A 57,671-nucleotide genomic window follows, 5' to 3' on the forward strand; every position below is an offset into this window, starting at 1 on the left:
AGATCGTTGGATTCCCGTGCAACGCTTGTTGGGAATCAACCACTTATTAGCGGCTATTTTTATGTTCGCAACCGGATACTACGGCTATGTGTCAGGAAGCAATGTAGATTTTGCAACCATCTTTACGTTATACAGCATTAGTGTGGCTTTCTTTATGCCGACCATTGCCCTGTCTAACTCCACCGCCTATACGGTGCTTAAACAAAATCAGCTGGATGTCATAAAAGCCTTTCCTCCCATTCGTACCTTTGGGACCATCGGTTTTATCATCGCCATGCTCTTTGTAAACTTCTTTGGTTATACCGGTGATAGCCTTGGTTTTAACTTTAGTAGCAGCTCTGACTTTGTCAGTTTTCAACAAGATTATCACCAGTTTTACGTCTCTGGATTTTTAGGAGTAGTCCTGTTTTTATACAGCTTCTCTTTACCTCATTGTCCAGTAAATAAATCAGGAGAAAAACGAACCCTTGCCGATGCTTTTGGATTGAAGGCTTTTGCATTATTCAAACAAAAGAAAATGGCTGTTTTCTTCATTTTCTCTATGTTATTAGGGGTATCTCTTCAAATTACCAACGGCTATGCCAACCCGTTTATCACGACCTTTAAAAATATTCCTGAATATGCAGATACCTGGGGAGCGAGTAATGCCAATGCGCTAATCTCTCTTTCGCAAATCTCAGAAACCCTGTGTATTTTGTTAATTCCGTTCTTCTTAAAACGCTTTGGAATTAAAGTGGTTATGCTAATGTCGATGGTCGCTTGGGTGTTGCGTTTCGGTTTATTCGGATTAGGTGATCCAGGAAGTGGTGTTTGGATGTTTATCTTGTCGATGATTGTGTACGGAATTGCTTTCGATTTTTTCAACGTATCAGGGTCTTTATATGTCGACAATGAAACGAGTGAAGACATTCGCTCTTCTGCTCAAGGGGTATTCATGATGATGACCAATGGTTTTGGTGCAACCATCGGAATGTTCTTAGCTCAAGCCGTAGTGAATCACTATGTGTATAGTCAAGATGATTTGCTATTGCAAGTGGAAGGATGGAGACATTCGTGGATTATTTTTGCGTTGTTCTCTTTAGTTGTGACTATCTTATTCGCGATTATTTTCAAATACAAACACAAACCCGAAGATGTAGAGCATCTTTCTCATTAATAAAAAATAAAATATAAACAAAAGCAGTAGCGAACTATTCGTTACTGCTTTTTTGATTTTATTAGCTAAGTTAACTTACTGCACAGGCTCTTTCAATCGTTGCAACAAGGTGACTACTTGTAGGATGCGGTGTACATCCGATGTGTCCAAAAAGAGATCTTCTCCTTTGTCTGTGCAGTGTTGCACATAGTAGTAAAACAGTTCATTGATACTTTGTGCATAAGAGGTAAAGTTGGTGTGGAGGTCAACGAGTTCTTCTAATAGAACTAGATTGTACTGATCAGTTGATCGTACTTGGGTGTGGGGTTTTGTACTCATATTGTTATTGTTTAGGAGTATAGAAACCCGTCTAGATTAGGTGTCCTACGCCAATAACAGCGTTACAGTTGTTTCCAATACTGTCACCTTACCAAACGGGTGAACTATTTTTTAGAGTCATGATGTTATTGTTTAGGAATACAAATGTTACTACACATTTTATTCCAAAACTAACTAGCTTGGCTTGTAATGGCTTGTTTTAGTTGTAATGTGAATGACTTTAGAGATAAGTTTTTCTTTTTTATACGAAATTGTCAGCGGACAATAAGGATAGCTGCCCTGCTTTTTTTGTGTAACTTAGTCAAACCAAAGCAATATTGATCGCGGGTGGCGGTTTATCTAGCGTTATTTCTTCTACCATAGCAGGCGGTTATTTTTGGCAAGGCATGCGACAAGGATTGGTTACCAGTGGATTGAATCACTTGATGCATATGGGGTCGGATGGTTTGGAACAAGATAAACCCAAAGGCCGAAATAGTGAAGGAAAATTGTATGGGGGTGATGGTAGTGGTGATGCATTAGATTTAACTTATAGGGTTGTTGATAATATAAATGATTGGTTGCCTACTAAGTCAGCCTTAGATCTTGTTTATGGATTATTTACTGGAGCTGATTTAAGTGGTAATCCAATGAGTGGTGTAGATTTTTCATGGGCAGTGATAGGAGTAATTCCTGTAAACAAGTTTTCTACACCTGTAAAAGGAGCAACAGGTTGGGTTAAGAGATCAGTGTATAAGTCCTATGATAAAACAGTTCAGAAAGACATATCAATAGCTATTGCTAAAGGTGTAGTCCCTCCTAAAGGACATTCAGGAATTATATGATTAACAGCATCAGAGGCACAGCAAACAGGTTACGCTTACAAGTTGAAGATGATGGGTGAAAAATCTAAAGACCTTCGTATTTATGGTAACGCGAATGCGAATGGATATATATTTTTTGAAATACCTATGACAAATAAAAAAAATAAATAGATGAATATAGAAGAGATGAGAATTTTGTATGCAAAGGCTCAGAATTTTATTGACAATTGGATAAAACTGCCAGTTAATTTTGAGAAAATAATACAAGAAATAGATTCTAAATACTTGGCTAATATCGATGAAATACATTTTAAAAATTCGCGAATAACTTTAATTTGGTCTGAACTAGATTATAAAGTTTATAAAGTTTGTGTGACTATTTATTTTTTAGGAAAAAATGACATTTTGTTAGCGGAGTTTAAATACTTTGAAGATATGGAAGGAAATTATATAAATAATGAATTTTATTTTTTTGAAATTTACGATTAATACAAAAATAGACTTTTAGTAATAGAAAGGATGAATAATAGAAATTTTTTTAAGATGTCTAGTGCAGAAGAAATGCTAAAACTTTATGAAGAAGCACGTGATGGGTTCCTATATTTAATAAATATTCCTGATAATAAATATGTAGAAGAGGAACTCATAAACGATCTTGGAATTTGTTTTACCGATATCAAAATGGTAAATAAAGCAATTGAGCTTTTTTGGTTTCATGAAAATACAATTGAATATACGATTGAAGTGTTTCTTTCACTTCAAGATAAAAAAGGAGAAGAAATTGGTGAATATGTATATGTTCTTGATCATGAAGGGAACGGTGTTGACGATCGTTTTTTCTATTCAAAGTAATTAATTTAATTTTAAGATAACAAAAGCAGTAGCGAAGCATTCGTTACTGCTTTTTTTCATTCTATCAGTTAGATCACTTTACTGCATAGGCTCTTTTAATTGTTGCAAGAGGTTGACTACTTGCAGGATGCGGTGTACATCCGATGCATCCAAAAAGAGATCTTCTCCTTTTTCTGTACAGTGTTGTACATAGTAGTAAAACAGTTCATTAATACTTTGTGCATAAGAGGTAAAGTTGGTGTGGAGGTCAACGAGCTCTTGTAAAAGCGTTGCATTGTACTGATCAGTTGATCGTACTTGGGTGTGGGGTTTTGTACTCATATTGTTGTAATTTAGGAAGGATAAAGCTCATACAACTTAGATGTCCTAACGCTTACAACAGCATTTACAGTTGTTTCCAATACTGCCATCGTATTATATGAGCAAAGTCTTTTTAGCAATAGATTGTTGTAATATAGGAATACAACTACTACAACACATATTATTCCAAAACTAACTAGCTTGGTTTGTAATCACTTGTTTTAGTTGTAATGTGAATGACTTTGGGGAAAAGTTTTTCTTTTTTATACGAAATTGTTAGGGGACAGCAAGCATAGCTGCCCTGCTTTTTTTGTGTAACTTAGTCAAACCAAAGCAATATTGATAGCCAGTGGTGGTTTATCATGCGGTATTTCTTCCACTATATCATGCGGTGATTTTTGGCAAGGCATGCGCCAAGGGTTGATTACCAGTGGTTTGAATTATGTGTTGCATATGGCACTGGATAATGGTTATGATCAAGAGGGTAATAAAATCAATGGTAATGATGGAGATGTCATGGATATCCGATATGATGAAGATGGAAATATACTAGAGATTAAAGATGTGGAATTAAGATTCTGGGAAAAAGTTGGAGCAGCATCTGATTTACCACTGAGAGAGTTTGGAATTCGTAGACTTAGAATGGCTACTGGGCAAGCTACACCTATAGGAGGTGCATTTGATATTTTTGGATTAAAAGAGTTTTTCTTTGGTGAATTAGCTGAACTCACAGGTAGTCCTGTAGCAGGTATAGCATTGAGTGTATTGGCGAAAAAAGGTATTGTGAATTCAGCAAATGCAATTAAATCAATAGATAATTTACCTAAAGGTTTTTAATTAGTAAAAGATTTTGGCAAATCACATGGACAAGATGTTTATAAAAAGGGAAAATATTATTATTCAAGAGATGTTGATTCTCATAATGGAGGAGTTTGGAAGGTTTTTAAAGTTAGTGGAAAACGATTGCAAAGAATTGGAACAGCTGATTCAAATTTAAAAATTTTAAAGAATGATCCTAGTAGAGTATGACAAGAAAATGATTGAAGTTTTTGGAGTAAAATCTTATTTAACACTCCATAATTTACCTAATGTAAAACGAATAAATTTTAAAAGTAATAATATAGAGGGTATTTTAAATGAAGCTTGGGCGTTAATAGAAAATCTTTTTGGAGAAAATGAAATCTTGGCACGAATTTCCTTTTGGGATAAGAATGATAAACAATTATCGACTTTAGATTGTATCTTAATTGAAGAAAAGGAAGATTGTATGATTGCCCTCTGTAGATTTCAGATTTCAGACTTAAAGAACTGATAAGACATCATTTGAATTACGAAATAGGGTTAGATCCATATCTAAATGTCACAGTGTATTTTTTCAATTTCAATTTAAAGATTATTTTAAATATTTATGATGATAGAGGAGCGGATTATTTAATAAAATAATCTTGATTTTAAAAATATTTCATTAAAGGAGATTTTGATATATCAGAATGTATATTAGTGGATTAATGTTTATGAGTGATATTTCTTAAGGCAAAGGATTTTTAGAAATTGAAACAGAAAAAGTATTATGTACAACAAAAGCAGTAGCGAAGGATTCGTTACTGCTTTTTTGATTTTATTAGGTAAGTTTCTTTACTGCACAGGTTCTTTCAATTGTTGCAACAGGTTGACTACTTTCAGGATGCGCTGTACATCCGATGCGTCCAAAAAGAGATCTTCTCCTTTGTCTGTACAATGTTGCACATAGTAGTAAAACAGTTCATTGATACTTTGTGCATAAGAGGTAAAGTTGGTGTGGAGATCAACGAGCTCTTGTAAAAGCGTTGCATTGTACTGATCAGTTGATCGTACTTGGGTGTGGGGTTTTGTACTCTTATTGTTAATAATTAGGAATAAGCCCGCTTAGGTTAGGTGTCCTACGCTATTAACAGCGTTATGGTTGTTTCCAATACCACCACCTTGCCAAACGGGCAAAATATTTTTAGATGCTTGTGCGTTAATATTTAGGAATACAAGTACTACAACACATTTTATTCCAAAATCCAAAAGCTTAGCTTGTAATCACTTGTTTTAGTTGTAATTTGAATGACTTTGGGGAAAAGTTTTTCTTTTTTATACGAAATAGGTTTTAGAAGTTGACGATAAAAAAAGCAGTGGTAGATTCTTCTACCACTGCTTGTATTTGAAAATGCGGGGATCGCTCGTTGTGAGGTTCGCCTGGTTTGATGGAATATTTATTCAGATAATTTCCTTCTCATTGTCTCATCACTAATAATGCGCGGTTTGCTCGTTGTGAGGTTCGTCCGGTTTGATAGTGTCCACTCACTACTCACCAATCATCTTTTTCGGATCTACCCAAAGGTCAAAGTCTTCAGGAGTAACATAGCCCAATCGAACGGCTTCTTCTTTTAGTGTAGTTCCATTTTCATGTGCGGTTTGAGCGATTTCAGCGGCTTTATAGTAGCCAATTTTTGTATTGAGTGCCGTAACTAACATCAAGGAGTTGTCTACGAGTTCTTGAATGCGTTTGTGGTTGGGTTCAATTCCCTGTGCACAGTGTTCATCAAAAGAAACACAAGCATCACCGATTAGTTTTGCCGATTGAATAAAATTAGCTGCCATTACAGGTTTGAATACGTTCAATTCATATTGTCCTTGTGTACCACTAAAGGAGATGGTTACATCATTTCCTAATACTTGAGCGGCTACCATGGTTAAGGCTTCACATTGCGTTGGATTCACTTTTCCTGGCATAATAGACGAACCAGGTTCATTGGCAGGAATGATAATCTCACCAATTCCCGAACGCGGACCTGAAGCTAACATGCGAATGTCATTGGCGATTTTGTATAGAGATACCGCTAGTTGTTTTAAGGCACCATGCGTTTCTACGATAGCATCATGAGCAGCAAGTGCTTCAAATTTATTTGGAGCCGTAACAAAAGGCAGTTTTGTAAAATCAGCTATGTGTTTAGCAACGACTACGTCGTAGTTGGTTGGGGTGTTTAATCCCGTTCCTACAGCCGTACCCCCCAAAGCCAATTCAGCAAGGTGAGCTAAGGTATTGTTTAACGCTTTTAATCCGTGTTCTAATTGAGCAACATAGCCCGAAATCTCTTGTCCTAACGTTAGAGGTGTGGCGTCCATTAAGTGCGTACGTCCAATTTTAACGACATCTTTATACGCTTTTGCCTTAGCAGCCAAGGTGTTTTTTAGTTGGGTAACCCCAGGAATGGTAGATTCAACAACCGCTTTATAGGCCGCAATATGCATTGCGGTTGGATACGTATCGTTAGACGATTGGGATTTGTTGACATCGTCATTGGCTTTGAGTACGGGTTCTCCTTCTCCAATAGCAAACCCAGCTAAAACCTGTGCGCGATTGGCAATGACTTCATTGACATTCATATTGGATTGAGTTCCCGATCCCGTTTGCCAAATAACCAACGGAAACTGATCGTCTAGTTTACCTGCAATAATTTCATCACATACTTGAGCAATTGCATCCCTTTTTTCTTGGTTTAATACACCTAAATCGAAGTTAGCATATGCCGCAGCCTTTTTCAAATAAGCAAAAGCCTCAATAATTTCATGAGGCATGGATCCTTCAGGGCCAATTTTGAAATTGTTTCTTGAACGCTCCGTTTGTGCTCCCCAATAGTTGTCTTTGGGTACTTGTACTTCACCTAAGGTGTCTTTTTCTATTCTATAGTCCATGATGTGATTTGTATTTAAAATTACCTTAAAGATACTGAATTATTTAGTTTGATTCTAAAGAAGGGGTAAAATAAAATGAGGGCTATTGTCAAATCAAGAAAAGGATGTATATTTGGGACGTATACAAAAAAAATCCGGAATAAAATGTTTGAATTTCAACAGTATTTAGGTTTCATCGTTGCCATGACCGTTATTACAATGGCGTTTTGGCTTTTAATATTCTTGATTGGATTCGCTTGCTACTGGGCAACTGGAGGAACAATTGAGTTTTTAAAAGAGAAGAAAGCTAAAAAACAGCAGTTAGAAGAAAGTCAAATGTAAAATTTGATTTTACGAAATAAAAAGAGGTTATGCCAAGCGTAACCTCTTTTTTTGTTTACTGTCTCTTCGTTTGTAAGATAATTGTGCTTTACAACGAACAACGAGCGACGAAATCTGTATGGTTTATCTCACCGAGCTTATATTTTGTTTTGGTGTTCGATGAATCTACGATTAGCGCGGTTTATCTCACCTAGTTTATATTTTGTTTTGGTGTTCGATGAATCTACGATTAGCGCGGTTTGTAATTTGCACGATTTGCACGATTTGTTTAGTTTCTTCATTTGTAAGATAATTGTGCTTTACAACGAACAACGAGCAACGAGCAACGAGCAAAGAAATCTGTGCGGTTTATCTCACCTGGTTTATATTTTGTTTTGGTGTTCGATGAATCTACGCTACGCTACGATTTGTTTTTTGCGCGGTTTGTTTTTTGCGCGGTTTGCGCGGTTTGTAATTTGCACGAATTGTTTAGTTTCTTCATTTGTAAGATAATTGTGCTTTACAACGAGCGACGAACAACGAACAACGAGCAAAGAGCAACGAACGACGAGCAAAGAGCAACGAACAAAGAGCAAAGAGCAACGAGCAAAGAGCAACGAGCAACGAGCAACGAGCAACGAGCAAAGAGCAACCCATTCTTAACATAAGAAGCAAAACCAAAACACAATCATAACAATATAGAAACGCCCTTTCATAGGGGGTGGATTAAGTTTGTTCAAAACTATTCAAGATTATGATTATGAAAGTAAAGTACTTCTTATTCTTTTTCACTCTTTGTTTGGCCTGGACCTTACACGCGCAGCAAGGGGATAAAAAACACGGTATTGTGTCCGGACGCGTAATTGATGCTACAGATATGAGCTCACTTCCCGGCGCAGCTGTATTGTTGAATGATGGAAAACAATACACGATTAGCAATACCAATGGTTACTTTGAATTTTTAAATATACCAGGGGGTGCGTATACCTTATCGGTTAGTTATATGGGGTATGCACCAATTGAACAAGAGGTTGAGGTAGTTGCAGGACAAAATACCGTAGTCAATTTGAGTTTGTCTACTGATATTCAAACCTTAGAAGGGATTGTTATCATTGGAGACCGTTTGAAAGGACAGGCTAAGGCGTTAAACCAACAGAAGAACAACGCCAATGTAACTAATGTTATTTCAGCCGATCAAGTGGGGCGTTTTCCCGATTCCAATATTGGAGATGCGTTAAAACGCGTACCGGGAATCACCATGCAGAATGACCAAGGAGAAGCCCGTAACATCGTGATTCGCGGATTAGCAGCTAGTTTAAATTCCGTAACCCTAAATGGAGATCGCATTCCATCAGCAGAAGGAGATAATCGAAACGTACAGATGGATTTAATTCCGTCAGATATGATTTCTTCTGTAGAAGTAAATAAAACCCTAACTCCCGATATGGATGCAGATGCTATTGGAGGATCTGTTGATTTAATTACCCGTGCATCCCCTTATGGAGAGCGCATTTCTGCTACCGTTGCAGGAGGATATAATCCTATCCGTGAGAAAGGCAACTACATTGGTAGTTTTGTTTATGGCAATCGTTTCTTAGATTCTAAATTGGGAATGATAGTAAGCGGATCGTACAACAGCAATAACTTTGGATCGGACAACGTAGAAGCCGTTTGGAGTCAAGATGAACACGGCAATGTGTACATCAGTGAGTACGACATCAGAAAATACGATGTTCAACGCGTGCGTCGCAGTTTTTCCGGAGCTTTTGACTACAAAATTAACGACAACCACACGATTTATGCCAGTGCGATGTACAACTGGAGAGATGATAGAGAAAACAGATACCGTGTGCGTTATAGAAGTATTACACCCGAATACGATGCGGAAAACAATATTGTGGGATACAAAGGAGATATCCGCAGAGAAACAAAAGGGGGAATTGACAACAGCCGCAATAAGAATACGCGATTAGAAGACCAACGCGTACAGCACTATGCGTTGAGTGGAGAGCATTTGTGGTCGAGTAACTTAGATATGGATTGGTCCGTGAACTATTCCCGTGCATCCGAAGATCGTCCAGGAGAGCGCTACTTGGACTTCCAAAACAAAAAAGTAGCTATGGTAGAGGACTTGTCTAACGGAGATTATCCTTTAATCACAGCTGCTAAAGATACACCAGAAAACTTCAGCTTTAGAAAGCTAACAGAAAACCACAATTTTACAAAAGACAGTGAGTTTGGAGCAAAATTGAATTTTAGAATTCCGTTTTCTGTAATTGAAGATCAAAAAGGACGCTTGCGCTTTGGTGGTCGCTTGCGCTTAAAAGACAAAGAACGCGATAATATGTTCTACGAGTATACGCCAATGGAACCTAATTCGATTGGAAACCTATCGGAAGTACCTCACAATTACTACGATGGAGCTAAGTTTCAACCAGGTAGTAAGTATGTGCCAGGGTATTTTGCAACCAAGGAATACCTAGGAGGATTAGATTTGAACAATGCGACTTTATTTGAAAAAGAAGCTAAACCAGAAGAATATCTAGCCTTGAATTACAAAGCCAAAGAAAAAATCTACGCAGGTTATATCCGTTGGGATCAAGATTTCAACGAAAAACTGTCGATGATTGTTGGTGCACGTGTAGAGCATACAAGTATTGATTATACCGGAAATCACATCGTAGATGAAAGCGATTTAGTAGGGGAGGTAAACAACACCAACAGCTATACCAACGTCATGCCAAGTTTGACCTTTAAATACACCACGGATCAGGATTGGATTTATAGAGCAGCTTTTACGACCGCCTTAGCAAGACCTGATTATTATGCATTAGCCCCTTATATTAGCGTGATCTCTCAAGATAATATGGTGGCTGCTGGAAATCCAGATCTAAAAGCAACCTATGCCTATAACTTCGATCTAATGGCAGAAAAGTATTTCGAATCGGTAGGGATGTTCTCTGCAGGCGTATTTTACAAAAACTTAAATGACTTTATTTACACCTATCACTCAGATTCGTTTACCAGAGAAAACTTTGAGACGACTTTCCCTGACCAAGTAAATCCAATCAAAGCAGGAGATAAGTGGAAGTTTACCCAACAGCGCAATGGAGATCAAGTGAATCTCTTTGGTGTTGAGGTGGCTTTTCAAAGACAACTTGATTTCATCCCTGGAAAATTCTTTAAAGGGTTGGGCGTTTATGTAAACTATACCTATACACATTCAGAAGCAAAGGGAATTACCAATGCCGATGGGGAAGTGCGAAAAAACATGGAATTGCCAGGATCAGCTCCTCATATGTTTAACGGATCACTATCGTGGGAAAATGAGCGCTTTTCTGCGCGTATCTCATTGAACTATTCATCTGATTACTTGGATGCCTTAGGCGGAGATAGTTTTGAAGATAGCTATTACGACAAACAATTGTTCTTAGATGCTAATGCATCTTACAAAATTACCAAGTATATGCGCATATTTGCCGAAGCAAATAACCTGACGAATCAACCGTTGAGATACTACCAAGGCGTGAGTAATCGCGTAAAACAAATGGAATACTACCAACCAAAATTTACATTGGGAATTAAATTTGATTTATAATATAAAGCATACACAAAAAATAAATTACAGCGAATACTTCTATTGGCTGTAATTTTTTATTTTACAACACATGAAGAAAATACTTTACACTTTATTTTTATTTAGTTTCACGGGACTAGCACAGGCACAAACTCCTTTTGAATACGAAAAAAGCACGGGGTATTCCGGACGTAATATTCCAGGTTTAAACTATCAAGAAGATAGTTTTAATTTCTTAGTTTTAGGAGATTTTGGTCGTGTAGGCGATTACTACCAAAAAGAGGTGGCTCGTGAATTGGGAAATGCCATGGTGGTTCTCGATGGAGAATTTATCGTTTCCGTAGGGGATAATTTCTATCCCAATGGCGTAGCGAGTACGCAAGATTATCATTGGATTTCCTCTTTTGAACAGGTGTATACCAATCCTTCCTTATACGCCAATTGGTATGTAGCTTTGGGCAATCACGATTACTTGGGCAATGTGCAAGCGCAACTAGATTATACCCAAGTTAGCAGACGCTGGAATATGCCTGATCGCTATTACAGCAAAACGTTTACATTAGAAAATGGAAAAAAACTACTGTTGGTGGTGATGGATACTAATCCGTTTATTGACAATTACCGCAAGAGTGCAAAATATGGCGATTTGCTTGAGCAAGATACAGCTAAACAGATGCAGTGGCTAGAAGAAACCCTAGGGCAGGCGGATGCAGATGTGCAGTGGAAGGTTGTTGTGGGACATCATCCAATGTACAGTGGTGGCAAGCGAAGAGTAAATAAAGATACCCAGGGGTTTGAACAGAAATTTGCCGATTTCTTTGATAGCCATCGCGTAGATGCCTATATCTGTGGTCATGAACACGATTTGCAAATCATTAAACCAAAAGAGCGCTATACCACCCAATTCCTGTCTGGTGCTGCAAGTGAAGTTCGCCCTTCTGGTACTATGGAACACACCATTTTTGCTGCTGCAGAACCAGGATTTATGGCTTTTTCTATCGCAGAAGACGAATTAACCGTTCAAGTAGTAAAAGCGACAACACAACAGGCAGAAGTTATTTATACACACACGATAAAAAAGAAAAATTAATGAAAGCACAAGCCATCTATTTTATATTGAGTTTGACTTTACTCACTGGGTGTAAAGACAAATTAGCTCCCGTTTCACCCCATGCAATTCAACCCCTAGTGGTTACAGAACAAACCGTGTTTGATACCGATGATCCCGCTATTTGGATCAATAACAAAGATCAAAGCCAACGCTTGATCATCGGAACAGATAAAGAAAAAGGCGGTGGATTATACGCCTTTGATTTAGAAGGAAAGATTGTGGCTAAATACACCGATATGGCTCGTCCAAATAACGTGGATATTGCCTACAACTTCCCCTATAAAAACGATACCATTGACATTGCAGTAGTCACCGAGCGCAAGGCCAATGCCATTCGAATTTTTAAACTACCCGAATTAACGCCTATTGATGGAGGAGGATTAAAAGTGTTTGAAGGAGAAACAGCAGAAGAATACAATGAACCAATGGGGATTTCACTCTATACCAAAAAAGACAGTGAACCCCCCGTGTTTTACTCTATTGTAGGCCGTAAAAATGGCCCTGCGAATGAATACTTATGGCAATATGCGTTTGCAGCAAATGCAGAGGGAAAGATAGAACTGAAACTAGCGCGTAAATTTGGTGCGTATAGCGGAAAGAAAGAAATTGAAGCCATAGCAGTAGACCAAGAATTGGGATATGTCTACTACTCCGATGAAACCGCAGGAGTGCGCAAGTATTATGCAGACCCTGTAAAGGGGAACGAAGAACTGGCTTTCTTTGTAAAAGGGGATGCCAAACGCGATCATGAAGGAATTGCTATCTACAAAAAGGATGCAACAACGGGATATATCGTCCTATCCAATCAACAGGACAATTCCATTCTGGTTTACCCAAGAGAAGGGGAACCGACAAATCCGCATCAACATCAACTAATCACAACCATTCCCGTAGCAGCAATTGAATGCGATGGTTTGGAAATAACCTCTGTGCCACTGGATCCCAAATTTCCTAAAGGCATGTTAGTGATGATGAGTAATGGCAAGGTGTTTCATTATTACGACTGGAACATCATCCAAACTCACATTGATAAGGCTCAGAAATAGAAGATCTACCCAAAATGCCCCAAAAAGTGTCAAACTTTTTGGGGCATTTTTTATGAGTAGAACACAAAAACAAAAGCCGAAAGCCGAAAGCCAAATAACAAAATTCATCGAATACCCAAACAAAATATAAACTAGATGAGGTAAAGCGAGCAACTAATCCATCACGCCAATGTTCAAAGACTTTTCTTTGGGTCTTATTCGAGTCTTGTTCGAGTCTTGTTCGAGTCTTGTTCGAGTCTCCTTCGGTAAAATGGCCCTCAGCCCAAGTAAATTCGAACATGACTCGAACAACTACCGAAGAAAGCCAAAAGAAGTATAAGTTAATGTATGTAAATCTGATGATTATCTCTTTTGGATCAAGATGAATATCCCCATTAGCGGTAATTTATACCCACTATCAGAAAAATAAAGAAAGAGGATTTGTTTGTATAAAAAGAAAGTTTTAATCCTTGAACAAAGGAAATCAGCTTCCTTTTTGTATCTTTAGGAGATATCAAAAGAAAAACCAGTTATGAATTATACAGAAAAAATGTTGCCATCTACGGCATTAAAAGATAAAGTGGTGATTGTTACCGGAGGGGGAAGTGGATTAGGACGATCGATGTCGGCTTACTTTATGGAAATTGGTGCAAAAGTTGTCATTACTTCTCGCGATATGGAGAAGCTCCAAAAAACGGCCAAAGAACTAGAAGCACAAACTGGAGGGGAATGTTTTCCGGTGAGTTGTGATGTTCGACATTACGATCAAGTAGAGCAGATGCTACAAGCGGTATTGAACAAATGGGGTAGAGTAGATGTATTGCTCAACAATGCTGCGGGTAATTTTATTTCACCAACAGAGCGACTATCGTCTAATGCGTTTGATACCATTGTTGATATTGTGCTAAAAGGAACAAAGAACTGTACGTTGGTCGTGGGTAAACACTGGATTGAACAAAAACAACGCAATACCGTTGTACTAAATATTACAACGACTTATGCGTGGACGGGATCGGCTTATGTGGTACCTTCTGCGGTGGCCAAAGCAGGTGTTTTAGCCATGACTAGAAGCTTAGCTGTTGAGTGGGCCAAATACGGCATGCGCTTTAATGCGATTGCCCCGGGTCCATTTCCAACAAAAGGCGCATGGGACCGCCTATTGCCAGGGGATTTAAAAGAAAAATTCGACCTAGCTAAAAAAATTCCACTGCGCAGAGTAGGTGAACATCAGGAGTTAGCGAATTTAGCAGCGTATTTAATTTCTGATTTCTCGAGCTACATCAACGGAGAGGTAATCACCATTGACGGCGGAGAATGGCTACAAGGTGCAGGAGAATTTAATATGCTGGACCAAGTTCCTGAAGAAATGTGGGACATGCTTGAAGCCAATATTCGCAAGAAATAAAGGCAAAAAATATAAGGGTATTCTTTTGGATGATAAGAGATTACCCTTTTTTTATGGAATTGTTACCGATTGAGAATGTTAATAAAATAGATTTTATATACAGATAAATAATTGTATTTTTACCACTCAAAATTTATTTGATATAAAAAAATGGGGAAAATTATAGCTGTTGCCAATCAGAAGGGTGGCGTAGGTAAAACTACGACTTCTGTGAATTTAGCTGCTTCTTTAGGAGCACTTGAAAAAAAGGTATTGTTAATCGATGCCGATCCTCAAGCGAACGCTACTTCAGGATTAGGAGTGGATGTTGAAGCTGTTGAAATTGGTACGTATGAAGTACTAGAACACAGCTGCACACCAGCAGAAGCCGTCGTAGATTGTACAGCTCCCAATGTGTATCTAATTCCTGCACATATCGACTTGGTCGCAATTGAAATTGAATTAGTCGATAAGAAAAATAGAGAGTATATGCTCAAAGAAGCATTGCAATCCATTAAAAATCACTATGATTACATTATCATTGACTGTGCTCCTTCCTTAGGGTTGTTAACCCTAAACGCATTAACTGCAGCCGATTCTGTAATCATTCCCATCCAGTGTGAGTATTTCGCCTTAGAAGGATTGGGAAAACTGTTGAATACCATCAAAAGTGTACAGCGCATCCACAACCCTAAATTGGATATCGAAGGGTTGCTATTGACCATGTATGATTCGCGTCTGCGCTTGTCTAATCAAGTAGTAGAAGAAGTACAAAAACACTTTAATGACATGGTTTTTGATACGATTATCCAACGCAATGTCAAATTAAGTGAGGCACCGAGTTTTGGTGAAAGTATCATAAATTACGATGCAACCAGTAAAGGTGCTACAAATTATATTAATTTAGCGGAGGAAATAGTAAAAAAGAATCACTAAAAAATAGGAGAGGAAAGATAAACTATGGCAAAAGCAATCAAAAAACAAGCTTTAGGAAGAGGATTGTCAGCGTTGTTGAAGGACCCAGATAACGATATCAAGTCCATTGACGATACCAATGCTGATAAAGTTGTGGGGAATATCATTGAACTGGATGTAGAAGCAATCGAAATTAATCCTTTTCAGCCTCGTACAAATTTTAATGAAGAGTCTTTACAAGAGTTGGCGAGTAGTATTCGCGAACTCGGCGTGATTCAGCCGATTACGGTTCGAAAAATTGATTTTAATAAATATCAGTTAATTTCAGGGGAAAGAAGGTTAAGAGCATCTAAAATTGCTGGCTTATCTACGATTCCTGCTTATATTCGCATCGCAAACGACAATGATTCTTTAGTCATGGCTTTGGTTGAAAATATTCAACGCCACGATTTAGATCCCATTGAGATTGCCATGTCCTATCAACGGTTGATGGAAGAAATCAGCCTGACACAAGAACAAGTCAGTGATCGCGTAGGGAAAAAGCGCTCGACCATTGCCAATTACTTGCGTCTATTGCGATTAGATCCCATTATTCAAACGGGAATCCGCGACGGATTTATCAGCATGGGACACGGTAGAGCGATTATTAACATCGACGATTTAGACGTGCAAACGGATATTTATCACAAAATTATTGCGGAGAATTTATCCGTTCGCGATACAGAAGCGCTGGTAAAAAAATATCAAGAAGGCGATAAAGGCGTGGGCAATGTAAAACCACAACCCAAACCACAACCTGTAGTACCGGAAACCTACAGACAGTCTTTTGGAAAGTTTTTTGGCGCTAAGGTAGATATCAAAGCCAACCACAACGGAAAAGGAAAAATCACCATTCCCTTTTACTCAGAAGAAGATTTAGATCGTATCATCAAACTTTTAGAAAAGTAGTGAGAAGTAAAGTTTTATTGATAATTATTTTCAGTACCTTTTTTCATCTAGCAGGTTTTGCACAAGAAGAAGAAATACTCGAAAAAGATAGTAAAAAAGAAAAAAGAAATAAAGAGGTTGTTTACAAACCGATTGATCCTGTTGCTCCATCGCGTGCAGCATTCTATACTACAATTGTTCCTGGCTTAGGACAAATTTACAATCGAAAGTACTGGAAAGTGCCCCTAGTATATGCTGGGATTGGTATTCCTGTTTACTTTTGGGCAGATAACCAACGCAATTACGACCGTTATAGAAACGAGTATAAAAATCGCTTGCAAGGGAAAGTAGATCAAACAGATGAAACACTAGCGGGACTCGATGAAGAACGCCTGTTAGATGGTCAAAATTTTTACCGCAAGAATAGAGATTTATCTGTTGTAATCGCCATTGGATTCTATGTTTTAAGTATCGTAGATGCCAATGTAGATGCCCATTTAATGCAGTTTAACGTCAACGAAAACCTGACGATTAAACCCGTGATTGAGTTCGACCAAAAAAGTTTAACCCAACAACAACAATATCAATACGCGATTAACGTTCAATATCGCTTTTAATTTAATCCTAACGTATGAAAATAGCATTGCTAGGCTATGGCAAAATGGGTAAAATCATTGAGCGCATAGCAGTAGAGAGAGGACATGCCATTGTGTATACCAAACAGCGCAATCAAACAACAGGTAGCTTGTCAGAAGCGGATGTTGCTATTGATTTTAGTGTGCCTTCTATTGCCGTTGACAATATTAAAGAAGCCTTAGCAGCTGGAATTCCCGTGGTAAGTGGTACGACAGGTTGGTTAGCGCAGTATAACGAAGTCGTGGAGTATTGTCAGGCACATAATAGTGCGTTTCTCTATGGATCCAACTTTAGCTTAGGTGTTAATATTTTCTTTGAATTGAACGAGTATCTCGCCAAGATGATGCGCAATCTATCGCAATATCAGGTAGATATGCAAGAGGTACACCATACCGAAAAATTAGATGCACCTAGTGGAACAGCCATTACCTTAGCTGAGGGAATTATTGCCCATTCTAACTATGAAGGTTGGACGCTAAACAAGCCATCAAGTACAAATGAAATCCATATTGATGCGGTAAGAGAAGATCAAGTACCCGGAACACATACGGTGCGCTATGACTCGACTATCGATCAAATAGAAATTAAACACACCGCACATAACCGCGAAGGCTTTGCCCTTGGTGCAGTAATTGCCTCGGAGTGGATCAAAGATAAAAAAGGTATTTTTTCAATGAAAGATGTTCTTAATTTGAAAAATTAAGTAACTTGGGAAGTTAAAAAACAAATAGTATGACAATAGCACAATGGTTTATTTTTTTCCTGTTGATCCAAGTGGTTCACTTTATAGGAACTTGGAAATTATACGTAAAAGCAGGTAGAAAAGCATGGGAAGCAGCGGTTCCAGTATACAACGGAGTCGTATTGATGAAGATTATTAATCGCCCGTGGTGGTGGGTAATACTACTGTTCATTCCAATTGTCAACCTAATTATGTTCCCAGTCGTGTGGGTGGAAACATTGAGAAGTTTTGGAAAAAAATCAACACTAGATACTATTTTAGGGGTAGTTACTTTGGGATTGTACGTGGCTTTCATAAACTATGTAGGTCAAGTACACTATCGCGAGAATCGATCGCTAAAACCCGAAACGGAATCTGGAGAATTTGTTAGTTCGATTTTGTTTGCTGTAGTGGTAGCCACAGTTATTCATACCTATGCTATCCAACCCTATACGATTCCTACCTCGTCTTTGGAAAAAACTTTAATGGTTGGCGATTTCTTATTTGTAAGTAAATTTCACTATGGTGCTAGAACCCCAATGACAACAGTAGCCATGCCAATGGTACACGATACTATTCCATTTACGCATAGCAAGTCCTATTTGAATAAACCACATTTGCCTTATTTTAGATTACCTGGTTTTCAAAAAGTACAGCACAATGATATTGTGGTGTTTAACTGGCCTGTGGATACTATTTACAAATTCAATGATCCGGTAAGACGCCCTGGCGTTATTAAACCCATCGACAAGAAAACCAACTACGTAAAACGCGCTGTAGGTTTACCTGGAGATAATTTATCCGTAAAAGAAGGGGTTGTGTTTATCAATGATAAAGAATTACAACTCAACGATAGAGCACGTGTACAATATAGCTACTTAGTTGAAACAGATGGTACGTTAGATTTGCGCGCAATCATCAATGAGCGCAAAATTACTGAGGCTGTTACCTATGTGAACCGCCCGCATTACGGCGTATTCTTTCAAGGGTTAACAAACGATGATGTAGCGTATTTAAAAACCTTTAGCGGCGTAAAATCCGTGTTAAGAAGCCCAAATACGGCTCAACTTGGCTTATATGCTATGCCAAAAGATTATATCTTCCCCCACAACCAACCAACGTGGACCGAAAGCGAATTGGGGCCTATCCACATTCCTGCAAAAGGGGAGACTATTACCCTGACGGAAGAGAATTTACCTATGTATAAACGCGCTATTCGCGTGTATGAAGATAATGATCTGCAAGTCAAAGACGGACAAATCTTCATCAACGGACAAGCGACCAATCAGTATACCTTTAAACAAAACTATTACTTCATGATGGGAGATAACCGCAACAACTCTGAAGATAGTAGAATGTGGGGATTTGTTCCAGAAGATCACATCGTTGGAAAACCAGTATTTGTTTGGATGAGCTTGGATCAAATGATTCCTTGGTCAAAAGCATTGGATAAAATACGTTGGGATCGCATGTTTATTACCGTAAATGGAAATGGCAAGCAAGTATCTTATTTCCCTTATTTTGTCGTGATCTTAGTAGGTTGGGGTAGTTATAGTTTGTACAAGAGAAGAAGAGATAAAAAGAATTCTAAGTTTTAGTAATGACCAATACAATTTTACTACATCCGACTTATTTTCCTTCGATAAGTCACTATGTAGCGATGGCACAAGCAGAGGCGCTTGTTTTTGAAGTTGAAGACAGCTTTCAAAAACAAACCAATAGAAACCGAATGTATATTCACAATGCCAATGGTATGCAAATGTTGAATATTCCCATCAAACACACCAAAGTAGGACCAGGTCAAAAGTTTAAAGATGTGCAAATCGAATACGCTTTTGGCTGGCAAAAACAACACTTTAAGAGCTTAGAAGCTGCCTACCGCACTTCGCCTTACTTTGAGTACTTTGAAGACGATATACGCCCAGTTTTTGAGAAAGATTACAAGTATTTGTTGGACCTGAATCTAGAGATTCACGACATCATTACCTCTTGTTTAGGAGTGACTTGGACCTATGACAAAACAGAAGAGTACTTTAAGGAAGTTCCAGCAGGCATAACCGATTTTAGAGACTTAGCTAATGGCAAAAAAGATGAGAATCAATTTGAACCTTATGTTCAAGTATTTGACGATAAGAACGGCTTTTTAAACAACCTCAGTATTTTAGACCTTTTATTTAACGAAGGACGAAATGCTGTAGACTATTTGAAAAATCAACAATTGAGATAAAAAAAAACCACCTGTATAGGTGGTTTTTTGGTTTATTGTTAACTGTTTCAAACCCGTACAAACAACAACGAGCAAACTGCGCAACGAGCAAACTGTGCAACGAGCAAACTTCGCAACGAGCAAACTTCGCAACGAGCAAACTTCGCAACGAGCAAACCGCGCAACGAGCAAACCGCGCATAAAAAAAAACTCCGCTTTAGCGGAGTTTTTTTTATTTTCTATCTGCATTTTCGTACAACTTCAGTTCAAAAACTAAGTCAGTGTTCGGAGGGATAGGACCCACACCGCGCTCTCCATATGCCAAATGTGCTGGAATAAAGATAATCGCTGTATCCCCAAAATTCATTTGCTCAATTCCTTCGATAAATCCAGGGATTAAACCTGTTTTTGCACCGAATTTAAATGGAATTGGGTTGTATCCTTTCATGTCAGCTCTGCGTTGATCAAACATATCAAATGATTTTGCAATCGATTCAATACCTGAGTCAAACAACATACCGTTTTCAAAAAATCCTGCATAATCTACATATACCTCTTGGCTGATTACCGGTTTTTTACCTGAACCTTTTTCTACAATCACATAGGCTAAACCAGAATCCAACACTTTTGCTGTGCTTTTTAACTCTTCAAATTTAGTAGCATAGCTCTTTTGTACTGCTGTTAAGTTATCTTCTTTTTCTTTTTTCTCTTTTGCTGCTTCTTCAAAGTAGTTTTTAAACACTTTTACAGCATCAAATTTTTTCGCCTCTTTTCCTTGACGGATGATTTTCACACTTTCGATTACATCGTCTTTTGCAATGCTATTTACAACGTCCATTCCCTTTACAGTATAGCCGAAAACGGAATGTCTGTTATCTAAAAATTGCGTTGGTTTATGCGTGATGAAAAACTGACTTCCATTGGTAAAAGGACCGCTGTTAGCCATTGATAAAGTACCTGGTTTATCATGGGTTAATTCCGGAGAAAACTCATCCTGAAAAACATAACCAGGGCCACCAGCACCCGTACCTGTTGGATCTCCCCCTTGGATAACGAAATCCTTCTCTACACGGTGAAATTTAATTCCATCATAGTAGTTTTTTCCTTTGTATTTTTCGTCGACAAAAGGGTTTTTTCCCTCAGCTAAACTCACAAAGTTAGCAACTGTAATTGGCGCTTTATCATAAGCCAACTCCACAATAATATTGCCCTTGTTTGTTTTTATGTCCGCATACAACCCGTCAGGTAAATCTGACTTCTGAGTCGTACAAGCCGACACTAAAGCGACTAAACTTAAAATTAAACTCGTCATTTTTTTCATTTTTATTAATTAGATTTTGTGATTGATTCCAAGGAAACGATTAGGATTAATGGTTGATTTTTAGCAATGGCCTTTTGATCGCCTAGATAGCTATACGCCAAGCTGGATGGAGTTAATACTTTGATTTGCTCCTTGGCTTTTAGCATTTTTAAACTACTTCTCAATACGGGCAGTATGTCTTCTTCGTCAACTTTATACGTTAGTGATCCAATAGCCGTTTTAGGGTAAATGATACTGTCATTCACATGGTGAACTTCGTATGTATATCGCACAATATCGCCTTTGACCGGTTTGATGGAGTCTTTGACTGCTCGTTGTTGGTAAGCGAACCAAAAGCCTGTGTTCGAATGGAAGTATTCGTTGGCTGTGTCGTGTTCTCTGTACTTTTTGAAGATGTCCTCCTCGCTTTCTCTCATTTCTATGTTGCGATCAATAGATAGCTTGGTCTCAACAGATTTTGATTGAGAAATTGGTTTTCTCGCTTCTTCTTTTTTTTGACAACTCGTCATCATACAAGCTAAAGCAAGCAAGGCAAAGCTAAAACGTAGGTTAAGCATAAAAGTCTTGTTTGTGATTAGTTACAATTTCTATATAGCGTTTAATTGTATCTTCCAGGGATAAGGTTGATTTACCACCAGCTGCGTTAATATGTCCACCCCCTTCAAAATAGGTTCGAGCCAACTGATTGACATCGAGGTTCCCTGAGGAACGGAAAGAGATCTTAATGATTCCTTCCTCTTGACGTTCAATAAAGAAGGCGGTTAGGTCAATTCCAGCGATCGAAAGTCCGTAATTGACAAGTCCTTCTGTATCGCCTTTTTGGTGTTTGAATTCCTCCAAGTCTTGATCACTTAAAAACAAGTAGGAAGCTTGTGTATCGGGAATCAAGCGCAAGTTTTGCAGTGCTCTTCCCATCAGCTGTAGGCGATTGAATGAGCTATTGTCAAATAAAGCGTGGTGTATCGCCGGATTGTCGATACCTTTATCAATTAAGGCAGCCACCACTTGATGGGTTTTAGCCGTTGTCTTCGGAAAGCGAAAAGAACCAGAATCCGTTACAATTCCAGTATAAATGCAAGTCGCTGCATCTTGGTCAACCAAGTCTGTCAGTTGCATTTGTTCTAAGAGCGAATAAAGCAATTCACAAGTGGAGCCAAAAGAAGTGTCTGAAAAAGTTAGCTTGGCATAATCACCCGGCATTTGATGATGGTCAATCATCACAAAATCGTTGGTTAGGGTTGCTAAAAAAGCACCCATTTCATCGCCAGTGCGCGATAGAATATTAAAATCTAACGTAAAAATGCAATCGCTATTTTTAAGGATGTGTTGTCCGGCTGTTTTATTAAAATCGTACACTTTAATTTGGGAAGTTCCCGGCATCCACGCCAAGAAATTAGGGTAATCATTAGGAGAGATTACCTCTACTTTATGTCCTAATTTTACTAGTACATGATATAAGCCTAAACAAGAGCCTATTGCATCGCCATCGGGATTGCGATGGGGGATGATAGTAAAGCGCTTTGCAGGCGAACTGATGAGTTGTTTTAACGAATCTAATGTTGTATGCTTCATAATGCGAAAATAAGTTATTTTGCATCATTTGCATAAAAATATAGATGAATTTAATTAAATTAAAACGACAGTTCGCATTTATTCTGCTAATGAACGAAGCTCTCGCTTGTCCACGAGAATAATGTCTTTTCCTTTGAGTTGGATGATGCCTTCTTTTTTGAGTTCAGAAAGTAAGCGAATACAACTTTCAGTAGCTGTTCCTACCATATTGGCTAAGTCTTCACGCGATAATTTGATGTTTAACGCTTGCGTTTCCGCAGATGAACCACCTAAATCTTCCAGTTTCAACAAGATAATAGCTAAGCGTTCTTTTACTGTTTTATGCGTTTGATTGGCCAAATCTTGATCCGCGTCTTTTAAGTGTGTACAGATATCGCGCGTAACCAATAACGAAAATTTATTGTTGTCCGTGAAGTTTTCGAGCATTTCCTTTTTGGGAATAAAGCACACTTGCATATCTTCTAAAGCCGTCGCAGAAAGATTGGACGCCTCCTCATTGATAATCGAACGTTGACCTAATAAGTCTCCCCGTTTTGCTAATTTAACTATGGAGTCCTTTCCGTTAGAATTTAATTTTGTTAATTTACAGAATCCCTCCTTTATACAATAAACACCATTCAAACTATCCCCTTCAGAGAAAATATTTTCTCCTTTCTTAATGATAAAGTGGGTTTTTGTTTCTGAAATAGCTAGTAACTCCTCTCTAGTTAAAGCCTTTAGAGAACTGAATTCTCTAATCATACATTGCTCACATCGTCCCATACCTGAATATACTAATTTTAATGTAATTGGTGAAATACCTCTGCAAAGATAGTGGTATTTACTGATAAATGTCATAAATTTTAGGAGAATTAACCAAGACCTTTGTACAAGGTAAATGAGCAAATTTTATGGAGAAAAAAGCGTGTTTTCATTGTGGTAACAGTGTTACTGCATTTAATCGTATAGACTACGATGAAAAAATGTTTTGTTGTAACGGTTGTAAGACTGTCTACGAAATCTTTAATGAAAACGATTTAACCTGTTATTATGACCTTGAATCAACACCTGGAGCTACTCCTGAAGATGTACAAGGGAAATACGATTTCTTAACCAATGCGGATATTGTAGAAAAGCTACTGGAATTTAACGAAGGAACAACAGCTATTGTTTCCTTGTATATTCCCCATATACACTGTAGTTCTTGTATTTGGATATTGGAAAACCTACACAAGTTGAACGCTGGAGTTTACCGCGTATTAGTCAACTTCCCTGAGAAAAAGGCAACCATTACCTACGATACCGAAAAAATTGATCTGAAGGAAGTTGTTTTGTTGCTCTGCCGAATTGGGTATGAACCTTATATCAGTTTGAAAAATTACGAGGAAAAACCCAATAGCATCGATCGCAGTTTGATCTATAAAATAGGAGTGGCTTTTTTCTGCTATGGCAATGTGATGATGTTGTCGTTTCCCGAGTATTTTAATATAGACGATGTGTGGATGGAACAATACAAGAGTTTCTTCCGTTGGTTGATTTTGTTTTTGTCTCTGCCAGTGTTTTTCTATTCTGCTTCACCCTATCACAAAGCGGCTTGGACGGGAATAAAAACGAAGAATTACACCATTGACATACCGATGTCTTTAGGAATTATAGTGATGTTTATTCGCAGTACGGTCGATATCGTTTTCGATTTAGGACCGGGATTTTTTGACAGTATGACGATGTTGGTGTTCTTTATGCTTTTGGGAAAACTCTTTCAGCAGCGCACCTATAACTTCTTGTCCTTTGAGCGCGATTACAAATCGTATTTTCCCATTGCCATTACAAAACTAGGCAAAGACGGAGTAGAAGAACCCATTCAGGTGTATGAAGTGGAGCAAGGAGATCGCCTCTTGATTCGCAATCAAGAATTGCTGCCAGTGGATTCGATTTTGTTATCTGAACGCGCGTTTATCGACTATAGCTTTGTAACAGGAGAAGCGATACCCGTAGAAAAAAAATCGGGAGATAAGTTATTTGCTGGAGGAAAACAAATGGGAGAGGCTGTAGAGGTCGAAGCTATTAATAAAGTATCCCAAAGTTATTTGACGCAATTGTGGAGTAATGAGGTTTTCCAAAAACGCGTTGACCTAAAATACAAAACTATTACCGATACGGTGAGTCACTACTTCACGCCGGCGTTGTTAACCATATCTGTTTTAGCGTTTATTGGCTGGGCTTTTGTTGATTTAAACAGCGCTTTTAACGTAGTAACGGCCATTTTAATTGTTGCTTGTCCGTGCGCCTTAGCCTTAACTGCGCCTTTTACCTTGGGAAATGCCATCCGCATATTAGGACGCAAGAAGTTCTTCCTTAAAAATGTAACAGTCGTGGAGCAAATGGCAAAAGTAGATACCCTTGTTTTTGACAAAACAGGAACGATTACCACAAATGCACAATCGACAATTCGATATGAAGGTTTGGAGTTGAACAAACAGCAACAAACCGATATAAAAAATTTAGTACGCGCTTCTAATCACCCGCTAAGTCGCAAACTGTACGCTTTTTTACAAGCAAAAGTCGTGAGTAAGCCAACCCAGTTTGAAGAAATTGCAGGTAAGGGGATTGTAGGAGAAATTAGCGGTAAAGAATACAAAATAGGATCTGCCACTTTAGTACAAGCTGATGTGCAAGGAAAAATAAACGAAACAGCAGTACATATTGCCATTGATGGGCAGTATTTTGGCAAGTTTATCTTTGAAAATCACTACCGCCCTGGTTTGGAAACGCTCTTTAAAAATTTGCGTAAACACCAGTATAAGTTGAGTATTCTCTCTGGAGATAACGAAGGAGAAAAGGCCTATTTACAAGCCATCCTCCCTCAAGATACCGCCTTGGCATTTAATCAAAAACCAGAGGAGAAATTAGAGTATGTCAAAGCACTACAACAACAAGGAGGCAATGTTATGATGATTGGAGATGGGCTAAACGATGCAGGTGCCCTAGCTCAAAGTAATGTAGGAGTATCTGTGTCAGAAAATGTCAATGTATTTACTCCAGCGAGTGATGCAATTTTAGATGCAACCGTATTTGACCGTTTATTGGGTTATTTGGTTTTTTCTAAACAAGCTGTTAAAGTTATTAAGCTCAGCTATGTGCTAGCTTTAACGTATAATGTGATTGGGATTACGGTGTCGATTATGAATATGATGTCGCCTTTACTGGCTGCTATTTTGATGCCAATCAGTACGTTTACTATCATTAGCTTCGTTACTGTATTGACAAATTATTATGGAAAAAAGATAAAATAAAAAAACTAATTATTAGGTTTTTGGTGATATTTATCATATTTTTAGCTAATATATATTGTTAACTTTGTTTTAATAATAATGAGGTATGAGTGTTATTTATTTCTTAATTAGTATCAGTGTTTTCGTGGCAGGGATCTTCCTCTACATTTTTATTAAGTCTGTAAAAAGTGGTCAGTTTGACGACGCTTATACGCCTTCTGTACGCATGTTGTTCGATGATGAGTTGAAAAAAGAAGAGAAAGTGGGCAAGAAAACAGGAGCAAAACAAGGTGAAGAAAATAATCAAAAAGAAAATCAAATATAAACAACTATGGAAGTGCAACAATTTTATTATGACAACAAAATTGTAAAGAAATTCCTTTACGCATCGATCTTTTTTGGTGCCGTTGGGATGCTTGTAGGATTACTATTAGCGGTACTGTTTATATTTCCTAACTTGACCGATGGTATTCCTTGGTTGAGCTATGGAAGGTTACGTCCGCTACACACGAATGCAGTTATTTTTGCCTTCGTTGGAAATGCAATCTTTGCAGGGGTTTACTATTCTTTACAGCGTTTGTGTAAGTCAAGAATGTACAGTGATGTTTTGAGTAACATTCACTTTTATGGATGGCAAACGATTATTGCAGCAGCAGCAATCACCTTGCCTCTAGGTTTTACTACTTCAAAAGAGTATGCTGAATTAGAGTGGCCAATTGACATCGCCATTGCGGTAATTTGGGTTACCTTCGGTATCAACATGATTATGACGATCATCAATCGTAGAGAACGTCACATTTATGTTGCTATCTGGTTCTATTTAGCAACTTTTGTAACAGTAGCAGTATTACACATCTTTAACTCGTTAGAATTACCTGTTCACGGATTAAAATCATACTCTGTGTATGCAGGGGTTCAAGATGCACTGGTGCAATGGTGGTACGGACACAATGCCGTGGCCTTCTTCTTGACCACTCCTTTCTTAGGGTTGATGTATTACTTCTTGCCAAAAGCAGCGAATAGACCGGTGTATTCTTACCGTTTATCTATCATTCACTTCTGGTCATTAATTTTCTTGTATATCTGGGCTGGACCACACCACTTATTGTATTCAGCTCTACCAGAATGGGCACAAAACTTAGGAGTAGTATTCTCTGTAATGTTGATTGCTCCATCTTGGGGAGGTATGATTAACGGTTTATTGACCTTGCGTGGAGTATGGGATAAAGTAAGAGTAGATCCTGTGTTGAAATTCTTCGTAGTAGGTATTACAGGATACGGTATGGCGACGTTTGAAGGACCTATGTTGTCGTTGAAAAACGTTAACGCTATTGCGCACTATACGGATTGGATCGTAGCTCACGTACACGTGGGAGCCTTAGCATGGAATGGTTTCATGACTTTTGGTATGGTGTACTGGTTAATCCCTAGAATGACAAAAACAGAATTGTATTCTAAAGCATTAGCTAACTTCCACTTCTGGATCGGAACATTGGGTATTATCTTATACACGATACCTTTATATGTAGCAGGTTTCTCTCAACACTTAATGTGGAAAGACTTCGATCCATCAGGAACATTGAAATATGGTAACTTCCTTGAAACAGTAACTGCAATTATGCCGATGTATATCATGCGTGCGATTGGAGGAACGTTCTACCTAATCGGATTATTCGTATTGATTTACTTAGTATACAAAACAGTAAGAGTTGGTAAACCAGTAGAAGACGAATTAGCAGAAGCACCAGAATTAAAAAGAATTTCTGCTTCTCGTTTAAAAGGAGAAGCTTGGCATACTTGGTTAGAAAGAAGACCAATCCAATTTACAATCCTTACAACCGTAGCGATTTTAATTGGAGGTATTGTACAAATTGTACCGACCATTTTTGTGAAATCCAATATTCCAACGATTTCCAGTGTGAAACCTTATACGCCATTGGAGCTAGAAGGTAGAGACTTGTATATCCGTGAAGGATGTGTGGGATGTCACTCTCAAATGATTAGACCATTCCGTTCAGAAGTTGAGCGTTATGGTGAGTATTCAAAATCAGGTGAATACGTATATGACCACCCATTCTTATGGGGTTCTAAACGTACAGGACCAGACGTGATGCGCGTTGGACAGAAATATTCAGATATCTGGCATTTCAACCACATGTATAATCCACAATCAACTTCTCCAGGATCTATTATGCCAGGATATAAATGGTTGTTCGATAACAAACAAGCGGATTTCTCACGCATTGAGAAAAAAATGAGAGTGATGAGAACGCTTGGTGTTCCTTATACAGATGAAGATATTGCAAATGCAAGACAGTCAATGAAAGAACAAGGAGAGCAAATCGCCTTGAATTTCCAAACAGACCCGGATTATAAAAATTCATATTTAGCTAGTGAAAAAGCAGCTAAAGAAAGTGGACAGGAGTTCGTTCCAATGAGCGAACGTGAGATTGTTGCTATGGTTGCTTACTTACAACGTTTAGGTACAGACATCAAGAATAGAGTTGAGGAATAATAAAAAAGAGAAAGCATTATGTTGAAATTTATTAAACATACAATGGAGACAATAGGAGGGATTGAAATTTATCCGATTATATCCCTGCTTATATTCTTTACCTTTTTTGTAGGCTTGTTTGTATGGGTGTTTACCTATAAAAAAGAAACGATTGAAGAATTGAGCAATATGCCATTTCTAGATGACGAAAAGCACAATGTTGATCCTAATTCAGAAAAATTATGAAAAAGTATTTTCCAGTATATGTAAGAGTTCCATTACTATTCTTGCTATTTTATGTATTAGTAGAATGGGTAGCAGGCGGAACTGCACAAAGACCTGCTTTCATCGATCATCCTGCGGTGCTTATTTTGTTGGGATTGTTTTTATTCGCGCTCATAGCTGTAGAAATTGTAGCTTCTGCAACGAATAAAGTACTCAATCGCTTAATGACTCCAGAAGAGTTAGCTGCGAAAGAAAAACAAGACAACCTAGCTTTTGCTGATAGACCTTGGGTGAAACGATTGATGCAAAAAATGACGCGTACAACATCAGTAAGTGATGAAGGAGAGTTGTTGATGGATCATGACTACGATGGTATTAAAGAGTTAGATAACGAATTACCACCTTGGTGGGTAGGGTTATTTTACGTGACTGTCATCTTCTCAGTTGTATACTTATTGAGATTCCACGTATTTGGAGGCGACAACCAAATTGTTGAATACGAAAAGTCAGTGGCTATTGCCAAAGAACAAATTGAGGAATACAGAAAGACAGCTGCGGATTTAATCTCTGCAGATGAGGCACAATACTTAACAGATGAAAGTTCGTTAGCCGCAGGTAAAAAGATTTTCGAAACCAACTGTATGGTGTGTCACCAAGCAGACGGAGGTGGAGGAATCGGACCGAACCTAACAGATGATCATTGGATTTTAGGTGGAGGTGTTAAAAATATTTTCCACACCATTGCAAAAGGTGGACGTCCTGGTAAAGGAATGGTCGATTGGGAAAAAACACTAAAACCATCTGAGATCGAGAAAGTAACCTCTTATGTTATTTCATTAAATGGTACAACTCCTGCAAGTCCGAAAGAGGCAGAAGGAGATATCATTTGGTCAAAAGCAGAATTAGAAGGTTCAGCAGCTGCTGAAGCTGATGAGGAAGCAGCTGTACCAAGTGATGAAGCTGTAGCGACAGACGCAGCTGAAACAAGTCAAGAGTAAATTCTGACACAAACAAAAAAAAACTAATAAACACATATAAAGGAGTTGAGTGGAGTATTTATACACATACTCAACTCCTTTTCTAAAAACACACAAGGCTATGGAAAATGGAAATAATGAGAGTTTTAGAGACTCTATAAGTACCATTGACAAAGATGGTAAAAGGGCATGGATTTATCCTAAAAAGCCGTCTGGGCCATATTACAACAAGCGAAAAATAGTAAGTTATTTATTGCTGGTTTTTTTACTTGTAGCACCCTTCATCAAAATTAATGGAAACCAATTGTTGCTCTTTAATGTAATTGATCGAAAGTTCAACATTTTTAGCTTCCCATTTTGGCCACAAGACTTCTATTTGGTGGTAATTTCAATGATTATTGGTGTTGTTTTTGTAACGTTATTTACGGTTTCATTTGGTCGTATTTTCTGCGGTTGGATCTGCCCGCAAACTATTTTTATGGAGATGGTTTTCAGGCGAATCGAATATTGGATTGACGGCGATAGAGGCGCGCAAATGAGGTTAGATAAGCAACCGTGGAACTCAGAGAAAATACGCAAAAGACTCTTGAAGTGGTTCATTTTCTTCGTCATTTCATTCCTTATCGCTAACGTATTCTTATCCTATATCATAGGAAGTGATGCTGTATTGCTAATGATTGAAGACGGTCCTTTTGCTCATTTGGGCAATTTTATTGGACTGATCATCTTTACTTCTGCCTTCTACTTTGTCTTTACTTGGTTTAGAGAACAAGTATGTGTAATCGCTTGTCCTTACGGACGATTACAAGGCGTGCTGTTAGATAATAAATCCATTATTGTTGCTTATGACCACGTCCGTGGAGAACGCACAAAAGGAAGAGGAAAATTTAAAAAAGGCGAAGATAGAGAAGCAGAGGGAATTGGAGACTGTATTGACTGTAAACAATGTGTGAACGTTTGCCCTACAGGAATTGATATCCGAAATGGAACCCAGCTAGAATGTGTCAACTGTACCGCTTGTATTGATGAATGTGATTTCGTGATGGAAAAAGCAGGTCTCCCAAAAGGGTTGATTCGCTATGCCTCTGAAGAAGAAATCGTAGAGAATAAACCGTATTCTTTTACACCACGCCAAAAAGGATATACCGTTGTATTGTCTATTTTAATAGCCGTACTTATCGGACTCCTATTCTTGAGAACCGACGTAGAAGCAAGGGTATTGCGCGTTGCTGGTAAAACGTTTGAACACAAAGGAGCGAATATCTCCAATGTGTATACCTTCAAAATTATGAACAAAACCATGAAGGAGTATAACAACCTTACTTTTAAGGTGAGAAAACCAGAAACAGCAGAAGTTAAATTGGTTGGACATGACGAAATTAAAGTAGCAAAAGAAGCCTATAGTGAAGGTGTGCTATTTATCGAAATTCCACAAAAAGATTTGGATGGATATAGTACTAAAGTTACTATTGATGTATACGACGGGGATCGTTTGATTCAAACAACGAAAACAAACTTTTTAGGTCCGCGAATGTTGAATTAAAAATTAAAAATAGTTAGGTATGAAATTTAATTTTGGAACAGGAATCGTAATTGCCATCGCGCTTTTTATGATTTTCATTTTACAGTATGTCATTCGCGTTCAAGTTGATGCGAAATACGATAATCAATTGGTAACAGAAAACTATTACCAACAAGAGGTTGAGGTGGATTCACGTCGTGAGAGAGAGATGAATGCACTGAAACTCGATGAACAAATTACAATCTACAGTACTTCAAGCGGAATCAAAATCGGATTCCCTGAAAGTTTTGACTACAACAAGATACATGGAAAAATATTCCTATACAGACCGTCTAACCAGCAATTAGACTTTGATACTCTCATATCATTGTCTTCTTCCAATTTGCTCATACCTAACACAAATCTGGTAGACGGTCGTTGGGATATTGTGGTGGAATGGAACTATAACGATCAGTCGTATAGAAATGTTAAACAAATAACGATTAAGTAGAGACTTTGATTTCGGCACTTATATTTGGCTTAGTGAGCAGTCTGCACTGCATTGGAATGTGCGGACCGATTGCCTTGATGTTGCCAATTAGCCAAAACAATCAAGTAGTAAAAATTAGGCAGATGTTCACCTATCACATAGGAAGAATAGCTGCCTATTCTTTATTAGGCTTCGTCTTTGGTTTATTTGGCAAAGGGTTATTTTTAGCTGGATTTCAACAACAATTGTCTATCGTTGTGGGAATTATTATGATCGTCTTAGCTCTTGTTCCCACCAATCGCATCGGAAACTTTAACCTGTTAAAACCGATGTATCGCTTTGTGAACTGGATTAAATCTTCCTTGGGAAAACAATTCAAAAAGAAATCGCCGAATGCCTTGTTTTTTATCGGTTTCTTCAATGGGTTTTTACCGTGTGGAATGGTGTATGTCGCCTTGTTTGGCGCACTAGCTACACAGGATGTTTTTCTCGGTATGGCGTATATGGCTTTTTTCGGACTGGGAACGATTCCTTTGATGAGTTTGGTCATTTATTTTAAAAACCTGTTCTCAGAACGCTTCAGACGTAACGTGATGAAATACTATCCCGTTGTAATTGTGTTGATTGGTATGCTATTTATTATCCGAGGGTTGGGGTTAAATATCCCATTTTTGTCTCCTGATACGTTGAATTTGTTCGTACGTGGAGAAGCAATGTGTTAAATAATGCTTAAAAATAGTGACTTTTGTCTGTGACAGTTGTCTTACTAATAGAACAACAGCAAGTATGCGTATTATTAGCTATGAAAAAGAGTACAAGCAGTTGTTCGATTGCTATAGAAAAAGAGAAAAAAAAAGGAAAGACCATGTCTTTCCTTTTTTTTTGAAGCAGGTAAACTTGACTTAACCCTCATAATTCTCCCCCAATAATGCGCTACTTCTCTACGTTTAGCCTTTATATTCTATAATTTAGCCTTTGAAAAGTGAATGTTTGTTATTCAAAATTTTCTAATTATTGAGTTTAGTCTTAAAGTTTTGAATTATTTCCTGCAATTTGAGGTATTTTTCATGTTAATTTTTTGATGTTATGTGTTGTTTGTCTTTATGTTAATATATTATCTTGTTTAATTTAATAAAATATTTTGTTTAATTTTACTATGATTGTTATAAAGTTGATGGTATTGCAAAAATAGAGTTATATTTTCTAAACATAGTAATATTTCTTAAATTCACTGTAGAAAAAAAATTAAAATTTGTTGTTTATGAAAGCAAAAGTACAGTATAATGATTTTAAAGGTACTGTAGCTGCAGACATATCAGATATGATTGCAGTTAACAAAGGTAATTACATCAGCAGTATTGGGGAGTACTTCGATGTAGATCAAGAGCGTTTTAAAGTAGTAGGGGTTTCTCTACAGGGAATTCAAGATTTTGAATTGACCATGCTTTGTATTGACAAAGAGAAAAGTACGCCATTCAAAGAGCATTTGGTAAAAATGAAATTTGATCTTGATGCAGAAGGACAAAAACAAATGTTAGGTTTGTTGTTTAAACGATTAAATGTTGTTCTTTTCGATTCAGGTGAAAATGAAAACGAGTATGCGAACGATAATTACGACGAAGTCGTTAATTATGCAGATTTTCATCAAAAAGAAGAGTTGGACTAAACCGTATTTTTTCTAACGAATAAAAAGAAAAGGTTCTCGACAAGGTTGAGAACCTTTTTTTGTTGAAAATAGCAAATAAAAAAAGGACAACGCCCGTTGTCCTTTTTTGTATTGTAGTGTTAATTTAATAATTGTCTTTTCTCCAATTGACTACGTCTGCTAATATTTTTTCTGTGTCAGGGTGTACATCTTCTAAGTAATTCTCCGTGTATAGCGTATAGGTTGCTTTATCTAAACGCAACTTCACTTGATTATTATTGATGACTTTTACTGAAATTTGCCCAGAAGAATCTACAAATAGCTGGTTTCTTTTTGAGGTTTGGTCTTCTTTTAACGTAAGGAAAATAGGCGTTTGCGAGCCTCCAGTAAGTCTGCTGTCTTGTTGATACACCAATGTTGCCTTCCCGTCTTTATAGGTAAAATAATAGTTTTTAAACATAAATGTCTTTGCTGTAAAAACTTTGGTTTTACTTTTGTCCAAGGTATAAGGTGAAGAAACTATCGTTTCAGTAGTTTGACAACTCTGTACAAGAGGTGCCAAGGCTAGTAGGGTAAGGATAAATAGCTTTTTCATAAGTAAAATTGGTGTGATTCAATAAGACCAAAATAAGATAAAAGTTTAATAAAACAAAATATTTTTTATGTAAAATTTGTTTTTGAGTGCTTTTTGGTTCGAAAGTGTTTGCTTTTGTGGTTGAAACGATGATAATTTTTCAAAATAATTTTCCTAATTGACGTGATATTTATCAGGCTTTAAGAAAAATTTTAAGCGTAATTTAATACTAGAATAAAAAGTAGTGTGAATTATGATAAAAAGACTTGTATTAATTGCCTTAGTAGCATCTTTTGTTGGATGTAAGAAGGATCAGTCTAAAGCATTCGAATATGTTCAAAAGGGGAATGCTGAGTTGCTAACAAAAGCACAAACGTTTTTTCAACCTATTTCTTCAGTTGAATTGCCAGCATTGGATTCGGCTAAGGTTGAACTAGGAAAGTATTTGTACTTTGACACGCGTTTGTCTAAAGAGGGAAATATCAGTTGTAATTCCTGTCATAATTTGAATACTTATGGGGTTGATAACCTTGCTTTTTCACCGGGAGATGACGGTTCTTTAGGAGGACGTAACTCGCCTACAGTGTTTCACGCTGCACTGCACAGCATGCAGTTTTGGGATGGACGTGCAAAAGACGTAGAAGAACAAGCTGGAGGTCCTATCTTAAATCCCGTAGAACACAACATCAAAAATGAAGAGGAATTAGAACAACGACTGCGTCAAGTAGACTTGTACAAAGAAAAATTCGCAGCTGTCTATCCTGGAGAAAAACAACCGATTACGTTTTATACGATTACCAATGCAATTGGCGCTTTTGAGCGCACATTGATGCCGGCGAGTCGGTTTGACCAATTCTTAGAGCGCGATACTGATGCGCTAACCGAACAAGAACAAAAGGGATTAGAAGCGTTTATGACAGTGGGGTGTACTACCTGTCACAGCGGTGTGGCTTTGGGTGGACAAATGTTCCAAAAATTCGGACTCTATGGCGATTATTGGAGGGAAACAAAATCTGAAAAAGTCGATAAAGGATTGGCTGATCTTAGTAAAAAAGAAGCAGAAAATTATTTCTTTAAAGTGCCTGGACTGCGAAATATCGCCCATACCGCTCCGTATTTTCACGATGGTTCAGTCCAAGACTTAAAAGAAGCTGTCCGCATTATGGCTAGTCTACAAACCAATATAACCTTAACGCAAGAACAACTGGACGATATTACTGTTTTTTTAGGAAGTTTGTCTAGTGATATTCCCGCAGATGTAAAAAAATCACCCTTTGAATAAGATTTTTGCCAAGGGCGTTTGCCTGCAAAATTTCATAGGAGCTGCTCTGAAAAGAGCAGCTCTCCTAATTTATAGCTGTGTGGATTATCCCTCTCACTGAGTCAGTTGCGCATCCTATAGGCGAATGACTGAAAAGTTAACGGGGTAAAATGTATTGGCTTAACTTATACATTTGTTATATTTGTAGATAAATAAACCAAGAATTATGGAGTTGAAATTACATAGACCTATTTGTTTTTTTGATTTAGAAACAACAGGAATAGATGTGGCAAGAGATAGAATCGTAGAAATCGCTATTCTAAAAGTATTTCCCAATGGAAATAAGGAAAGCAAAACGTGGTTAGTCAATCCTGAGCGTCCAATACCTGAGGCTTCTTCTAAGATTCACGGAATTACAGACGATAAAGTAGCGAATGAACCCACTTTTAAAGAACTGGCTCCCTTGGTTTATCAAATGATTAAAGACGCCGACTTAGCCGGATTTAATTCCGATCGCTTTGATATTCCTTTACTGGCAGAAGAATTGTTGCGCGCAGGCGTTGATTTTGATTTGGGCAACCGCGTAACAGTGGATATTCAGACGATTTTTCACAAAAAAGAAGAACGCACCTTAAGTGCTGCCTATAAGTTTTACTGCAATGAAAGCCTAGAAAACGCACATTCAGCCGCAGCAGATACGCATGCCACCTACGAAATATTGAAGGCACAGTTGGATCGCTATGACGATTTAGAAAATGATATGCGCTTTTTATCTGAATTTACAACGAGAAAGAAAAGCGTTGATTTTGCTGGTTTTATCGCGTTAAATGACGAAGGTCAAGAAGTATTTACCTTCGGAAAACACAAAGGGGTTTTGGTGGATGAAGTATTGGAAAATGAGCCTGGGTATTACGGTTGGATTCAAAATGCAGATTTCCCCTTGTATACCAAAAAAGTGCTGACAGCCCTTAAGTTGAGAAAACTCAATACTAAATTATAAAAGAGAAGTAGTATGAAAATTATCTGTGTGGGTAGAAATTATGTAGAACACATTGCGGAGCTCAATAATGAAAGGCCAGATGAACCGGTTTTATTTATCAAACCCGATACTGCTCTTTTGGGAAAAGAATTTCCCTTTGTAATTCCCGAATTTTCACAGGATATTCACTTTGAAGCTGAAGTAGTTGTGAAAATTACTAAAGTAGGGAAGTATATCAATGCGAAATTTGCTTCGAAGTACTACGAACAAGTGTCGGTGGGAATTGATTTTACTGCTCGCGATTTGCAAAGCAAATTAAAAGAAAAAGGACTGCCTTGGGAAAAGGCAAAAGCCTTTGACAATTCTGCTTTTGTAGGTGATTTTATAGCGAAAGAAACCCTGGGTTCTTTAGATCAGCTGGCTTTTTCATTGAAGCAAAATGGAACAGTGGTGCAACAAGCAACGACGGATCAAATGATCTGGAAAATTGATGAGCTAATCGCAGAAATATCGAAGTATTTCACCCTGAAAACGGGAGATTTGATCTTTACAGGTACACCTGCAGGTGTGGGACGTGTAGCTCCTGGAGATAGCTTAGAAGGCTTTTTAGGAGATGAAAAAGTATTTGATTTAATCGTAAAATAACTGGTTATGGCACTTTTTTATGATGTGAGATCGCTATACGACAAACACCACAACAAGGAAGAGCTTGTGGTGGAAGAACTGATTGACTATGTGCAACAGATGACGAAGCGATTGGATAAAATGAAAAAGCACATTGATGCAAAAAATTATGAAAAACTTCAAAAACACGTAAAAGTCTTACAGCCGATAATGGAAACCTTAGGCATGGATCAAGCGTATGAAGAATTCAATACGGTGCAGGAGTGGTTGGAGCAAAAAGGAAAGACCAAAGAGATCAAAGAGGTTTACAAATTGCTGCGAAAGCGCCTTCGCTCTGCAGCCAAAGAAATAAAGAAAGACTATCAAATAACAGTTGAATGAAGGCGAGTATCCTGACCATTGGCGATGAAATTTTGATCGGACAGATTGTCGATACCAATTCAAATTATCTAGCGGATTATCTCGATAAGTTGGGATTTGAGATCGTGGAGATGCTATCGGTTTCAGATAGAGAACACGCGATAAAAGAAGCGATGCAACGCCAGCAAGATCGCGTGGATTTGGTGGTGATAACTGGTGGATTAGGTCCGACAAAAGACGACTTGACTAAACAAGTGTTTTGTAGCTATTTCGAAGATGTATTAGTGGAGGATGCTCATGTGTTTGCCCATGTAAAGACGTTGATTGAGGGGTATTTTAAACGCCCTATCTCCGAGCTGAATCGCAAGCAAGCTCTAGTGCCGTCTAAGGCAACGGTATTGTTTAACCCATTGGGAACCGCGCCGGGTATGATGATGCAAAAAGGGAAAACACACTATGTCTCCCTACCTGGTGTTCCCTTTGAAATGAAGGGAATCGTTTCTGATGCATTGACACCTGTGTTAAAGGAAAAGTTTACTTTGCGCTTTAACGTTCATAAAACGGTGGTGGTTTATGGCATAGGTGAGAGCTTGTTGGCGGAATACCTAAGCGATTGGGAAGACGGATTACCCGCTGAGGTGCAGTTGGCTTATCTGCCGAGTAGAGGCAGGGTGCGTTTGCGTCTGTCGTCTTCGGGAACGGATAAAGCAAGCATCGAAGCGAAGTTGGATCAACTTATTGCCGCCATACCTGCGAATGTCAAAGCACAGATTCGCGCCTATGACGATTTGAGTCGATCGGAAGTAGTGATTGAAAAATTAAAAACAGCAGGCAAAACAATCGCTTGTGCAGAGAGTTGTACAGGTGGGCGATTGGCCACGTTATTTAGTGAAAAAGAAGGCGCCTCTGCCTTTTTTAAAGGAGGAGTGGTGACGTATGCAACCCAATCGAAGATTGATCTTCTAGGGGTTAAAAAAGAAACTATTGAGGCTTATAGTGTCGTCAGTGAGCAAGTCGCTTGTGAGATGGCTGAACGAGCCCGTGAAAAGTTTAAAGCGGATATTGCCGTGGCTACAACAGGAAATGCTGGGCCTTCTAAAGGCGATTCTCAGGTGGCAGTGGGTACTGTATATGTGGGGATTACCTCTAAACACGGCACTTTTGCAGTAAAGTATGAATTAGGTCAACCTAGAGATCAAGTAATTGAACGCGCTATTAGCCGCGCTTTGGAGTTGGTTTATAACGAAATATTAAAAAAATAGTAGAAAGATTTTGTTTAATAAAATTCTTTTTCTTTACTTTGCACCCTGATTTTGAATATTGAAATAAAAGATTAGATATAATGTCAAGAGTTTGTGAAATTACTGGAAAGAGAGCAATGGTTGGAAACAACGTCTCTCACGCGATGAATAAAACTAAAAGAAAGTTTTCTGTAAACTTAATTAAAAAACGTTTTTACATTGCTGAAGAAGACAGATGGGTAACATTAAAATTGTCTACCACTGCATTAAAAACAATTAATAAGAAAGGGATTACTGCTGTTTTGAAAGAAGCAAGAGTAAAAGGATTAGTAAAATAATTCGACCATAAAAAACAAGGAAAACGATGGCAAAGAAAGGTAATAGAATCCAAGTAATCTTAGAGTGTACTGAACATAAAGCATCTGGTTTACCAGGTACTTCAAGATACATCACAACTAAGAACAAGAAAAACACACCTGATAGATTGGAAATTAAAAAATTCAACCCTATCATGAAAAAAGTAACAATTCATAAAGAAATTAAATAATTAAGTCATGGCAAAGAAAACCGTAGCTACTTTAAGAACATCTTCTAAGAAGTTGACTAAAGCAATTAAAATGGTTAGATCTCCAAAAACAGGTGCTTACACATTTGTTGAGTCTGTTATGGCTCCTGATTTTGTAGATGAATTCTTGAGTAAAAAGTAATTTACCATTAGATATCTTGAAAAAAAGCTGCCTTATTAGGTAGCTTTTTTCATTTTTATACCTTTCAAGTTATAGCCGACTGCTATAAGATGATATACTTTTATTCTTTATATTTGTACAAACTAATAGGAACGTTATGAGTTTTTTTAAAAGAATTTTTTCTTCAGAAAAAAAGGAAACTTTAGATAAGGGATTAGAAAAATCTAAAACGTCTTTTTTCTCTAAATTAACCAAAGCAGTAGCTGGTAAATCCAAAGTTGATGACGATGTTTTAGATAACCTAGAAGAAGTGTTAGTATCCTCTGATGTAGGGGTGAATACAACGCTGAAAATTATCGAGCGCATTGAAGCAAGAGTTACTCGTGATAAATACGTTGGAACGGATGAATTAAATCAAATTTTGAGAGAAGAAATCGCCGGGTTGTTGTCTGAAACAACTTTAGGTGAATCGACCGAATTTGAAATTCCCAAAGATAAAAAGCCCTATGTAATCATGGTGGTAGGAGTAAATGGTGCTGGTAAAACAACGACTATTGGAAAATTGGCCTATCAATTTAAAAAAGCTGGATTACAGGTGGTATTAGGAGCGGCTGATACTTTTAGAGCTGCTGCTATTGACCAATTGCAAGTGTGGGCCGATCGCGTTGGTGTGCCAATTGTTCGTCAGCAAATGGGAAGCGATCCCGCTTCTGTAGCATTTGATACCTTGCAATCTGCCGTTACACAAAATGCCGATGTTGTGATTATTGATACGGCAGGTCGTTTGCACAATAAAGTGAATTTAATGAATGAGCTTTCTAAAGTGAAACGCGTGATGCAAAAAGTGATTCCTGATGCACCACACGATGTGATGTTAGTGCTCGATGGATCCACTGGTCAAAATGCATTTGAACAAGCCAGACAGTTTACCGCAGCAACAGAAGTAACTTCTTTAGCTGTGACTAAATTAGACGGAACAGCAAAAGGCGGTGTAGTTATCGGTATCTCTGACGAGTTTAAAATCCCTGTTCGCTATATTGGGGTAGGAGAAGGAATTGAAGATTTACAAGTATTCAATAAATACGAATTTGTCGATTCGTTTTTTAAATAATCTATAGGATGCGCAGTATTAAAATTATAGCAAGTCTACTCTTGGTTGTCGTGTTTCAAGCTTGTCAATCAAAAGCAGATGTGAAGTCCATCCAAGCCCATATCAACGGGTATTGGGAAATTGAAAAAGCACAACTGCCAGACGGCACTGAAAAAGATTACTCCATTAACACAACTATTGATTACTTCGAATTAAAAGAAGATCAAACAGGAGTGCGCTACAAAGTTACGCCACAATTTAACGGAGAGTTTTTGACTAATGATGTGCCTGAAACTTTTGTCGTAAAACAAAAAGATAATGGGATTTGGTTGGCGTATAAAACCGAATTTTCCACTTGGGAAGAACAAGTGTTGTCTGTCACAGAAGATAAGATGGTGATGGAAAACGAAACAAAAATTAAGTACTTTTATAAAAGAGCTAATCCGATTCAAATCAAAGAATAGAAGTGAGTAAATACAATCCTTATCAACGCAATAAAGTAACCCCTCGGGTAAGAGAAGGCAAAGGAATGGCTGATTTATTACAGCTTTTTAGAACGGAAAACAACCTAGACCATGGACTAAATGAATTTGATGTTTTCGATGCTTGGAAAGTTGTGTTAGGACCTGGTATTGCTTCTTATACCCAGGATTTGGCGTTTAAAAAGAACACGCTCTACGTCAAGCTATCTTCTTCTATTGTTCGCGATGAACTTGGGTATGGAAAGGATAAAATTATCAAAATGCTCAACGAAGAATTAAAAAGAGAATTAATTGTCTCACTTGTTTTGAGATAGCGAAGCAATCATAAATCATACGAAAGCGATAAGTAGGTCAAATACTTGTCGCTTTTTTTTATTATCAATTAAAAGACATTTATGTCTTCTATTATAAAAATATAATGTATATTTGTAGTAGTTAAGTTGAAGCTAGGTGTAGTAGTCCATGTCGTGGATGAAGCTTCTATCGAGCAAGGCTGTGGTTTAGGCTTGGTTCACTGTGCTGAAAAACAGCTGAGTTCCATTTCTTCTATATTCAAAGCAATTCAGTGTGAATGGCAACCTATAGGAGAAATAACAACCTTAAAAGAGTTCATCCAGGGAAGCAAGTTGGCATGGCTCTTTTAAAGATTTGAACGTATGACGGGAAGGAAGATTCCCTTTTTTTATAACAACATAAAAGACATTTTTGTCCTCTATTTTAAGCTAATGAATACAAGTCAAAAAAAATTGTGGATAGCCTTTACGGTAGTAATGCTATTCTCCTTTGGGGTTCTTGGATACTACGGGTTTGAACTCTATCAAGAAGCGCCTCCCATACCAGTAGAAGTTAAAACAGCAGATGGGCAAGTAGTTTTGGTTGAAAGCGATATTCGCGATGGTCAAAACGTTTGGCAAAGTATAGGAGGACAAGAAGTGGGGTCTGTTTGGGGACACGGAGCTTATGTTGCACCCGACTGGACGGCGGATTACCTGCATCGCGAAGCCTTGTTTTTGTTGGATTTCTATGCGAATCAAACCTATAGTAAGCCTTATGCCTCAGCGAGTCCAGAAGAGCAAGCAGCACTACAAGTGCAATTGCAGCGCATGATTCGCAACAATACATATGATAAAACTACAGGAGTATTAACGATTACAGCAGAGCGAAATCAAGCGCGCTTGTATCTCCAAGACTATTACGGCAAGTTGTTTACTGACGATCCTGCCTTTGATCAGTTGCGCAAGGATTATGCTATCCCTAACAACGCAATTAAAGATACAACTCGATTAAAGCAAATGAGTGCGTTTTTCTTTTGGGCAACTTGGGCAACAGTTACCAACAGACCTGATCACAATATCAGCTATACACACAATTGGCCTGCGGATGAATTGGTAGGCAACAAGGCAACAACACCTTTATTAGCTTGGTCTGGCGTTAGTATTATTCTGCTCATTTTTGCAGTAGGTATGTTGGTGTATTACCACGTAGCATCTAAGAAAGAGGAAGAAGAACTAGTACCTGTTGCAGATCCTGTTTCCAATGGAACGACAACAAAGAGTATGACCCGATTGAAAAAGTATTTCTGGGTAGTGTGTTTGTTGATGTTCCTCCAAGTAGGTTTGGGAATTATTACAGCACATTATGGTGTAGAAGGACAAGGACTATATGGTATTCCACTAGATCAAATGCTGCCGTATGCTGTAACGCGTACTTGGCACACCCAGTTGGCTATCTTTTGGATTGCCACAGCTTGGTTGGGGACAGGACTTTACATTGCCCCTGCCGTTGGAGGTAGGGATCCAAAATATCAAGTCTTTGGTGTTGACTTTTTGTTTTTTGCCTTGCTGATTATTGTTTTGGGATCAATGATTGGACAGTGGTTCGGTATTATGCAAAAGTTAGATTTAGTACAAAACTTCTGGTTCGGTCACCAAGGATATGAATACGTTGATTTAGGGCGTTTTTGGCAACTATTTCTCTTCGTTGGACTCTTTGTATGGTTGGCATTAATGATTCGTCCTTTAGTGCCTGTTTTAAAGGAAAAAGGCAGTCATCGCAACCTAATCATCCTCTTTTTAATTTCATGTGGAGCGATAGCCTTGTTCTATGGAGCAGGTTTGATGTGGGGAAGACAGACTAATTTAGCTATTGCAGAATACTGGAGATGGTGGGTGGTTCACTTATGGGTAGAAGGATTCTTTGAGGTATTTGCAACGGTGGTTTTGGCATTTTTATTTGTGCGCATGGGATTGATAAAAACCAAGACGGCAACAAATGGGGCGTTATTCTCTACCATTGTCTTTATGTCAGGCGGAATTATAGGAACCTTTCACCACTTGTACTTCTCTGGAACGCCAACTGCAGTCATGGCTTTAGGAGCGACTTTTAGCGCCTTAGAAGTTGTTCCATTAACCCTAATTGGTTATGAAGCCTACGAGAATTACAAGCTGTCGAAACAGCAAGGATGGCTGCAAGATTACAAATGGCCGATTTACTTTATGATAGCCGTGGCTTTTTGGAATTTCTTAGGTGCAGGTGTATTTGGGTTTATCATCAATCCTCCGATTGCGCTGTATTATGTTCAAGGATTAAATACAACACCACTGCACGGACATACGGCCTTATTTGGGGTATATGGGATGCTGGGAATTGGCTTGATGCTCTTTGTTTTGCGAAGTATGTACAGACAGGTACAATGGAATGAAAAATTATTAAAAATAGGCTTTTGGGGACTGAATATCGGTTTACTCCTCATGGCGTTGTTGAGTCTTTTACCAATCGGTATTTGGCAAGCCATAGCGAGTATTGAACACGGAATGTGGTATGCGCGTTCAAGTGAATTGATGCAATTACCTGCCATGAATACCCTTAAATGGTTGAGAACTATTGGCGATGTAATCTTTACCATTGGAATTTTTGCCATCGTCTTATTTGTATTCAAATTAACACTTAAAAAAAATAACCATGAAAAATAGAACAATTGGCTCATTTGTAGCAGAAGATTTTAGAACAGCAGCAGTTTTCAACAAATACGGAATTGATTTTTGCTGTAAAGGGGGGCGAACCCTGGATGAAGTATGTGAAAAGAAGACAGTAAACCCGGAGGAACTACTCAGTGAGTTAGAAGGCGTTTTGAATCAACAAACCGAAAATAATATCGACTTTAGACATTGGCCTTTGGATTTATTGGCTGACTATATCGAAAAAACGCATCACCGCTATGTGGAAGAAAAAATTCCAGTATTGCTACAGTTTTTGAATAAGCTAAGCAAAGTACACGGTGAAAGACATCCGGAGCTCTTTGAAATAAATGAACTGTTTACGGGATGTGCACAAGAACTTAGTCAACATTTGAAAAAAGAGGAGCTAGTGTTATTTCCCTTTGTGCGAAAAATGGTCACTGCAACGATTACTGGACAAGCAATTGAAGCTCCTCATTTTGGCACGGTCGAGCACCCCGTGGAGATGATGATGCACGAACACGATAACGAAGGAGAGCGATTCCGTAAAATAGCCGCCTTGTCAAATAATTACACCCCTCCTGCAGATGCGTGTAATACATATAAAGTGACATTTGCCATGCTCAAAGAATTTGAAGAAGATCTTCACAAGCATATCCACTTAGAGAACAATATCTTATTTCCAAGTGCAGTGATACTAGAACAAAAAATGAATTAATTCTTTTGACTAAAACAGGAGGGGTTGATGGAGAAAAGAGGAAAGAGAAAAGAGGAGTTGACCTCTCTTGTTTTCTGAAAAGACTAATAGGAAAAGTTGAATAGCTGTTTTATATTCGTATAGTAAAAATCAAACTATGAGTGAGTTACATCTTTTATTGATACTCCATTTGGTTGGAGCTACAATCTGGGTAGGAGGACATATTCTGCTTTGTACCGTTATTTTACCTCAAGTATGGAAGGAGAAATCGGTAGAAAAACTGTTTAACTTTGAAAGTCGGTATGAGTGGATTGGCATGCCTGCATTGCTCGTGATGTTGATTACTGGTGTGCGAATGGCGTATCTCTACAATGTGAAAATAGCGCAATGGTTTGCCTTTGAAACACCTATTGAACGCGTAATTTCACTCAAATTGAGCCTATTGTTCGCTATTGTTTTACTCGCACTTAGTGCACAATTTTATGTGCTACCTCGTTTGAAAACCAGCATAAGCAAATTGCCGTTAATGGCTTTTCACATGATTGCTGTCACACTCATTAGTTTGGCGATGTTGATTTTGGGAAGTTTCGTGCGATATGGAGGAATGGTCTAAATCCTTACTTTATTTTACTTTGATACGCTCGATGTTTCGCTCCCCATTGTTCTAACGCAGGCCATATTGGAAGCAAATCTAACGCGATAGAAGTCAAACTGTATTCTACACGCGGAGGCACTTCAGCAAATACTTGTCTATGAATGAGCTGGTCTGCTTCTAGCTCTTTTAATTGAAGCGCTAGCATGCGATCCGTGATCCCGTGAAGCTTTTCTTTTAATTCGCTAAATCGCAATACTTTGTATTCCGCTAGATGGAATAATATCATCATTTTCCATCGACCACCTATTTTACAAATCGTATAAATGGCATCGCAATTCGCGGTTATAAAATCTCTATTGATACTATTGGTTGAATTTTCTTTTCTCTTTGCCATGACTTACAAATTTGTTAGTTACTCACAATAGAGGTTTGGTTAGTTTCCAATCCTTACTCGTTTTATTTTTGTCCACATTCAATTCAAGGCAACCAAAATATAAAATGCCTTGTCTACAAAAGTATAACGATTATTTTTTATGAAAAAATATGCTTACGCAGGAGCTCTAGGTTTATGGAGTATTATTACCACCGAATTTGGTGTTATTGGAGTATTACCACATATTGCAAGTCATTATCAAATTTCAATTGATCAAGCAAGTTGGTTATTGAGTGGTTTTGCATTGGTTATCGCCTTTTTTGGTCCTTTTATGACTATGCTTACCGCTCAAATAGATAAAAAGAAAATGATGCTAATCGCTCTTGCACTTTTCACTAGTACCAGTTTCTTATCTATATTGTTGCCTTCTTTTGGAATCCTCATGCTATTGCGATTGATCCCTGCTTTACTTCAACCCGTGTATATCGCCAATGCATTGGCCGTAGCTGTAAATACCAGCCCTAAAGAAGAGGCAAGTAATCGAATGAGTATCGTCTTTAGTGGAATTACAATTGCTTCTTTTACGACGATACCTTTAGCTACGTATTGGACCAACCTAGTGGGGTTGCAAGCAGTTTTTGTCATTCAAACGCTAATTAGTGCGCTTGCGTTTATAGTGATTTATTTTGTATTACCTCCTGTGGCAGGAAACCGTACAACACTCCCTGTCGGGATATGGGGAAGCCTGAAACAAGCCTCATTCATGCGAAGTGCACTTGTCAATTTATTTGTTATTGCGATGTGGTTTAGCGTTTATAGCTACTTTGCTGATTACCTCAATAAAGAAAAGGGGATGTCCGGTTATGAAGTAAGTAGTATGATTCTACTTTTTGGTGTAGTTGGGGTAGTAGCCATGGTTATAGGGGGTAAAATACTGAACAAAGGGGTTGTGTTTAGTAATGCCTTTTATGTTATTGGCGCAGGGTGTATAGCTATATTGCTATACGTATCTGGGAGTAACCTGTTTTTTACTAGCAGTTTAATCGTTCTTTGGAGTTTGTTCTATACTCCTGTTTTTCTTCAGGTCACTGCTTTTTTACAACGTACAACTTCAATTCCTTTTGAATTGGGAAGTAGTCTCTCAACCTCTCTTGGAAATTTAGGTATTGCATTAGGAACCTTTGTGGGTGGAAAGGTGATAGCAGACTATGGAATGCATTATTTGCCTTTAGTCATGCTTGGGTTTGCTGGAATAAGTTTTGTTTGTATTTTTTGGGTTGCAAGTAAAAATAAATCAAAATAAAAATACGGTTTACAGTTAACTGTAAACCGTAAACTATTGATTTTTATCGGTTAATATAGCCGAATAAAAAAGTGTTTTTCCAAAGTAACTAGTTGCTTTTTTAGGGAATTAAGGCGAGTTGATGCTCAATTGCTTTAACAGTAGGAGCGTAGTCGATGCCTAGTCCTTCTTGTTGATATTCCAATTCGCCTTTTGTATTAAATACGCTGATGATATTGGAATGTGAAAAATCGATAGGGGAGATCTTCTTGTAATTAACGGCAAGTGTAGCGGCAAATTCTCTTGTATTTTCTTCTGTAGAGCGCAGGAAAAGCCATTGATCTCCGTCCATTTTATTTTCTTTGGCAAAGGCTTTTAATCGTTCAGGCGTATCTACTTCAGGATCAATACTCACCAAAACGTATTTTAGGCGGTTTTTGTTTGCTCCTGTAACTCTTGTTTCAATATGGCGCATATCGGCAACCAATCGCGGACAAGCCGCTTTACACGAGGTATAAATCATCACCATGACTATTACATTTCCTTGCAGATCCTTGAGTTCAATTTCACGACCCTCTTGGGTAGTCCAAGTAGACGGGAGATTGTATACCGATAAGTCAGATAGTTCTGTGGTAACTGTTGTTTGTTCATTTGATCTAGTGATTTCTTCTGCCTTTTTTACTTCTTTACAGCCGGTCAATAGTAGAACAAAAGAAGTGAGAAGTGATAGTGCTATCTTTTTCATAAACTTGTATTTTAGAGGTTTTTGGCGCAGCGAAAGCCCAAATTGACAGTGGTGAAATTGGCACGCAAGCTTGAGCGAAAACCATAGCGCATAAAAGCGGCATAGTCCATTAAATCCGTAGCGTTGATCGAGGCACTGCCACAGAATAAATTTTCGTCATTACCTTTGTCTTTTCGACTTTCGCCTGACAAAAATATGGCATTGTAATCGTAGACCCATTCCCAAATTAACCCGTGCATATCATAAATTCCCCAATAGTTTTTTGGTGTGCTTTCTACTGCATTGAGGTAGGTTCTTGGGGTTTCATACCAAGCGAGAATATATTGGTTATAGGCTTCTTTTTCTCTTGCATCGAGTTGTTGTGCGTCTGCCATGGTTACGTATTCCCATTCGTCTAAAGTAGGTAGTCGCTTGCCTTGACATTCACAGTATTTTTTTGCTGCAAACCACGAGACGTTTGTCACTGGAGCGTCTGAGCGCAAATCACCATAGTTAAGGTCTCCTTTCCAGTGTGAGAGGTAACTCTTGTTGGCAAATAATGCCTTGATTTGCGAACGACGATACCCTGGGTTTTTATTCAAAAATTCCAAGTATTGCGCATTCGTAACCGCATGCGCATCCAATTGAAAAGAGGAAAGCTGTACATAGCCTTCTTCTGTACTGCCATATAGGGGTACAAACGTACCGCTGCGTATGGTTTGCATTGGGGTTGTTTGCTGTGCGATCCCCCACGAAAAGTGAAAAATGCACAGCAGAGTAACCCAATAAGTGATGCGGTTTGTTTGAAACATATTATCTGTTTTTTTGAACCATTTGGGTAGATACAACGGTTTTATTATTGCCCCAACTGTTGTAGACATAGGTCAATACATCCGCAATTTCTTGATCGCTTAAGTTTTGACTCGTCATGATGGAATTGTATTTTACCTTGTTTACTGTTATTTCTCCTTCTAAACCATTAATAACTGTTTTGATCGCTCGATCTACATCTGCATTTAAATAGTCCGATTTGGCCAGCGGAGGAAAAATCCCTTCAATTCCTTGTCCTTCAGATTGATGGCAGGCAAAGCAAGTACGCGTGAAGATACTTTTTCCATCAGCCATTTGTTGAGCAAGTGTTTTATTTTCGATTACCTCTTTCTTCTGACTTGCTGTTGGCATGGTTTGAATCGTTCCTCCTTCGGGAAGGTAGATTCCCTCTTTAATTTTTCCAGCAAATACTTTTTGGTTTTCCTCTCCTTCAACCTTTAGCATGCCTAAAGCCCCTTTGTTAAAGGCTCTGAAAATTGAGTGATCCACTAAAACAAAGGTACCTGGTGTATTGACTTTGAACTCGACAATTGCGGCACCACCGGCAGGAATAAGAGTGGTTTGCACGTTTTCATTGACTAAATCGCCACCTTCAACCTGTACGCGATCGAAAATTTCCCCAATTAGGTGGAAGGAACTAACGAGATTAGGACCTCCGTTTCCAACGAATAAACGCACCGTTTCCCCAACTTTAGCAGTAATAGCATTTTCGTTGACTAAACCGTTTACATGGCCATTAAATACTACGTAATCCGCTTGTTCTTTAATTGCTTTGTTCATGTCAAACGGTTGAAGTCCTTTTTCACCATAGTTCCCCTTAGTGTAAAAATCCCCTTGCATTATGTAATATTCTCTGTCCACAGGGGTTAGTCCTCCTTCAGGTTCTACTAAAATAAGGCCATACATACCATTGGCAATGTGCATTCCCACTGGTGCTGTAGCGCAATGGTATACATAAAGACCTGGATGAAGGGTTTTAAATGAAAAGGTAACCTCATGTCCTGGTGCAACAAGCGATGAGGCCGCTCCACCTCCAGGACCTGTAACTGCATGCAGATCAATGTTGTGGGGAAGCTTGTTGTCTGGGTGATTTTTTAAGGTAAATTCTACTTCATCTCCTACACGTGTGCGAATGAAACTACCTGGCACTGTTCCGCCAAACGTCCAATACATATAGGTCACGCCGTCTACCATTTCACCTTCTTGTTCTACTATCTCTAAACTGACATTCAATTTTGTTGCTGCACGTTTTCCTACTGGTTTGGGTACATATGGTGGAGCTGTTAATTCTGCCTCATTTTCACCATGAGCAACTATGCGCTCTGCCCAATCTGCATTTTTAATGACCTTCGACTCTTTTGGAGAGCAACTACCCAAAAGTAGTGAACTTAGAAGCAGTACTATAGCCCCGAGGTTCCTTTTTAAATGTTGTGATTTTCTATTCATAATCAGCACTTTTATTGTTCATTTTCATATACTAAATATAAAAGACATTTTTGTCTTGTATATTGATATTTATCAGGATTTAGTGAAAAATGAAACAATAAAATAAAAGGTAGTAGTTTGAGTGGTAGGGCAGTATAGGCGTGTGAACCTAGACCTAGTAAGTTAGGTCAAAGAAAAAATAGGAGGCAATCTTGTCTCTCTGTTACTCGAGATGTGGAAAAATCGCTTAGGGGAATTTAGATTGTGAAATTCTGATCGATTGACTTCAAAATAATTTCTGCGAGTAATTTTTTTGCTCGCATAATTTTAATTTTGACGTTGTTCAGTGGTTCGTTTAGTATTTGGGCAATTTCATTATACGACAGTTCTTGAAAGAATCTCAATTCAATAACCTCTTGATAATGGGGTTTAAGAAGGCGGATGTAATTCTTGAAAATCTCTAAATTTTGCTCTCGAATTAATTCATCTTCAATGGTGTCAGAATCGTCTATAATATTGTTGTACTGTTGATTTTCATCGCTAATGTCTACAAAATGTACATTTTTTCTTTTTCGGATTAGGTCGATATGGGTGTTTCTGGCAATGGTCAGTAACCACGTATTAAAAGCGAAGGAATCGTCATAAGATTCAATGCTACTAAAAGCCTTAGAAAAGGTTTCAATCGTGATATCTTCTGCGTCGGTTTCATTGGCAGATTGTTTTAGAATGAAATGATACACTTCAGACCAATATTGATTTAACAAGGAGGTGAATGCAGATTGATCTCCTTGTTTTGCCGCTGCTATACTTTGATGTGTTGCGCTTGTTTTCAAATTTTCTTACGAGTGATAAAGTGTTTAAACGCAAAATAATGGCCAGATAGTATGTGGATTATTTCAAAAAATGGAAATACCCAAACCAAATCTTTCTCATTGAAATTCTTCAACAATTTTGCAAAGTAGAAGGTAGTGATTAAATGTCGAATCACAAAGATACCCACTAGTATTTCCCATTGGTAGAGATGTAGTAAAAGAAAGGCTAATAAAACATAGAAAACCAAAAGGCTAAAGTGGTAAAAACGCAGTTTTAACTGATTGAAAATAGAGGTTCTCTTTAGTAGTAAATCGGATTTTTTTTGAATTTTAAAAGCATTGCGCCAAGAGCTTTTCTCTGCCAAGGTATTCATACTTTCAGGTGCAATAGTAATTGCTGTATTGGATTTTGTGGCAATTTGCCTGATGAATTCTTGTTCCTCTCCTTGAGAAATTTTCATTTCTTTGATAAATCCATTTACCTTGAAAAACAAACTTTTTTTATAGGCTTGGTTATAGCTATTGCCGTACAAGGGTTTTCCTACTTCGACCCACACAAAGTTGTGGAGGGATTTTAAAAAGTACTGGAATCTCGCGTATTTATTACTCAAGCTTTTTTTCTTTTTAACAAGGGTTGTATGCGCAATCACCACTTGTTTTTTGGTGGTGAAAAGCGAAGTCATACTCACGATCCAATGCGGTGAGTTGGGAAGAACAGTAGGTTCTGTAAAAAGTAAGTTTTCAAAGGAAGTCATTTTGATTCCCAAGGTCAATGCATATTTTTTATTCCCCCAAAAGGCTTCGTTATTCTCTACGTTGACTAACTTGGCAAAGCGATGTTGAGCGACAAATTGCTCTAAGAGTTCTAAACTCTCATCTTCGGAGGCATTGTTGACTAAGACAATTTCGAAGGTAGCATACTCCTGAGCAAGTAAACAGTCGAGAAACTGGGGTAATTCAGCCTCATTGTCCTTAATGTACACCACAACAGAAACGGGAAGGTCTTGTTGTGTAGGCCTGCTTTTTAGTGCTCCATTAAAGGCGATATTGCTGTATAGTACAACAAAATATAACGCATGGAATAAAAGAATACCTATCAGTATGTAAAATAAGATGGTTAGCATAGGAGATATACAATTTTAACGAGGAGCAAAGGTACCAATAATCGCTTTTTTGTGCAATACATCTAAAAGATATTCACTTCAGCTTCTAAATGAATATTAAAAATGTTAAATACTTCATTCTGAATGGTTTCGGCAAGTTTTTTAAGTTCAATGCCTTGGGCTTTGCCGTAGTTGACAAGTACAAGGGCTTGCTTGCTGTGTACGCCAGCATCGCCAATGCGATAACCTTTATACCCAATTGTCTCAATTAGCCAACCTGCAGGAACCTTGGTGAAGGCTTCGTTTACCGGATAGGAGGGCATCGTAGGGTATTTGGCCTGTAAGCGTTCAAACAGCTCATTGCTAATAATAGGGTTTTTAAAGAAACTTCCACTATTTCCCAATTCAGCAGGATTCGGCAATTTACTGCTGCGAATGCCAATAACGGCATGGCTGATGTCCTGAATAGTTGGTGTTGTAACCCCCATCAGTTCTAATTCCTTTGCTATTGCCCCGTAATTGGTGCGTAGCATATGATTCTTCTTTGTGAGTTTATAGGTTGCAGCAATGATGATGTATTGATCTTTTGCCTCTTTTTTAAAGATACTCTCTCTGTAGTCGAATTGACAAGCGGCATTAGTGAATTCTTCTATTTCTAAGGTTTTTATATTCAGTGCTTTACAGCTAACCATGCTGTCTTTGATTTCAACGCCATAAGCGCCAATATTTTGAATAGGTGTCGTCCCTACGTGCCCTGGAATGAGCGATAGATTTTCTAATCCTCCAAAATCCCTAGCTAGGGTCCATTGTACAAAATCGTGCCAAACCTCACTTGCACATGCCTCTACTACAACAAAATCCTCCTTCTCTTCGACGATTGTAATTCCCTTGAGATTGAGTTTGATCACTAAAGCTTCGATGTCTTGGGTTAACAGCATATTGCTACCACCACTCAAAACAAAATACTCCTGATTGGGCGTCGATTGTATCAGTTGTTTGAGGGCTTCAATAGAATTGATTTGGGTAAAGCGTTTTGCCAGCACATCAATGCCAAACGTATTATAGGGTTTTAGCGAAATATTTTCTTGAATCATAGCGTATTGTAATTGTACTCCGTTTGTGTTATTCTACAGTAAAGATTTTAAAGTCTTGGTTAATTGAATTTAAAAGGGATTCCGTTCGATCCAAGTGGGTATCGGTTATAAACATTTGCCCAAAAGTATCCAGATTTACTAGTTCTAATATTTGGCGAACGCGAAGTTCATCTAATTTGTCGAAAATATCGTCAAATAACAAGATTGGCGCGATGCCGTGTTGTTTCTTTAAAAACTCAAATTGGGCTAGCTTTAAGGCGATTAAAAATGATTTTTGCTGGCCTTGTGAACCAAATTTCTTAATCGGACTATCCTTGAGTAAAAAGACAAGGTCATCTTTGTGAATGCCGACTGAGGTATATTGTAAGGCGCGATCTCTTTGAAGATTTTGATCAAATAGCTCACGCATACTGTGATGTTCCAGTTGGGATTCATACACCAGGTTTACATCGTCTTTATTGCCTGTGATCAATTGGTGATACTGGTTAAAAACAGGAATAAACGCTTGCAGAAAGTCGCGACGAATTTCGTAAATCGGTTGTGCAATCGCCTCAATTTGTTCGTTGTAAATCCCAAGCGTATCGCGATCAAAGTAGTTGTTCGATACAAAACTCTTTAACAAGGCGTTGCGTTGGGTAATTAATTTTTGATGTTGGATGAGCAATTGCAAATAATTGCTGTTCATTTGGGAAATAACACTATCTAAAAACTTGCGTCTTGTTTCACTTCCTTCGATAATCAAATCGCTGTCAGATGGAGAAATAATCACCAAGGGAATAAAGCCAAAGTGATCCGAAAAGCGCTCGTAGTTTTTGTTGTTTCGCTTGAGGATTTTTTTCTGTCCTTTTTTCAAGCTACACAAAATATGCTCACTTTGTCCGTTCTTTTCAAACATCCCATCAATGACGAAGAAATCGGCGCCATGTTTGATATTTTGAACTGCAATGGGATTAAAATAACTACGCCCATAAGCAATATAGTAGATCGAATCTAAAATATTTGTCTTACCAACGCCATTTAATCCAATAAAACAGTTGATTTTAGCATTAAATTCAAAAGATTTATCTTCAATATTTTTAAAATTTAGAAGATCTATTTTTTTTAAATACACGGGAATATAGGTATTTTTAACGAGTGAGTGATAGTATTGTTTAATTTGGTTGCAAATTATCAAAAATATTAATAGTAAGCACTTTTATATTACAATAAAAATCATATTTTTGCCTTTCATTAAACTTTTTATACATGGCAACTTATAATAAAAGAGGTTATAAAGCTCCTAAACCGGAAGGCGAAACGGTAGATAACGAATTTGATCAGTATAGTTCAGTTGATACTTCTAACAGTACTACGGCAGAGGTATTTAATTCCTTAGATCAAGGAGCAAATAGAATGGAAGGTTGGGTAGCGAGAAATCAAAAAGCAATTTTTGGTATTGTTGGAGCTATTGCTTTAGTTACTATTGGTTATGTTGGATATAATAAGTTTGTGGTTGAGCCTAAAAATGACGAAGCAGCAAATGAGATGTTCCAGGCACAATCGTATTACAATGACGCATTCGCTAACGAAACAGAAAAACAAAACCTATTGAACTTAGCCTTAAACGGTGGAGAAGGGAAATTAGGATTTTTGGGAATCATAGAAAACTACAAAGGAACTGCATCAGCTAATTTAGCACACTACTATGCAGGAACAACTTACCTAAACCAAGGGGAGTTCAAAAAAGCAATTGAGCAATTAGAACAATATAAAGTGGTTAGCTCTGAGGCGATCATCGGTGCTTCTGCATTGGGTGCTATTGGAGATGCTTTCTCTGAATTAGGACAACATGCGGATGCTTTTGAGTACTACCAAAAAGCAGCAGCCCACAACAAAAACGATTTCACTACACCAAGATTTTTATACAAAGCAGGAATAGCTGCGTTAGAAGACGGTAAAAAAGCAGATGCTTTGAAATTGTTTAATGAGGTTAAGAACAACTACTCAACAGCAATGGAAGCAACGTTGGTAGAGTCTTTAATCGGTCTTGCTCAATAATATGGCAACAGCAAATAAAAATTTATCGGCATACGATAAAACTACATTACCTTCCGCATCGGATATGAAAGTCGGAATTGTGGTATCCAATTGGAATGACACGATTACTGAAGGCTTGTTTGAAGGGGCGAAAAAAACATTTTTAGATTGCGGTTTACCCCAAGACGGATTGATTCGTTGGGATGTTCCAGGAAGCTTTGAGTTGATTTTCGGCGCAAAGCGAATGATAGAGCGCTTCGAAGATTTGGATGCCGTGATTGTTATCGGCTGCGTGATTAAAGGAGAAACCATGCACTTTGAATTTGTTTGTGAAGGCGTTACACACGGAATTAAAGACTTAAATTTAATAGCAGATATTCCCGTTATTTTCTGTGTACTTACAGATAATACAATCGAACAATCTCTCGCTAGAAGTGAGGGCGATATGGGAAATAAAGGCGTAGAGGCCGCGGTCACTGCCTTGAAAATGATTGCTTTAAATCGTTTATAAAAAACAAGAATAAGCCTGTGTAAAAGCAGGCTTTTTTTTATCATACTCATTCAAAAAGTGAAAAAATAGTTAAGGAAGCAATTCCCCTATTTATTTCTTTAAATTTGTAAGAATAGAGTCAAAAGTTTTAATCAAAAAAACCTTCATTTTTTAAATGTCTAATATCATTCGATTATTACCAGATCACGTAGCCAATCAAATTGCCGCAGGAGAAGTGGTTCAACGCCCTGCTTCTGTTGTAAAAGAGTTGGTGGAAAATGCTGTGGATGCAGGGGCAACTGAGATCAAATTGGTCCTGAAAGATGCTGGAAAAACTTTGATTCAAGTTATCGATAATGGCAAAGGAATGAATGAAACAGACGCGCGAATGGCTTTTGAACGCCACGCCACGTCTAAAATATCTAAAGCAGAAGATTTATTTGCCTTACATACCAAAGGGTTTAGAGGAGAAGCTCTAGCGTCTATTGCCGCTATTGCTCATGTGGACCTGAAAACCTGTCAACACCACAGCGAATTGGGTACACACCTGATTATAGAAGGATCGAAGGTGATTTCACAAGAAGTGACTGTAACTCCTCCAGGAACGGTGTTCTCCGTAAAAAATCTCTTTTTTAATATTCCTGCGCGTCGAAATTTCTTAAAATCGGACAATGTCGAATTTAGAAATATCGTCGATGAATTTGAACGCATTACTTTAGTGCATCCCGCTATTAGTTTTACACTCATTCACAACGGCAGTGAGGTATTCAATTTACCTAATTCCAATTTGCGTCAGCGCATAGTCAATGTATTTGGGGTAAAAACCAATGAGAAATTGGTGCCTATTGAAGAAATAACAGAAATTGTTACCATTCGAGGATTTATTGGAAAACCTGAATTTGCCAAAAAGAGCAGAGGCGAACAATTCTTTTTTGTCAATGATCGCTATATCCGCAGCGGATATTTACACCATTCCGTTTTGGCGGCTTATGAGGGCTTACTTAAAGAGGGGACTCATCCAACGTATTTTATTTACCTAACCGTACCGACTAATTCCATCGATATCAACATACATCCCACCAAGACGGAGATTAAATTTGATGATGAACAAGCGTTATACAGTATTTTGCGATCGGCTATCAAACACAGTTTAGGCCAGTTTAACGTAGCGCCTGTACTCGATTTCCATCGGGATGAAGGGTTGGATGTGCCCTATGAGTTTAAAGACAAAGAAGCGGAAACGCCATTGATCGAAATTGATACACATTATAATCCCTTTAGCAATGAAGGATTGAACCCAACGGAAGAAGTATATAACCCTTTTACCCAAACCCCAACTAGTTTAGGGGGAAATCAACATTCAGACTTTGTTGAGCAAGGCTTTAATCCCTTTGAAGAAAGTTCATTCTTGCGTACAGCACAACCTCAAGAGCAACCTCAAGAGGAAGACGAAGACGTTTTTGAAAGTAAGCTGACCACCACCACATCAACAATAGACTTCTCTTCGTTCAAAAAAGAAGGAAGAAAAGCTGATGAAGCGGTGTTTTTTGCAAGTAAGTCCAACAAAACAGAAATCAAGAAGTCAGCGGCAACTGAAGTAGGGGCTTGGCAAGAGGTTTTCGAAGGATTAAAAGGCGAAGGAAGTGCGCTCGATATCAGTGGACTTGCCTTTGAAGAAGAAGAAGTAACAGGAAGCTTGTTTGACGAGCATACTGAGACGACTCTAGCCTCGCGTACGTTTCAGATTCAGCGAAAGTATATCGTTAGTCCAATTAAGTCAGGCATGGTAATCATTAACCAAGGAAGGGCTCATCAGCGCATCTTGTATGAAAAATTCATTGGCAATATAACTAAATCCAATGCTGTTTCTCAGCAATTGCTTTTTCCCTTAACTTTATACTATGCACCCTATGAAGTTGTTTTATTAAAAGAAATTCGAACTTCGTTAAAACAAATGGGATTTGATTTTGAAAATATGGGCGAGGATCACGTAATTTTATCTGGATTACCAGTGAATGTAGCAGAAAGCGAAGCGCAAATTGTCCTAGACGATTTAATTATGAGCTTTCAAGAAGGAATTCCCGAAACCAATTACATACAAACAGAGCGCATAGCCAAAACCTTAGCGCAAAGTTTAGCCGTAAAATCGGGCATAATACTAAACGAAACAGAACAAGAGGATATTGTAAATTCTTTATTTGGTTGTAAAGAACCCAATATCTCTCCATTTATGAAACCTACTTTTATCACGATGAAAGTAGAAGATATTGAACGAAAATTTATACTGTAATGAGACTATCAGAAGGAGTAAAACAGTTATTGATTATAAACGTCCTATTTTTTATAGGAAGCCAGTTTGTACCTGCAACCTACGACTATTTAGCGATGTACTATTTTGACAACGCAAAATTTCAAGTGTGGCAACCGCTAACCTATATGTTTATGCATGGAGGAATCATGCATATTTTCTTCAATATGTTTGCGTTGTTCTCTTTTGGAACTACCTTAGAAATGCTGTTTGGAACCAAGCGATTATACCTTTTATTCC

General features: G+C 38.0%; 63 protein-coding genes and 1 pseudogene (2 of these 64 running past the window's edge). 48 read left to right on the top strand and 16 right to left on the bottom strand.

Annotated elements, in window-relative coordinates:
- Positions 1-1,156 carry the 3' portion of an MFS transporter gene (locus H4K35_RS02005; protein WP_182625709.1) on the top strand. Its footprint begins 179 nt before the window's first position, so the window shows 1,156 of its 1,335 coding nt (coding positions 180-1,335); the start codon falls outside the window, past its left edge; it ends in the stop codon at positions 1,154-1,156.
- Between the two features lie 75 nt (positions 1,157-1,231).
- Here H4K35_RS02005 and H4K35_RS02010 read toward each other — a convergent pair whose 3' ends face one another.
- Complete coding sequence (locus H4K35_RS02010; RefSeq protein WP_182625710.1) at positions 1,232-1,474, bottom strand: hypothetical protein; 243 nt, start codon at positions 1,472-1,474, stop codon at positions 1,232-1,234.
- A gap of 317 nt (positions 1,475-1,791) precedes the next feature.
- Here H4K35_RS02010 and H4K35_RS02015 point away from each other — a divergent pair, with 317 nt between their 5' ends.
- The 3 genes from H4K35_RS02015 (at position 1,792) to H4K35_RS02025 (ending at position 3,129) form a co-directional block, all read left to right on the top strand.
- Positions 1,792-2,298 carry a hypothetical protein gene (locus H4K35_RS02015; RefSeq protein WP_182625711.1) on the top strand — a complete coding sequence of 169 codons (507 nt, stop codon included), beginning with the start codon at positions 1,792-1,794 and terminating at the stop codon, positions 2,296-2,298.
- A gap of 150 nt (positions 2,299-2,448) precedes the next feature.
- The gene (locus tag H4K35_RS02020; RefSeq protein WP_182625712.1) at positions 2,449-2,766 is read left to right on the top strand and encodes a hypothetical protein; all 318 of its coding nucleotides are present in this window, start codon (positions 2,449-2,451) and stop codon (positions 2,764-2,766) included.
- Between the two features lie 54 nt (positions 2,767-2,820).
- Positions 2,821-3,129 (top strand): hypothetical protein, encoded by a 309-nt coding sequence (locus tag H4K35_RS02025; protein ID WP_182625713.1) that lies wholly within the window; start codon positions 2,821-2,823, stop codon positions 3,127-3,129.
- Between the two features lie 78 nt (positions 3,130-3,207).
- Here H4K35_RS02025 and H4K35_RS02030 read toward each other — a convergent pair whose 3' ends face one another.
- Positions 3,208-3,450: a hypothetical protein gene (locus H4K35_RS02030; RefSeq protein WP_182625714.1), complete on the bottom strand. Its 243-nt coding sequence runs from the start codon at positions 3,448-3,450 to the stop codon at positions 3,208-3,210.
- A 318-nt stretch (positions 3,451-3,768) separates the two neighbouring features.
- Between H4K35_RS02030 and H4K35_RS02035 the strand changes: the two genes are divergently transcribed.
- The 3 genes and pseudogenes from H4K35_RS02035 to H4K35_RS02045 all read left to right on the top strand — a co-directional run bounded on the left by H4K35_RS02035 (position 3,769) and on the right by H4K35_RS02045 (position 4,741).
- Entirely contained in the window at positions 3,769-4,266 is a 498-nt protein-coding gene (locus tag H4K35_RS02035; protein WP_182625715.1) for a hypothetical protein, read from the top strand.
- 27 nt (positions 4,267-4,293) lie between these two features.
- Positions 4,294-4,458, top strand: a pseudogene (locus tag H4K35_RS15875) (toxin C-terminal domain-containing protein); the annotation flags it as partial.
- Positions 4,439-4,741: a hypothetical protein gene (locus H4K35_RS02045; protein ID WP_255492333.1), complete on the top strand. Its 303-nt coding sequence runs from the start codon at positions 4,439-4,441 to the stop codon at positions 4,739-4,741. The pseudogene H4K35_RS15875 and the gene H4K35_RS02045, both read left to right, overlap by 20 nt.
- Before the next feature lie 1,016 nt (positions 4,742-5,757).
- Here the strand turns inward: H4K35_RS02045 and fumC are convergent.
- Complete coding sequence (gene fumC, locus H4K35_RS02055; RefSeq protein WP_182625716.1) at positions 5,758-7,149, bottom strand: class II fumarate hydratase; 1,392 nt, start codon at positions 7,147-7,149, stop codon at positions 5,758-5,760.
- Between the two features lie 144 nt (positions 7,150-7,293).
- Between fumC and H4K35_RS02060 the strand changes: the two genes are divergently transcribed.
- The 12 genes from H4K35_RS02060 (at position 7,294) to H4K35_RS02115 (ending at position 19,972) form a co-directional block, all read left to right on the top strand.
- Positions 7,294-7,470: a hypothetical protein gene (locus H4K35_RS02060; RefSeq protein WP_182625717.1), complete on the top strand. Its 177-nt coding sequence runs from the start codon at positions 7,294-7,296 to the stop codon at positions 7,468-7,470.
- 494 nt (positions 7,471-7,964) lie between these two features.
- Positions 7,965-8,117 carry a hypothetical protein gene (locus H4K35_RS02065; protein ID WP_182625718.1) on the top strand — a complete coding sequence of 51 codons (153 nt, stop codon included), beginning with the start codon at positions 7,965-7,967 and terminating at the stop codon, positions 8,115-8,117.
- Positions 8,118-8,209: 92 nt separating this feature from the next.
- Complete coding sequence (locus H4K35_RS02070; protein ID WP_182625802.1) at positions 8,210-11,047, top strand: TonB-dependent receptor; 2,838 nt, start codon at positions 8,210-8,212, stop codon at positions 11,045-11,047.
- 70 nt (positions 11,048-11,117) lie between these two features.
- On the top strand, positions 11,118-12,116 hold the full coding sequence (locus tag H4K35_RS02075) for a metallophosphoesterase (RefSeq protein ID WP_182625719.1): 999 nt from the start codon (positions 11,118-11,120) through the stop codon (positions 12,114-12,116).
- Positions 12,116-13,183: a phytase gene (locus tag H4K35_RS02080; protein WP_182625720.1), complete on the top strand. Its 1,068-nt coding sequence runs from the start codon at positions 12,116-12,118 to the stop codon at positions 13,181-13,183. The genes H4K35_RS02075 and H4K35_RS02080 overlap by 1 nt, the downstream gene beginning before the upstream one ends.
- Positions 13,184-13,694: 511 nt before the next feature.
- A complete protein-coding gene (locus H4K35_RS02085) occupies positions 13,695-14,567 on the top strand; it encodes an SDR family oxidoreductase (RefSeq protein WP_182625721.1) in 873 nt (290 codons plus the stop codon).
- 150 nt (positions 14,568-14,717) lie between these two features.
- Positions 14,718-15,482 carry a ParA family protein gene (locus H4K35_RS02090; protein ID WP_182625722.1) on the top strand — a complete coding sequence of 255 codons (765 nt, stop codon included), beginning with the start codon at positions 14,718-14,720 and terminating at the stop codon, positions 15,480-15,482.
- 24 nt (positions 15,483-15,506) lie between these two features.
- The gene (locus tag H4K35_RS02095) at positions 15,507-16,409 is read left to right on the top strand and encodes a ParB/RepB/Spo0J family partition protein (RefSeq protein ID WP_182625723.1); all 903 of its coding nucleotides are present in this window, start codon (positions 15,507-15,509) and stop codon (positions 16,407-16,409) included.
- Positions 16,410-16,483: 74 nt separating this feature from the next.
- On the top strand, positions 16,484-17,005 hold the full coding sequence (locus H4K35_RS02100; protein WP_286467425.1) for a DUF5683 domain-containing protein: 522 nt from the start codon (positions 16,484-16,486) through the stop codon (positions 17,003-17,005).
- 14 nt (positions 17,006-17,019) lie between these two features.
- A complete protein-coding gene (dapB, locus tag H4K35_RS02105) occupies positions 17,020-17,727 on the top strand; it encodes a 4-hydroxy-tetrahydrodipicolinate reductase (RefSeq protein ID WP_182625724.1) in 708 nt (235 codons plus the stop codon).
- A gap of 29 nt (positions 17,728-17,756) precedes the next feature.
- On the top strand, positions 17,757-19,343 hold the full coding sequence (lepB, locus tag H4K35_RS02110; RefSeq protein WP_182625725.1) for a signal peptidase I: 1,587 nt from the start codon (positions 17,757-17,759) through the stop codon (positions 19,341-19,343).
- A 2-nt stretch (positions 19,344-19,345) separates the two neighbouring features.
- Positions 19,346-19,972, top strand: a complete 627-nt coding sequence (locus H4K35_RS02115; RefSeq protein ID WP_182625726.1) for a WbqC family protein — start codon at positions 19,346-19,348, stop codon at positions 19,970-19,972.
- Between the two features lie 211 nt (positions 19,973-20,183).
- Here the strand turns inward: H4K35_RS02115 and H4K35_RS02120 are convergent, their stop codons facing one another.
- From H4K35_RS02120 to H4K35_RS02135, 4 genes are all read right to left on the bottom strand, one after another.
- Positions 20,184-21,272, bottom strand: a complete 1,089-nt coding sequence (locus H4K35_RS02120) for a peptidylprolyl isomerase (protein WP_182625727.1) — start codon at positions 21,270-21,272, stop codon at positions 20,184-20,186.
- A 5-nt stretch (positions 21,273-21,277) separates the two neighbouring features.
- Entirely contained in the window at positions 21,278-21,829 is a 552-nt protein-coding gene (gene gldI, locus H4K35_RS02125) for a gliding motility-associated peptidyl-prolyl isomerase GldI (protein ID WP_182625728.1), read from the bottom strand.
- Positions 21,822-22,844: a bifunctional oligoribonuclease/PAP phosphatase NrnA gene (locus tag H4K35_RS02130; RefSeq protein ID WP_182625729.1), complete on the bottom strand. Its 1,023-nt coding sequence runs from the start codon at positions 22,842-22,844 to the stop codon at positions 21,822-21,824. Before H4K35_RS02130 ends, gldI begins: the two co-directional genes overlap by 8 nt.
- Positions 22,845-22,922: 78 nt before the next feature.
- The gene (locus H4K35_RS02135) at positions 22,923-23,606 is read right to left on the bottom strand and encodes a Crp/Fnr family transcriptional regulator (RefSeq protein WP_182625804.1); all 684 of its coding nucleotides are present in this window, start codon (positions 23,604-23,606) and stop codon (positions 22,923-22,925) included.
- 128 nt (positions 23,607-23,734) lie between these two features.
- On the opposite strand from H4K35_RS02135, the gene H4K35_RS02140 reads away from it, so the two are divergent.
- The 9 genes from H4K35_RS02140 to H4K35_RS02180 all read left to right on the top strand — a co-directional run bounded on the left by H4K35_RS02140 (position 23,735) and on the right by H4K35_RS02180 (position 33,448).
- On the top strand, positions 23,735-26,116 hold the full coding sequence (locus H4K35_RS02140) for a heavy metal translocating P-type ATPase metal-binding domain-containing protein (RefSeq protein WP_182625730.1): 2,382 nt from the start codon (positions 23,735-23,737) through the stop codon (positions 26,114-26,116).
- An 85-nt stretch (positions 26,117-26,201) separates the two neighbouring features.
- The gene (ccoS, locus tag H4K35_RS02145; RefSeq protein WP_182625731.1) at positions 26,202-26,420 is read left to right on the top strand and encodes a cbb3-type cytochrome oxidase assembly protein CcoS; all 219 of its coding nucleotides are present in this window, start codon (positions 26,202-26,204) and stop codon (positions 26,418-26,420) included.
- 6 nt (positions 26,421-26,426) lie between these two features.
- The gene (gene ccoN / locus H4K35_RS02150; RefSeq protein WP_182625732.1) at positions 26,427-28,610 is read left to right on the top strand and encodes a cytochrome-c oxidase, cbb3-type subunit I; all 2,184 of its coding nucleotides are present in this window, start codon (positions 26,427-26,429) and stop codon (positions 28,608-28,610) included.
- Between the two features lie 18 nt (positions 28,611-28,628).
- On the top strand, positions 28,629-28,835 hold the full coding sequence (locus H4K35_RS02155; RefSeq protein WP_158961321.1) for a cbb3-type cytochrome c oxidase subunit 3: 207 nt from the start codon (positions 28,629-28,631) through the stop codon (positions 28,833-28,835).
- A complete protein-coding gene (locus H4K35_RS02160) occupies positions 28,832-29,812 on the top strand; it encodes a cbb3-type cytochrome c oxidase N-terminal domain-containing protein (RefSeq protein WP_182625733.1) in 981 nt (326 codons plus the stop codon). Before H4K35_RS02155 ends, H4K35_RS02160 begins: the two co-directional genes overlap by 4 nt.
- Positions 29,813-29,912: 100 nt before the next feature.
- Positions 29,913-31,334 (top strand): cytochrome c oxidase accessory protein CcoG, encoded by a 1,422-nt coding sequence (gene ccoG, locus H4K35_RS02165; RefSeq protein WP_182625734.1) that lies wholly within the window; start codon positions 29,913-29,915, stop codon positions 31,332-31,334.
- A gap of 19 nt (positions 31,335-31,353) precedes the next feature.
- Positions 31,354-31,803 carry a FixH family protein gene (locus H4K35_RS02170; RefSeq protein WP_182625735.1) on the top strand — a complete coding sequence of 150 codons (450 nt, stop codon included), beginning with the start codon at positions 31,354-31,356 and terminating at the stop codon, positions 31,801-31,803.
- 5 nt (positions 31,804-31,808) lie between these two features.
- Complete coding sequence (locus H4K35_RS02175; protein WP_182625736.1) at positions 31,809-32,504, top strand: sulfite exporter TauE/SafE family protein; 696 nt, start codon at positions 31,809-31,811, stop codon at positions 32,502-32,504.
- 539 nt (positions 32,505-33,043) lie between these two features.
- Positions 33,044-33,448: a hypothetical protein gene (locus tag H4K35_RS02180; RefSeq protein WP_182625737.1), complete on the top strand. Its 405-nt coding sequence runs from the start codon at positions 33,044-33,046 to the stop codon at positions 33,446-33,448.
- Between the two features lie 124 nt (positions 33,449-33,572).
- Here the strand turns inward: H4K35_RS02180 and H4K35_RS02185 are convergent, their stop codons facing one another.
- Positions 33,573-34,022: a hypothetical protein gene (locus tag H4K35_RS02185; protein ID WP_182625738.1), complete on the bottom strand. Its 450-nt coding sequence runs from the start codon at positions 34,020-34,022 to the stop codon at positions 33,573-33,575.
- A 232-nt stretch (positions 34,023-34,254) separates the two neighbouring features.
- On the opposite strand from H4K35_RS02185, the gene H4K35_RS02190 reads away from it, so the two are divergent.
- The 15 genes from H4K35_RS02190 (at position 34,255) to H4K35_RS02260 (ending at position 44,991) form a co-directional block, all read left to right on the top strand.
- Positions 34,255-35,283, top strand: a complete 1,029-nt coding sequence (locus H4K35_RS02190; protein ID WP_182625739.1) for a cytochrome-c peroxidase — start codon at positions 34,255-34,257, stop codon at positions 35,281-35,283.
- Between the two features lie 205 nt (positions 35,284-35,488).
- Entirely contained in the window at positions 35,489-36,262 is a 774-nt protein-coding gene (locus H4K35_RS02195) for a 3'-5' exonuclease (RefSeq protein ID WP_182625740.1), read from the top strand.
- 12 nt (positions 36,263-36,274) lie between these two features.
- Positions 36,275-36,886, top strand: coding sequence for a fumarylacetoacetate hydrolase family protein (locus tag H4K35_RS02200; protein WP_182625741.1), 612 nt, complete (start codon positions 36,275-36,277; stop codon positions 36,884-36,886).
- A 6-nt stretch (positions 36,887-36,892) separates the two neighbouring features.
- A complete protein-coding gene (locus tag H4K35_RS02205; protein ID WP_182625742.1) occupies positions 36,893-37,246 on the top strand; it encodes a hypothetical protein in 354 nt (117 codons plus the stop codon).
- On the top strand, positions 37,243-38,487 hold the full coding sequence (locus H4K35_RS02210) for a competence/damage-inducible protein A (RefSeq protein ID WP_182625743.1): 1,245 nt from the start codon (positions 37,243-37,245) through the stop codon (positions 38,485-38,487). The genes H4K35_RS02205 and H4K35_RS02210 overlap by 4 nt, the downstream gene beginning before the upstream one ends.
- Positions 38,488-38,567: 80 nt before the next feature.
- On the top strand, positions 38,568-38,804 hold the full coding sequence (gene rpmB, locus H4K35_RS02215) for a 50S ribosomal protein L28 (protein WP_002990304.1): 237 nt from the start codon (positions 38,568-38,570) through the stop codon (positions 38,802-38,804).
- A gap of 26 nt (positions 38,805-38,830) precedes the next feature.
- Positions 38,831-39,013: a 50S ribosomal protein L33 gene (gene rpmG, locus H4K35_RS02220; protein ID WP_002990305.1), complete on the top strand. Its 183-nt coding sequence runs from the start codon at positions 38,831-38,833 to the stop codon at positions 39,011-39,013.
- 7 nt (positions 39,014-39,020) lie between these two features.
- Positions 39,021-39,173, top strand: coding sequence for a DUF4295 domain-containing protein (locus H4K35_RS02225; protein ID WP_002990306.1), 153 nt, complete (start codon positions 39,021-39,023; stop codon positions 39,171-39,173).
- Between the two features lie 136 nt (positions 39,174-39,309).
- The gene (gene ftsY / locus H4K35_RS02230; RefSeq protein WP_182625744.1) at positions 39,310-40,263 is read left to right on the top strand and encodes a signal recognition particle-docking protein FtsY; all 954 of its coding nucleotides are present in this window, start codon (positions 39,310-39,312) and stop codon (positions 40,261-40,263) included.
- Between the two features lie 8 nt (positions 40,264-40,271).
- Positions 40,272-40,706, top strand: a complete 435-nt coding sequence (locus tag H4K35_RS02235; RefSeq protein WP_182625745.1) for a lipocalin family protein — start codon at positions 40,272-40,274, stop codon at positions 40,704-40,706.
- A gap of 2 nt (positions 40,707-40,708) precedes the next feature.
- Positions 40,709-41,038, top strand: a complete 330-nt coding sequence (locus tag H4K35_RS02240) for a DUF721 domain-containing protein (protein WP_182625746.1) — start codon at positions 40,709-40,711, stop codon at positions 41,036-41,038.
- 126 nt (positions 41,039-41,164) lie between these two features.
- Positions 41,165-41,368 carry a hypothetical protein gene (locus H4K35_RS02245; RefSeq protein WP_182625747.1) on the top strand — a complete coding sequence of 68 codons (204 nt, stop codon included), beginning with the start codon at positions 41,165-41,167 and terminating at the stop codon, positions 41,366-41,368.
- A gap of 81 nt (positions 41,369-41,449) precedes the next feature.
- Positions 41,450-43,696, top strand: coding sequence for a nitric-oxide reductase large subunit (locus tag H4K35_RS02250; RefSeq protein WP_182625748.1), 2,247 nt, complete (start codon positions 41,450-41,452; stop codon positions 43,694-43,696).
- Positions 43,686-44,399 (top strand): iron-sulfur cluster repair di-iron protein, encoded by a 714-nt coding sequence (ric, locus tag H4K35_RS02255; RefSeq protein ID WP_182625749.1) that lies wholly within the window; start codon positions 43,686-43,688, stop codon positions 44,397-44,399. Before H4K35_RS02250 ends, ric begins: the two co-directional genes overlap by 11 nt.
- Before the next feature lie 136 nt (positions 44,400-44,535).
- The gene (locus H4K35_RS02260) at positions 44,536-44,991 is read left to right on the top strand and encodes a CopD family protein (protein WP_182625750.1); all 456 of its coding nucleotides are present in this window, start codon (positions 44,536-44,538) and stop codon (positions 44,989-44,991) included.
- A gap of 4 nt (positions 44,992-44,995) precedes the next feature.
- Here H4K35_RS02260 and H4K35_RS02265 read toward each other — a convergent pair whose 3' ends face one another.
- Entirely contained in the window at positions 44,996-45,367 is a 372-nt protein-coding gene (locus tag H4K35_RS02265) for a helix-turn-helix domain-containing protein (RefSeq protein WP_182625751.1), read from the bottom strand.
- A 139-nt stretch (positions 45,368-45,506) separates the two neighbouring features.
- Between H4K35_RS02265 and H4K35_RS02270 the strand changes: the two genes are divergently transcribed.
- Positions 45,507-46,649 carry an MFS transporter gene (locus H4K35_RS02270; RefSeq protein ID WP_182625752.1) on the top strand — a complete coding sequence of 381 codons (1,143 nt, stop codon included), beginning with the start codon at positions 45,507-45,509 and terminating at the stop codon, positions 46,647-46,649.
- Positions 46,650-46,749: 100 nt separating this feature from the next.
- Here the strand turns inward: H4K35_RS02270 and H4K35_RS02275 are convergent, their stop codons facing one another.
- The 7 genes from H4K35_RS02275 to H4K35_RS02305 form a co-directional block, all read right to left on the bottom strand.
- Entirely contained in the window at positions 46,750-47,373 is a 624-nt protein-coding gene (locus tag H4K35_RS02275; protein ID WP_182625753.1) for an SCO family protein, read from the bottom strand.
- Between the two features lie 11 nt (positions 47,374-47,384).
- Positions 47,385-48,164 carry a formylglycine-generating enzyme family protein gene (locus H4K35_RS02280; protein ID WP_182625754.1) on the bottom strand — a complete coding sequence of 260 codons (780 nt, stop codon included), beginning with the start codon at positions 48,162-48,164 and terminating at the stop codon, positions 47,385-47,387.
- Position 48,165: 1 nt separating this feature from the next.
- A complete protein-coding gene (gene nirK, locus H4K35_RS02285) occupies positions 48,166-49,629 on the bottom strand; it encodes a copper-containing nitrite reductase (RefSeq protein ID WP_182625755.1) in 1,464 nt (487 codons plus the stop codon).
- Between the two features lie 236 nt (positions 49,630-49,865).
- Positions 49,866-50,441, bottom strand: coding sequence for an RNA polymerase sigma factor (locus H4K35_RS02290; protein WP_182625756.1), 576 nt, complete (start codon positions 50,439-50,441; stop codon positions 49,866-49,868).
- Positions 50,438-51,544 (bottom strand): glycosyltransferase, encoded by a 1,107-nt coding sequence (locus tag H4K35_RS02295; protein WP_182625757.1) that lies wholly within the window; start codon positions 51,542-51,544, stop codon positions 50,438-50,440. Before H4K35_RS02295 ends, H4K35_RS02290 begins: the two co-directional genes overlap by 4 nt.
- A gap of 62 nt (positions 51,545-51,606) precedes the next feature.
- Positions 51,607-52,617, bottom strand: a complete 1,011-nt coding sequence (murB, locus tag H4K35_RS02300) for a UDP-N-acetylmuramate dehydrogenase (protein ID WP_182625758.1) — start codon at positions 52,615-52,617, stop codon at positions 51,607-51,609.
- Between the two features lie 28 nt (positions 52,618-52,645).
- Positions 52,646-53,728: a DNA replication/repair protein RecF gene (locus H4K35_RS02305; protein ID WP_182625805.1), complete on the bottom strand. Its 1,083-nt coding sequence runs from the start codon at positions 53,726-53,728 to the stop codon at positions 52,646-52,648.
- A gap of 134 nt (positions 53,729-53,862) precedes the next feature.
- Here H4K35_RS02305 and H4K35_RS02310 point away from each other — a divergent pair, with 134 nt between their 5' ends.
- From H4K35_RS02310 to H4K35_RS02325, 4 genes are all read left to right on the top strand, one after another.
- The gene (locus H4K35_RS02310; protein WP_182625759.1) at positions 53,863-54,654 is read left to right on the top strand and encodes a tetratricopeptide repeat protein; all 792 of its coding nucleotides are present in this window, start codon (positions 53,863-53,865) and stop codon (positions 54,652-54,654) included.
- Between the two features lies 1 nt (position 54,655).
- A complete protein-coding gene (ribH, locus tag H4K35_RS02315) occupies positions 54,656-55,144 on the top strand; it encodes a 6,7-dimethyl-8-ribityllumazine synthase (protein ID WP_182625760.1) in 489 nt (162 codons plus the stop codon).
- Between the two features lie 154 nt (positions 55,145-55,298).
- Positions 55,299-57,413: a DNA mismatch repair endonuclease MutL gene (gene mutL, locus H4K35_RS02320; RefSeq protein ID WP_182625761.1), complete on the top strand. Its 2,115-nt coding sequence runs from the start codon at positions 55,299-55,301 to the stop codon at positions 57,411-57,413.
- On the top strand, positions 57,413-57,671 hold the beginning of the coding sequence (locus H4K35_RS02325) for a rhomboid family intramembrane serine protease (RefSeq protein WP_182625762.1). Its footprint extends 491 nt past the window's final position; 259 of the gene's 750 nt are visible here — the first part of the coding sequence; the start codon lies at positions 57,413-57,415; its stop codon lies beyond the right edge, outside the window. Before mutL ends, H4K35_RS02325 begins: the two co-directional genes overlap by 1 nt.

It is taken from the genome of Myroides sp. NP-2, assembly GCF_014145665.1.
GTDB lineage: Bacteria > Bacteroidota > Bacteroidia > Flavobacteriales > Flavobacteriaceae > Flavobacterium.

Coding starts and splice junctions, on each gene's coding strand:
- H4K35_RS02010 (WP_182625710.1), bottom strand. CDS start 1,474: ATGAGTACAAAACCCCACACCCAAGTACGATCAACTGATCAGTACAAT.
- H4K35_RS02020 (WP_182625712.1), top strand. CDS start 2,449: ATGAATATAGAAGAGATGAGAATTTTGTATGCAAAGGCTCAGAATTTT.
- H4K35_RS02025 (WP_182625713.1), top strand. CDS start 2,821: ATGTCTAGTGCAGAAGAAATGCTAAAACTTTATGAAGAAGCACGTGAT.
- H4K35_RS02030 (WP_182625714.1), bottom strand. CDS start 3,450: ATGAGTACAAAACCCCACACCCAAGTACGATCAACTGATCAGTACAAT.
- H4K35_RS02045 (WP_255492333.1), top strand. CDS start 4,439: ATGATCCTAGTAGAGTATGACAAGAAAATGATTGAAGTTTTTGGAGTA.
- fumC (WP_182625716.1), bottom strand. CDS start 7,149: ATGGACTATAGAATAGAAAAAGACACCTTAGGTGAAGTACAAGTACCC.
- H4K35_RS02060 (WP_182625717.1), top strand. CDS start 7,294: ATGTTTGAATTTCAACAGTATTTAGGTTTCATCGTTGCCATGACCGTT.
- H4K35_RS02070 (WP_182625802.1), top strand. CDS start 8,210: ATGAAAGTAAAGTACTTCTTATTCTTTTTCACTCTTTGTTTGGCCTGG.
- H4K35_RS02075 (WP_182625719.1), top strand. CDS start 11,118: ATGAAGAAAATACTTTACACTTTATTTTTATTTAGTTTCACGGGACTA.
- H4K35_RS02080 (WP_182625720.1), top strand. CDS start 12,116: ATGAAAGCACAAGCCATCTATTTTATATTGAGTTTGACTTTACTCACT.
- H4K35_RS02085 (WP_182625721.1), top strand. CDS start 13,695: ATGAATTATACAGAAAAAATGTTGCCATCTACGGCATTAAAAGATAAA.
- H4K35_RS02090 (WP_182625722.1), top strand. CDS start 14,718: ATGGGGAAAATTATAGCTGTTGCCAATCAGAAGGGTGGCGTAGGTAAA.
- H4K35_RS02095 (WP_182625723.1), top strand. CDS start 15,507: ATGGCAAAAGCAATCAAAAAACAAGCTTTAGGAAGAGGATTGTCAGCG.
- dapB (WP_182625724.1), top strand. CDS start 17,020: ATGAAAATAGCATTGCTAGGCTATGGCAAAATGGGTAAAATCATTGAG.
- lepB (WP_182625725.1), top strand. CDS start 17,757: ATGACAATAGCACAATGGTTTATTTTTTTCCTGTTGATCCAAGTGGTT.
- H4K35_RS02115 (WP_182625726.1), top strand. CDS start 19,346: ATGACCAATACAATTTTACTACATCCGACTTATTTTCCTTCGATAAGT.
- H4K35_RS02120 (WP_182625727.1), bottom strand. CDS start 21,272: ATGAAAAAAATGACGAGTTTAATTTTAAGTTTAGTCGCTTTAGTGTCG.
- gldI (WP_182625728.1), bottom strand. CDS start 21,829: ATGCTTAACCTACGTTTTAGCTTTGCCTTGCTTGCTTTAGCTTGTATG.
- H4K35_RS02130 (WP_182625729.1), bottom strand. CDS start 22,844: ATGAAGCATACAACATTAGATTCGTTAAAACAACTCATCAGTTCGCCT.
- H4K35_RS02135 (WP_182625804.1), bottom strand. CDS start 23,606: ATGGGACGATGTGAGCAATGTATGATTAGAGAATTCAGTTCTCTAAAG.
- H4K35_RS02140 (WP_182625730.1), top strand. CDS start 23,735: ATGGAGAAAAAAGCGTGTTTTCATTGTGGTAACAGTGTTACTGCATTT.
- ccoS (WP_182625731.1), top strand. CDS start 26,202: ATGAGTGTTATTTATTTCTTAATTAGTATCAGTGTTTTCGTGGCAGGG.
- ccoN (WP_182625732.1), top strand. CDS start 26,427: ATGGAAGTGCAACAATTTTATTATGACAACAAAATTGTAAAGAAATTC.
- H4K35_RS02155 (WP_158961321.1), top strand. CDS start 28,629: ATGTTGAAATTTATTAAACATACAATGGAGACAATAGGAGGGATTGAA.
- H4K35_RS02160 (WP_182625733.1), top strand. CDS start 28,832: ATGAAAAAGTATTTTCCAGTATATGTAAGAGTTCCATTACTATTCTTG.
- ccoG (WP_182625734.1), top strand. CDS start 29,913: ATGGAAAATGGAAATAATGAGAGTTTTAGAGACTCTATAAGTACCATT.
- H4K35_RS02170 (WP_182625735.1), top strand. CDS start 31,354: ATGAAATTTAATTTTGGAACAGGAATCGTAATTGCCATCGCGCTTTTT.
- H4K35_RS02180 (WP_182625737.1), top strand. CDS start 33,044: ATGAAAGCAAAAGTACAGTATAATGATTTTAAAGGTACTGTAGCTGCA.
- H4K35_RS02185 (WP_182625738.1), bottom strand. CDS start 34,022: ATGAAAAAGCTATTTATCCTTACCCTACTAGCCTTGGCACCTCTTGTA.
- H4K35_RS02190 (WP_182625739.1), top strand. CDS start 34,255: ATGATAAAAAGACTTGTATTAATTGCCTTAGTAGCATCTTTTGTTGGA.
- H4K35_RS02195 (WP_182625740.1), top strand. CDS start 35,489: ATGGAGTTGAAATTACATAGACCTATTTGTTTTTTTGATTTAGAAACA.
- H4K35_RS02200 (WP_182625741.1), top strand. CDS start 36,275: ATGAAAATTATCTGTGTGGGTAGAAATTATGTAGAACACATTGCGGAG.
- H4K35_RS02205 (WP_182625742.1), top strand. CDS start 36,893: ATGGCACTTTTTTATGATGTGAGATCGCTATACGACAAACACCACAAC.
- H4K35_RS02210 (WP_182625743.1), top strand. CDS start 37,243: ATGAAGGCGAGTATCCTGACCATTGGCGATGAAATTTTGATCGGACAG.
- rpmB (WP_002990304.1), top strand. CDS start 38,568: ATGTCAAGAGTTTGTGAAATTACTGGAAAGAGAGCAATGGTTGGAAAC.
- rpmG (WP_002990305.1), top strand. CDS start 38,831: ATGGCAAAGAAAGGTAATAGAATCCAAGTAATCTTAGAGTGTACTGAA.
- H4K35_RS02225 (WP_002990306.1), top strand. CDS start 39,021: ATGGCAAAGAAAACCGTAGCTACTTTAAGAACATCTTCTAAGAAGTTG.
- ftsY (WP_182625744.1), top strand. CDS start 39,310: ATGAGTTTTTTTAAAAGAATTTTTTCTTCAGAAAAAAAGGAAACTTTA.
- H4K35_RS02235 (WP_182625745.1), top strand. CDS start 40,272: ATGCGCAGTATTAAAATTATAGCAAGTCTACTCTTGGTTGTCGTGTTT.
- H4K35_RS02250 (WP_182625748.1), top strand. CDS start 41,450: ATGAATACAAGTCAAAAAAAATTGTGGATAGCCTTTACGGTAGTAATG.
- ric (WP_182625749.1), top strand. CDS start 43,686: ATGAAAAATAGAACAATTGGCTCATTTGTAGCAGAAGATTTTAGAACA.
- H4K35_RS02260 (WP_182625750.1), top strand. CDS start 44,536: ATGAGTGAGTTACATCTTTTATTGATACTCCATTTGGTTGGAGCTACA.
- H4K35_RS02265 (WP_182625751.1), bottom strand. CDS start 45,367: ATGGCAAAGAGAAAAGAAAATTCAACCAATAGTATCAATAGAGATTTT.
- H4K35_RS02270 (WP_182625752.1), top strand. CDS start 45,507: ATGAAAAAATATGCTTACGCAGGAGCTCTAGGTTTATGGAGTATTATT.
- H4K35_RS02275 (WP_182625753.1), bottom strand. CDS start 47,373: ATGAAAAAGATAGCACTATCACTTCTCACTTCTTTTGTTCTACTATTG.
- H4K35_RS02280 (WP_182625754.1), bottom strand. CDS start 48,164: ATGTTTCAAACAAACCGCATCACTTATTGGGTTACTCTGCTGTGCATT.
- nirK (WP_182625755.1), bottom strand. CDS start 49,629: ATGAATAGAAAATCACAACATTTAAAAAGGAACCTCGGGGCTATAGTA.
- H4K35_RS02295 (WP_182625757.1), bottom strand. CDS start 51,544: ATGCTAACCATCTTATTTTACATACTGATAGGTATTCTTTTATTCCAT.
- murB (WP_182625758.1), bottom strand. CDS start 52,617: ATGATTCAAGAAAATATTTCGCTAAAACCCTATAATACGTTTGGCATT.
- H4K35_RS02310 (WP_182625759.1), top strand. CDS start 53,863: ATGGCAACTTATAATAAAAGAGGTTATAAAGCTCCTAAACCGGAAGGC.
- ribH (WP_182625760.1), top strand. CDS start 54,656: ATGGCAACAGCAAATAAAAATTTATCGGCATACGATAAAACTACATTA.
- mutL (WP_182625761.1), top strand. CDS start 55,299: ATGTCTAATATCATTCGATTATTACCAGATCACGTAGCCAATCAAATT.